At 38.0% G+C, this 57457-nt stretch carries 64 protein-coding genes (1 of these 64 running past the window's edge); 24 read left to right on the top strand and 40 right to left on the bottom strand.

All coding sequences use genetic code 11. The annotated features are described in order from the left end of the window. From AC6H0V_RS11055 to AC6H0V_RS11040, 4 genes are all read left to right on the top strand, one after another. On the top strand, positions 1 to 1000 hold the 3' portion of the coding sequence (locus tag AC6H0V_RS11055; RefSeq protein ID WP_497560244.1) for a TolC family protein. 371 nt of this gene lie to the left of the window's left edge; the window shows 1000 of its 1371 coding nt (coding positions 372–1371); its start codon lies off the left edge, out of view; the stop codon is at positions 998 to 1000. Between the two features lie 114 nt (positions 1001 to 1114). Next, positions 1115 to 2467 (top strand): efflux RND transporter periplasmic adaptor subunit, encoded by a 1353-nt coding sequence (locus AC6H0V_RS11050; RefSeq protein WP_497560243.1) that lies wholly within the window; start codon positions 1115 to 1117, stop codon positions 2465 to 2467. 23 nt (positions 2468 to 2490) lie between these two features. After that, positions 2491 to 3513 (top strand): NAD(P)H-dependent glycerol-3-phosphate dehydrogenase, encoded by a 1023-nt coding sequence (locus AC6H0V_RS11045; protein ID WP_497560242.1) that lies wholly within the window; start codon positions 2491 to 2493, stop codon positions 3511 to 3513. A 95-nt stretch (positions 3514 to 3608) separates the two neighbouring features. Next, complete coding sequence (locus tag AC6H0V_RS11040) at positions 3609 to 3935, top strand: hypothetical protein (protein WP_497560241.1); 327 nt, start codon at positions 3609 to 3611, stop codon at positions 3933 to 3935. Positions 3936 to 4204: 269 nt separating this feature from the next. Here the strand turns inward: AC6H0V_RS11040 and AC6H0V_RS11035 are convergent, their stop codons facing one another. The 5 genes from AC6H0V_RS11035 to AC6H0V_RS11015 form a co-directional block, all read right to left on the bottom strand. After that, complete coding sequence (locus AC6H0V_RS11035; protein ID WP_497560240.1) at positions 4205 to 6157, bottom strand: DEAD/DEAH box helicase; 1953 nt, start codon at positions 6155 to 6157, stop codon at positions 4205 to 4207. Between the two features lie 14 nt (positions 6158 to 6171). After that, positions 6172 to 7002, bottom strand: coding sequence for a hypothetical protein (locus AC6H0V_RS11030; protein WP_497560239.1), 831 nt, complete (start codon positions 7000 to 7002; stop codon positions 6172 to 6174). 152 nt (positions 7003 to 7154) lie between these two features. Then, positions 7155 to 7607: a DoxX family protein gene (locus AC6H0V_RS11025; protein ID WP_497560238.1), complete on the bottom strand. Its 453-nt coding sequence runs from the start codon at positions 7605 to 7607 to the stop codon at positions 7155 to 7157. 351 nt (positions 7608 to 7958) lie between these two features. Further along, positions 7959 to 8705, bottom strand: a complete 747-nt coding sequence (locus AC6H0V_RS11020) for a hypothetical protein (RefSeq protein WP_497560237.1) — start codon at positions 8703 to 8705, stop codon at positions 7959 to 7961. A gap of 110 nt (positions 8706 to 8815) precedes the next feature. After that, positions 8816 to 9271, bottom strand: a complete 456-nt coding sequence (locus AC6H0V_RS11015) for a DUF4293 domain-containing protein (RefSeq protein ID WP_497560236.1) — start codon at positions 9269 to 9271, stop codon at positions 8816 to 8818. Between the two features lie 165 nt (positions 9272 to 9436). Between AC6H0V_RS11015 and truA the strand changes: the two genes are divergently transcribed. Next, positions 9437 to 10186 (top strand): tRNA pseudouridine(38-40) synthase TruA, encoded by a 750-nt coding sequence (truA, locus tag AC6H0V_RS11010; protein ID WP_497560235.1) that lies wholly within the window; start codon positions 9437 to 9439, stop codon positions 10184 to 10186. A 74-nt stretch (positions 10187 to 10260) separates the two neighbouring features. Next, positions 10261 to 12051, top strand: coding sequence for an ABC transporter ATP-binding protein (locus tag AC6H0V_RS11005; protein ID WP_497560234.1), 1791 nt, complete (start codon positions 10261 to 10263; stop codon positions 12049 to 12051). Positions 12052 to 12295: 244 nt separating this feature from the next. Here AC6H0V_RS11005 and AC6H0V_RS11000 read toward each other — a convergent pair whose 3' ends face one another. Next, complete coding sequence (locus tag AC6H0V_RS11000) at positions 12296 to 12733, bottom strand: hypothetical protein (protein WP_497560233.1); 438 nt, start codon at positions 12731 to 12733, stop codon at positions 12296 to 12298. Positions 12734 to 12973: 240 nt separating this feature from the next. On the opposite strand from AC6H0V_RS11000, the gene AC6H0V_RS10995 reads away from it, so the two are divergent. The 8 genes from AC6H0V_RS10995 to AC6H0V_RS10960 all read left to right on the top strand — a co-directional run bounded on the left by AC6H0V_RS10995 (position 12974) and on the right by AC6H0V_RS10960 (position 22082). Beyond that, positions 12974 to 14254 (top strand): dicarboxylate/amino acid:cation symporter, encoded by a 1281-nt coding sequence (locus AC6H0V_RS10995; protein ID WP_497560232.1) that lies wholly within the window; start codon positions 12974 to 12976, stop codon positions 14252 to 14254. A 6-nt stretch (positions 14255 to 14260) separates the two neighbouring features. Next, on the top strand, positions 14261 to 15079 hold the full coding sequence (locus tag AC6H0V_RS10990; protein WP_497560231.1) for a hypothetical protein: 819 nt from the start codon (positions 14261 to 14263) through the stop codon (positions 15077 to 15079). Between the two features lie 258 nt (positions 15080 to 15337). Next, positions 15338 to 16210, top strand: coding sequence for a succinate--CoA ligase subunit alpha (gene sucD / locus AC6H0V_RS10985; protein ID WP_497560230.1), 873 nt, complete (start codon positions 15338 to 15340; stop codon positions 16208 to 16210). A 366-nt stretch (positions 16211 to 16576) separates the two neighbouring features. Further along, positions 16577 to 17056, top strand: a complete 480-nt coding sequence (locus tag AC6H0V_RS10980) for a methionine-R-sulfoxide reductase (RefSeq protein ID WP_497560229.1) — start codon at positions 16577 to 16579, stop codon at positions 17054 to 17056. 259 nt (positions 17057 to 17315) lie between these two features. Then, positions 17316 to 17609, top strand: coding sequence for a septal ring lytic transglycosylase RlpA family protein (locus AC6H0V_RS10975; protein WP_497560228.1), 294 nt, complete (start codon positions 17316 to 17318; stop codon positions 17607 to 17609). Between the two features lie 421 nt (positions 17610 to 18030). Then, positions 18031 to 19002: a ribonucleoside-diphosphate reductase small subunit gene (locus AC6H0V_RS10970; RefSeq protein WP_497560227.1), complete on the top strand. Its 972-nt coding sequence runs from the start codon at positions 18031 to 18033 to the stop codon at positions 19000 to 19002. Between the two features lie 124 nt (positions 19003 to 19126). After that, the gene (locus AC6H0V_RS10965; protein WP_497560226.1) at positions 19127 to 21511 is read left to right on the top strand and encodes a ribonucleoside-diphosphate reductase subunit alpha; all 2385 of its coding nucleotides are present in this window, start codon (positions 19127 to 19129) and stop codon (positions 21509 to 21511) included. Positions 21512 to 21863: 352 nt separating this feature from the next. Further along, positions 21864 to 22082: a cysteine-rich CWC family protein gene (locus AC6H0V_RS10960; protein ID WP_497560225.1), complete on the top strand. Its 219-nt coding sequence runs from the start codon at positions 21864 to 21866 to the stop codon at positions 22080 to 22082. 56 nt (positions 22083 to 22138) lie between these two features. On the opposite strand, the gene AC6H0V_RS10955 is transcribed toward AC6H0V_RS10960, so the two are convergent. After that, on the bottom strand, positions 22139 to 22630 hold the full coding sequence (locus AC6H0V_RS10955) for a hypothetical protein (protein ID WP_497560224.1): 492 nt from the start codon (positions 22628 to 22630) through the stop codon (positions 22139 to 22141). A gap of 6 nt (positions 22631 to 22636) precedes the next feature. Next, positions 22637 to 23734 carry a zinc-dependent alcohol dehydrogenase gene (locus AC6H0V_RS10950; protein WP_497560223.1) on the bottom strand — a complete coding sequence of 366 codons (1098 nt, stop codon included), beginning with the start codon at positions 23732 to 23734 and terminating at the stop codon, positions 22637 to 22639. Positions 23735 to 24147: 413 nt separating this feature from the next. On the opposite strand from AC6H0V_RS10950, the gene AC6H0V_RS10945 reads away from it, so the two are divergent. From AC6H0V_RS10945 to AC6H0V_RS10920, 6 genes are all read left to right on the top strand, one after another. Further along, on the top strand, positions 24148 to 25023 hold the full coding sequence (locus AC6H0V_RS10945) for a carbon-nitrogen hydrolase (RefSeq protein ID WP_497560222.1): 876 nt from the start codon (positions 24148 to 24150) through the stop codon (positions 25021 to 25023). 156 nt (positions 25024 to 25179) lie between these two features. Further along, a complete protein-coding gene (locus tag AC6H0V_RS10940) occupies positions 25180 to 25530 on the top strand; it encodes a four helix bundle protein (RefSeq protein WP_497560221.1) in 351 nt (116 codons plus the stop codon). Further along, positions 25531 to 26652, top strand: a complete 1122-nt coding sequence (locus AC6H0V_RS10935) for an agmatine deiminase family protein (RefSeq protein WP_497560220.1) — start codon at positions 25531 to 25533, stop codon at positions 26650 to 26652. It begins immediately after the preceding gene. A 45-nt stretch (positions 26653 to 26697) separates the two neighbouring features. Beyond that, positions 26698 to 27441: a 3-oxoacyl-[acyl-carrier-protein] reductase gene (gene fabG / locus AC6H0V_RS10930; RefSeq protein WP_497560219.1), complete on the top strand. Its 744-nt coding sequence runs from the start codon at positions 26698 to 26700 to the stop codon at positions 27439 to 27441. 345 nt (positions 27442 to 27786) lie between these two features. Beyond that, the gene (locus tag AC6H0V_RS10925) at positions 27787 to 29871 is read left to right on the top strand and encodes a hypothetical protein (protein WP_497560218.1); all 2085 of its coding nucleotides are present in this window, start codon (positions 27787 to 27789) and stop codon (positions 29869 to 29871) included. Then, positions 29871 to 30485 carry a trimeric intracellular cation channel family protein gene (locus tag AC6H0V_RS10920; protein WP_497560217.1) on the top strand — a complete coding sequence of 205 codons (615 nt, stop codon included), beginning with the start codon at positions 29871 to 29873 and terminating at the stop codon, positions 30483 to 30485. Before AC6H0V_RS10925 ends, AC6H0V_RS10920 begins: the two co-directional genes overlap by 1 nt. 203 nt (positions 30486 to 30688) lie before the next feature. On the opposite strand, the gene AC6H0V_RS10915 is transcribed toward AC6H0V_RS10920, so the two are convergent. The 7 genes from AC6H0V_RS10915 to carA all read right to left on the bottom strand — a co-directional run bounded on the left by AC6H0V_RS10915 (position 30689) and on the right by carA (position 37187). Beyond that, positions 30689 to 31189: a hypothetical protein gene (locus AC6H0V_RS10915; protein WP_497560216.1), complete on the bottom strand. Its 501-nt coding sequence runs from the start codon at positions 31187 to 31189 to the stop codon at positions 30689 to 30691. A gap of 162 nt (positions 31190 to 31351) precedes the next feature. Further along, positions 31352 to 31654, bottom strand: coding sequence for an FtsB family cell division protein (locus AC6H0V_RS10910; RefSeq protein WP_497560215.1), 303 nt, complete (start codon positions 31652 to 31654; stop codon positions 31352 to 31354). Between the two features lie 136 nt (positions 31655 to 31790). Next, on the bottom strand, positions 31791 to 33083 hold the full coding sequence (eno, locus tag AC6H0V_RS10905; protein ID WP_497560214.1) for a phosphopyruvate hydratase: 1293 nt from the start codon (positions 33081 to 33083) through the stop codon (positions 31791 to 31793). A 169-nt stretch (positions 33084 to 33252) separates the two neighbouring features. Continuing rightward, positions 33253 to 33810 carry an NADPH-dependent FMN reductase gene (locus AC6H0V_RS10900; RefSeq protein ID WP_497560213.1) on the bottom strand — a complete coding sequence of 186 codons (558 nt, stop codon included), beginning with the start codon at positions 33808 to 33810 and terminating at the stop codon, positions 33253 to 33255. A gap of 74 nt (positions 33811 to 33884) precedes the next feature. Continuing rightward, positions 33885 to 34976, bottom strand: a complete 1092-nt coding sequence (locus AC6H0V_RS10895; protein WP_497560212.1) for an ABC transporter permease — start codon at positions 34974 to 34976, stop codon at positions 33885 to 33887. Between the two features lie 96 nt (positions 34977 to 35072). Continuing rightward, entirely contained in the window at positions 35073 to 35840 is a 768-nt protein-coding gene (locus AC6H0V_RS10890) for an ABC transporter ATP-binding protein (protein ID WP_497560211.1), read from the bottom strand. Between the two features lie 234 nt (positions 35841 to 36074). After that, on the bottom strand, positions 36075 to 37187 hold the full coding sequence (gene carA / locus AC6H0V_RS10885) for a glutamine-hydrolyzing carbamoyl-phosphate synthase small subunit (protein ID WP_497560210.1): 1113 nt from the start codon (positions 37185 to 37187) through the stop codon (positions 36075 to 36077). Positions 37188 to 37512: 325 nt separating this feature from the next. Here carA and panB point away from each other — a divergent pair, with 325 nt between their 5' ends. Both panB and AC6H0V_RS10875 read left to right on the top strand, forming a co-directional pair. Further along, on the top strand, positions 37513 to 38328 hold the full coding sequence (gene panB / locus AC6H0V_RS10880; RefSeq protein WP_497560209.1) for a 3-methyl-2-oxobutanoate hydroxymethyltransferase: 816 nt from the start codon (positions 37513 to 37515) through the stop codon (positions 38326 to 38328). A gap of 69 nt (positions 38329 to 38397) precedes the next feature. Then, positions 38398 to 39084, top strand: a complete 687-nt coding sequence (locus tag AC6H0V_RS10875; RefSeq protein WP_497560208.1) for an RluA family pseudouridine synthase — start codon at positions 38398 to 38400, stop codon at positions 39082 to 39084. A gap of 112 nt (positions 39085 to 39196) precedes the next feature. Here AC6H0V_RS10875 and AC6H0V_RS10870 read toward each other — a convergent pair whose 3' ends face one another. Beyond that, positions 39197 to 39670, bottom strand: coding sequence for a hypothetical protein (locus AC6H0V_RS10870; protein WP_497560207.1), 474 nt, complete (start codon positions 39668 to 39670; stop codon positions 39197 to 39199). 120 nt (positions 39671 to 39790) lie between these two features. Here AC6H0V_RS10870 and AC6H0V_RS10865 point away from each other — a divergent pair, with 120 nt between their 5' ends. Continuing rightward, complete coding sequence (locus tag AC6H0V_RS10865) at positions 39791 to 40621, top strand: DUF3667 domain-containing protein (RefSeq protein WP_497560206.1); 831 nt, start codon at positions 39791 to 39793, stop codon at positions 40619 to 40621. A 14-nt stretch (positions 40622 to 40635) separates the two neighbouring features. On the opposite strand, the gene AC6H0V_RS10860 is transcribed toward AC6H0V_RS10865, so the two are convergent. The 16 genes from AC6H0V_RS10860 to AC6H0V_RS10785 form a co-directional block, all read right to left on the bottom strand. Continuing rightward, on the bottom strand, positions 40636 to 41244 hold the full coding sequence (locus tag AC6H0V_RS10860) for a DUF6624 domain-containing protein (RefSeq protein WP_497560205.1): 609 nt from the start codon (positions 41242 to 41244) through the stop codon (positions 40636 to 40638). Between the two features lie 58 nt (positions 41245 to 41302). Further along, positions 41303 to 42124 (bottom strand): helix-turn-helix domain-containing protein, encoded by an 822-nt coding sequence (locus AC6H0V_RS10855; protein ID WP_497560204.1) that lies wholly within the window; start codon positions 42122 to 42124, stop codon positions 41303 to 41305. Positions 42125 to 42285: 161 nt separating this feature from the next. Then, on the bottom strand, positions 42286 to 42735 hold the full coding sequence (locus tag AC6H0V_RS10850) for a GNAT family N-acetyltransferase (protein ID WP_497560203.1): 450 nt from the start codon (positions 42733 to 42735) through the stop codon (positions 42286 to 42288). 15 nt (positions 42736 to 42750) lie between these two features. Then, a complete protein-coding gene (locus AC6H0V_RS10845; protein WP_497560202.1) occupies positions 42751 to 43110 on the bottom strand; it encodes a DHCW motif cupin fold protein in 360 nt (119 codons plus the stop codon). Next, a complete protein-coding gene (locus AC6H0V_RS10840; protein ID WP_497560201.1) occupies positions 43110 to 44540 on the bottom strand; it encodes a serine hydrolase domain-containing protein in 1431 nt (476 codons plus the stop codon). The genes AC6H0V_RS10845 and AC6H0V_RS10840 overlap by 1 nt, the downstream gene beginning before the upstream one ends. Positions 44541 to 44616: 76 nt before the next feature. After that, a complete protein-coding gene (locus AC6H0V_RS10835; RefSeq protein ID WP_497560200.1) occupies positions 44617 to 45456 on the bottom strand; it encodes a M50 family metallopeptidase in 840 nt (279 codons plus the stop codon). Position 45457: 1 nt separating this feature from the next. Further along, a complete protein-coding gene (locus AC6H0V_RS10830) occupies positions 45458 to 45865 on the bottom strand; it encodes a DUF1801 domain-containing protein (protein WP_497560199.1) in 408 nt (135 codons plus the stop codon). 60 nt (positions 45866 to 45925) lie between these two features. Beyond that, the gene (locus AC6H0V_RS10825; RefSeq protein WP_497560198.1) at positions 45926 to 46387 is read right to left on the bottom strand and encodes a GNAT family N-acetyltransferase; all 462 of its coding nucleotides are present in this window, start codon (positions 46385 to 46387) and stop codon (positions 45926 to 45928) included. Positions 46388 to 46418: 31 nt separating this feature from the next. Continuing rightward, positions 46419 to 46607, bottom strand: a complete 189-nt coding sequence (locus AC6H0V_RS10820; RefSeq protein ID WP_497560197.1) for an RNA-binding protein — start codon at positions 46605 to 46607, stop codon at positions 46419 to 46421. Between the two features lie 49 nt (positions 46608 to 46656). Next, positions 46657 to 47223 carry a DUF4256 domain-containing protein gene (locus AC6H0V_RS10815; protein WP_497560196.1) on the bottom strand — a complete coding sequence of 189 codons (567 nt, stop codon included), beginning with the start codon at positions 47221 to 47223 and terminating at the stop codon, positions 46657 to 46659. 75 nt (positions 47224 to 47298) lie between these two features. After that, entirely contained in the window at positions 47299 to 47886 is a 588-nt protein-coding gene (locus AC6H0V_RS10810; protein ID WP_497560195.1) for a YdeI/OmpD-associated family protein, read from the bottom strand. A gap of 63 nt (positions 47887 to 47949) precedes the next feature. Beyond that, the gene (locus AC6H0V_RS10805) at positions 47950 to 48396 is read right to left on the bottom strand and encodes a GNAT family N-acetyltransferase (protein ID WP_497560194.1); all 447 of its coding nucleotides are present in this window, start codon (positions 48394 to 48396) and stop codon (positions 47950 to 47952) included. Continuing rightward, positions 48393 to 48794 (bottom strand): glycosyl-4,4'-diaponeurosporenoate acyltransferase CrtO family protein, encoded by a 402-nt coding sequence (locus AC6H0V_RS10800; protein ID WP_497560193.1) that lies wholly within the window; start codon positions 48792 to 48794, stop codon positions 48393 to 48395. The genes AC6H0V_RS10805 and AC6H0V_RS10800 overlap by 4 nt, the downstream gene beginning before the upstream one ends. A gap of 76 nt (positions 48795 to 48870) precedes the next feature. Then, positions 48871 to 49287, bottom strand: a complete 417-nt coding sequence (locus AC6H0V_RS10795) for a VOC family protein (RefSeq protein WP_497560192.1) — start codon at positions 49285 to 49287, stop codon at positions 48871 to 48873. A 55-nt stretch (positions 49288 to 49342) separates the two neighbouring features. Then, a complete protein-coding gene (locus AC6H0V_RS10790; protein ID WP_497560191.1) occupies positions 49343 to 49795 on the bottom strand; it encodes a helix-turn-helix domain-containing protein in 453 nt (150 codons plus the stop codon). A gap of 10 nt (positions 49796 to 49805) precedes the next feature. Continuing rightward, positions 49806 to 50174, bottom strand: a complete 369-nt coding sequence (locus AC6H0V_RS10785; protein ID WP_497560190.1) for a VOC family protein — start codon at positions 50172 to 50174, stop codon at positions 49806 to 49808. A gap of 315 nt (positions 50175 to 50489) precedes the next feature. Here AC6H0V_RS10785 and AC6H0V_RS10780 point away from each other — a divergent pair, with 315 nt between their 5' ends. Beyond that, the gene (locus AC6H0V_RS10780; protein ID WP_497560189.1) at positions 50490 to 51563 is read left to right on the top strand and encodes a serine hydrolase domain-containing protein; all 1074 of its coding nucleotides are present in this window, start codon (positions 50490 to 50492) and stop codon (positions 51561 to 51563) included. An 83-nt stretch (positions 51564 to 51646) separates the two neighbouring features. Here AC6H0V_RS10780 and AC6H0V_RS10775 read toward each other — a convergent pair whose 3' ends face one another. The 8 genes from AC6H0V_RS10775 to AC6H0V_RS10740 all read right to left on the bottom strand — a co-directional run bounded on the left by AC6H0V_RS10775 (position 51647) and on the right by AC6H0V_RS10740 (position 57456). Continuing rightward, positions 51647 to 52048 (bottom strand): DUF6855 family protein, encoded by a 402-nt coding sequence (locus AC6H0V_RS10775; protein ID WP_497560188.1) that lies wholly within the window; start codon positions 52046 to 52048, stop codon positions 51647 to 51649. Positions 52049 to 52193: 145 nt separating this feature from the next. After that, positions 52194 to 53618, bottom strand: a complete 1425-nt coding sequence (locus AC6H0V_RS10770) for a tetratricopeptide repeat protein (protein ID WP_497560187.1) — start codon at positions 53616 to 53618, stop codon at positions 52194 to 52196. Positions 53619 to 53699: 81 nt separating this feature from the next. Further along, positions 53700 to 54809 (bottom strand): helix-turn-helix domain-containing protein, encoded by a 1110-nt coding sequence (locus tag AC6H0V_RS10765; protein ID WP_497560186.1) that lies wholly within the window; start codon positions 54807 to 54809, stop codon positions 53700 to 53702. Positions 54810 to 54880: 71 nt separating this feature from the next. Next, entirely contained in the window at positions 54881 to 55384 is a 504-nt protein-coding gene (locus AC6H0V_RS10760) for a hypothetical protein (protein ID WP_497560185.1), read from the bottom strand. 26 nt (positions 55385 to 55410) lie between these two features. Then, complete coding sequence (locus AC6H0V_RS10755; RefSeq protein WP_497560184.1) at positions 55411 to 55539, bottom strand: hypothetical protein; 129 nt, start codon at positions 55537 to 55539, stop codon at positions 55411 to 55413. Positions 55540 to 55600: 61 nt separating this feature from the next. Next, positions 55601 to 56365 carry a type I methionyl aminopeptidase gene (gene map / locus AC6H0V_RS10750; protein ID WP_497560183.1) on the bottom strand — a complete coding sequence of 255 codons (765 nt, stop codon included), beginning with the start codon at positions 56363 to 56365 and terminating at the stop codon, positions 55601 to 55603. Between the two features lie 9 nt (positions 56366 to 56374). Beyond that, positions 56375 to 56911, bottom strand: coding sequence for an STM3941 family protein (locus AC6H0V_RS10745; protein ID WP_497560182.1), 537 nt, complete (start codon positions 56909 to 56911; stop codon positions 56375 to 56377). A 107-nt stretch (positions 56912 to 57018) separates the two neighbouring features. Continuing rightward, entirely contained in the window at positions 57019 to 57456 is a 438-nt protein-coding gene (locus AC6H0V_RS10740; protein ID WP_497560181.1) for a DUF1801 domain-containing protein, read from the bottom strand. Position 57457 lies beyond the last annotated feature (1 nt).

Genomic DNA, 57457 nt, shown 5'->3' with positions numbered 1-57457 from the left:
GGTAAAGCAACAACGACTTTTTCTTGAGGCAGACAAAACTAATATAGAGAAAATAAAAAACGATCTGATTTTACAAGTGGTAACCGCTTATATGCAGATATTATTTAATAAGGATTTGCTCAGAGCTTCACAACAACAGTTAGAAGTGGCCAAGCAAACATCTAATAGGGAGCAAGCATTATTAGATGCGGGCAATAAGACCTTGGCTGATGTTTCTCAGGCAAAATCTTTAGTTGCCACCGCAGAACTCAATATTACCAATGCACAAAACAGCTTGTCGATTTCTTATCTAACGCTTAACCAGTTAATGGAAATGCCTTCAAATACTCAATTTGAGGTTCAGGCGCCACTTGTGGGTACGGATGGTACCGTGTCGAGCAGTCAAGATGTAGCTGAAGTATACGCAAGTGCATTAAAAACTTTTCCAGATGTTAAGGTTGCGAATTTGCGTTCGTTGGCATTAAAGCAAGAAATCGACATTGCTAGGGCAGGATATTTCCCAAGGTTGAGCTTTGGTGCGGGCTTGAACAGCTCTTATTCATATCAATTTAATTATTCTGGACTATCTCCCCAACAATCTTTTGCTGATCAAATTAATCAACGTTTCGGACAGAGTGTGGGTATGAGCCTTCAGATTCCTATCTTTAACGGTTTTGCTGCACGTTATAGCGTTCGTAGAGCACAGATTAGTTATCAAAATTCGGTGGTACAAGAGCAACTTGTAAAAAATAATTTAAACAAAGTTGTTTCTCAGGCGGTATTAGATTTAAGGGCAGCCGAAAGTAGATATGTTTCTACACAAAATGCATTTAATGCCCAAAAGGATGCTTTTTATGTAGTAGAGCAGCGCTATAATGTGGGACTGGTAAATTCATTGGATTTTAGCACCGCACAAACCAATAGAAATAAAGCAGAAATAGATATGATCCAAGCTAAATACGATTTGATATTTAGGGCTAAGGTGATCGATTATTATTTAGGCAAACAAATTACATTTTAACTAGTATAAAGCTGAATGACCAAAGCATAAAGCTTAAAGGTAAAAGACCAAGCGAAAATGGATCTTTTGGCACAAACATTAGAACATACAACAAACAACAACAAACAAAAAATTATGAAACTTAAACACATTTTAATTGCCGGTGGTATACTTATAGCACTTTTGGTAGTGGCTAGATTAACTGGTATAATTGGTGGAGAAAAAAATGAGAAGGTAACCGTAGAAAAAGCTGGCGACAAAAAAGTGGTAGAAACTGTTACTGCCAGTGGAAAAATCCAGCCCGAAACTGAAGTTAAATTAAGTTCCGAAGTTTCTGGAGAGGTAACCGAACTTCTGGTAAAAGAGGGTGATGTGGTTAAAAAAGGTCAACTGTTGTGTAAGGTTCGTCCTGATGTTTTGCAGTCTGGGTATGAAAGGGCTGTGGCATCCTACAATTCTCAAAGAGCTAGTGTAGCTGCTTCGCAACAACAGCTGATCCAAAATCAGGCTAATTTTGTAAATTCAGAAGCGATCTATAAACGTAATGTAGAACTATATAATAAAAAAGTGATTTCTGCTGCCGAATTTGACGCAGCCAAAGCGGCCTATTTAACTGCTAAAGCTAATTTAGCAAGTGCAAAAGAAAATGTTACCGGAGCGAAATTCGGTTTGGAACAATCTGGTGCAAATGTAAAAGAGGCTGGAGCCAACCTAGCAAAAACCACTATTTATGCCCCAGTTAATGGAGTAGTTTCAAAACTATCAATAGAATTGGGAGATCGTATTCTGGGTACCTCACAAATGGCAGGAACGGAAATTATGAGGATTTCTAATCTTACCACCATGGAAGTAAATGTGGATGTGAACGAAAATGATATTAACCGAGTAAATGTAGGCGACAGCGCTACGATAGAAATTGATGCATTTGCAGATAAAAAATTCAAAGGTGTGGTAACAGAGATTGCAAGTTCGTCGACAAGTGTGGGTACGGCCTCAAGTTCTGTAGATCAGGTAACTAATTTTTCTGTTAAAGTGCGTTTAATTGCTGACAATGGCGCTATGGAGGGTTCAAAATCATCCACTTCACCTTTCAAGCCAGGGCTTTCGGCTACGGTAGACATCGAGAGTGAAACTACTACAGGTTTGGCGGTTCCAATCCAAGCGGTATTTACGGGTGATGGTAAATCTACGGACCCAATGGCAAGTGCTGGAAATTCAGAAGATATGGACAAGCAAAAATCTAAGCTGTCAGATAAAAAAGTAAAACAATACGTGTACTTATTTGACAGTAAGTTATCGACAGTTAAAAAAGTAGAAGTTACTACAGGTATTCAGAACGACCAGTTTATCATCGTTAAATCGGGGCTTAAAAATGGACAAGAAATTGTATCAGGCCCTTATTCTGCCATTCAGAATAAACTAAAAGATGGAATGAAGGTAGAAAAAACCACTAAAGATCAGCTTTTTACTAGCGAGAAGAAAAAGTAATATCCTAAACAAACTTACGAAGTATGAAAAACTTCGTAAGTTTGAAAATGATTCCAAAAATTGCCATGATTGGTGGCGGAAGCTGGGCTACAGCTATCGTTAAAATACTTTCGGACAATACAACCGAAAAGGAAATTTTTTGGTGGATGCGAAATGAAGATGCAATTTCACACATTAAAAAATTTAAGCACAACCCTAATTATATTAGTTCGGTAGAAATTAAATTACCCGATTCCAATATTTCCTCTGATCTTAAAACAATGATCAAAGAAGTTGATTTTATTGTTTTAAATGTTCCTGCAGCATTCTTAAAAGAAACACTTTCGTCCCTATCACCTGCAGATCTAAAGGGTAAAAAAATTGTATCCGCTATTAAAGGGATTGTACCTGAAGAAAATCTGATTATTGGCGAATTCATGAATCAAAAATTTGGTGTTCCGTTAGCTGATATTTTGGTAATTAGCGGACCTTGCCATGCAGAAGAAGTTGCTTTAGAAAAGTTATCCTACCTAACGATAGCAAGTATGGATATCGAGGTGGCTGCCATCTTCGCCAACCTATTAAATACAAGATCTATTAAAACCAACGTTTCTGATGATATTTTCGGTACAGAATATGCTGCGGTATTAAAAAATATTTATGCTGTAGCCAGTGGCATCTGTCATGGAGTAGGCTATGGCGATAACTTTCAAGCGGTGCTGATCTCTAACGCAATTCGTGAAATCAAGACCTTTGTTGATATCGTGCACCCTATTGATCGCGACATTAAAGAATCAGCCTACTTGGGTGATCTATTGGTTACGGCCTACTCTCAATTTAGTCGCAATCGTACCTTTGGCAACATGATTGGCAAGGGTTACACCGTTAAATCCGCTCAGCTAGAGATGAACATGATTGCAGAAGGATATTATGCCGCAAAATGCATGTATTTAATTAACCAGAAATACAAGGTAGAAATGCCCATTAGTACTGCGGTTTATCTCATTCTATATGAGAATAAGGTACCTAGTATTGAAATGATGGCCCTAACAGAAAAGTTGAACTAATAATCGAATTAGCTAATTATTAAATTAGCTGATTAGCTAATTTACTGTTCAAACAATACTAAGATTTTGTTGTTATTCATAAAATATCAAATATTATGAAAACGAAAAAGATTATATTAGGCTTAGCTGCGATAGGAATGATGGCTTCGATTAGCTTCACTGCAGCTGCACAAGAGAAAAAGACCACAGCTGGTAAAGTAATCCACAAAACTGGAAAAGCGGTAAAAAGTGGTGCCAATAAAACTGCAGAAGTAGCAGTTAAAGGAACTGCCAAAGTTGTTGATGCCAAATTTAAAGGCAAAGTAGCTCCAGATGGATCTGATGTTTATATTGATGGAAAAAACAATAAATATTACATCAACAGTAAAGGAGCTAAAATTTATTTGACTGCTTCGCAGATTAAAGATAAACCTTCTAATTAGTTGTTAATGGTTTGTGGGACACAACCCATGACTTAAAGATAAACCTTCTAATTAGTTGTTAATGGTTTGTGGGACACAACCCATGGCTTAAAGATAAACCTTCTAATTAGTTGTTAATGGTTTGTGGGACACAACCCATGGCTTAAAGATAAACCATCTAATTAGTTTACAGTTTACAGTTGGCAGTTTTCAGTTAACTAACTGCATAAAAAAGCCCTCACAAATTTTTGTGAAGGCTTTTTTATTAACTGAAAACTGAAAACCGTTAGTTAAGAACGGCGTCTTCTTTCTCCGCTTCCACCTTCGCGTCTACCGCTTCCGCCAGCATTACCACCTTTATCGTCGCGTGGACGGCCAGAGAAATCTCTAAAACCACCACCACTGTTTCCGCCTTCTCGTCTGCCGCTAGCACCACCGCTACCGCCAGAACTTCTTCTTTCGCCGCCACCACGTCTTTCGCCGCCGTAACCGCCACCGCCGCTTCTTCGCTCACCGCCAAATCCGCCACCGCCGCCGCCGAAACTGCGCTTGCGTTCGCCACCATCGCCACCGCGACTACCAACTGGTGCGTCGCCGCTTTTTTCGATTCTTACATCGCGATTGTTAAACTTAACGTCTTTAAAATTGGTAAACAACGCATCAACCGTATCGTTTTCTACTTCAATAAAAGAGAATACGCCTTTCAAATCTATTTTACCAACAGATTTACCACTAATTTTTCCGTTGTTGCAAATGAAGCCTAATAAATCACCTCTGGTGAAATCATCAACAGAACCAACATTGATAAACAAACGGGTATAATTGCTATTATCGAAATTTCTAGATCCGCGTTCACCACGATCTCCTCTTTCTCCGCGTTCGCCTCTATCACCACGTTCGCCACGATCATCTGCAGAAGCATTCAGATCAGGAGCATTCGAATAATAATCCAAGAAACGGTTAAACTCTAACGAAGCAAAACGTTTGATTACTTCCTCTTTGCTCAACTCTGCGAATTCGTCCATGATCCGTGGGATATACTGATCTATTTGATCCGTATTTACTTCCACATTGTGTACTTTATGTACAAGGGCAAATAATTGTTTTTCGCAAACATCAAAGCCTGTAGGCAATTCTGCTTTTGTAAATTGTTTGCCAATAATTCTTTCGATCTGACGGATTTTGCCGGTTTCTTTAGAATTAATTATACAGATCGAAATACCTGTTTTACCTGCACGGCCTGTACGACCAGAACGGTGGGTATAACTTTCGATTTCATCTGGCAACGAGTAGTTGATTACGTGGGTTACGTTATTTACGTCGATACCACGTGCAGCTACGTCTGTTGCGATTAACAATTGCATGTTACGATCGCGAAAACGCTGCATCACTTTATCACGTTGTTGCTGCGAAAGATCGCCGTGTAAAGCATCTGCGTTATAACCATCTTTAATCAAATGCTCGGCAACATCCTGGGTATCCAATTTGGTTTTACAGAATACTACGGCAAAAATTTCTGGGTTAAAATCTACAATCCGTTTAAGGGCAGCATATTTATCACGGGCACGAACGATATAATATTCGTGTTCGATATTTACATTTCCTGCATTTTTTGTGCCCATGGTTAATTCTACAGGGTTTTCCATGTAGTTTTTTGCAATGCGACGAACCTCAGGAGGCATAGTTGCAGAGAATAACCATGTTTTTTTATCATCTGGAGTAGTTGATAAAATTTCGTTAATATCTTCTTGGAAGCCCATGTTCAACATTTCGTCGGCTTCATCCAATACTACATATTTAACGCTCGAAAAATCAATGGCTTTACGGCCAATGATATCTAACATACGGCCGGGCGTGGCCACTACGATCTGTACGCCAATGCGTATTTCACGTAGTTGTTGCATAATGTTTGCGCCACCGTAAACGGCAACCACATGTGCATTAGGCGTGTTTTTTGAGAAATTCTTGATGTCGTTTGTAATCTGTAGACATAATTCACGCGTAGGGCACAAAATGAGCGCCTGCGGCTTATTGATCTTAAAGTCTATTAATTCTAACAGCGGCAATCCAAATGCGGCTGTTTTTCCTGTTCCTGTTTGGGCCAAACCAACAAAGTCGTTACTACCTTCTAACAGTACAGGAATAGATTGTTCCTGAATTGGCGTAGGATTTTCAAAACCTAGCTCTTTTACGGCACTAACAACGTCATCACTTATCCCCAATTTACTAAATGGGTTTATCATTATAACATTTTTAATTAAGCCGCAAAGGTACGGTTAATAATCCGTATTTTACTGTGAGTTAGGGAAATAGTTTTTTGCGAGAAATTATTGATTATGAATGTATTGACTATTTGCTTTGTTCCGGAAAACATTGTGTTCCAACCGCACCCCCCTCCATATTCCAATACAATATTGCTTTTATAGAAAATATATCTGCACTTGTCGTTGTAATTTTTAATCTCATCCTGAGTTAAATTTTCGCCAAATAATTTAAAAGAATATTTGCCCATCCCACTTCTTGCAAATCCGATTGTAGTAATGTTACTATTCTCTATAGAAATGCAATGTGCATCAGTGAGTAATTTTTTAATATTTATCAAGGTTGTTTCGTTCCAACCTATGATTTTTAGCATTTTATCCAGTTCAGCAGAACCATATTTCAAGTTCCACTGCTGTTCAAACAAATTCCCATTATCTTTTTTTTGTTCGATTCGTAAGTCGACACTTTCTTTACTGTTAGCGAGTATATTAGGAGAGTTAAATTCTATACTAACTGTAAATCCGCTCGGAACGAACTTTGCATATTCAGTTTGTAGATTTAAAATATTTTGAAAATTAGAATCAATATTTTTAATGAGTTCTTCCTTACTACTCCTCGGCATGGAAATCATAAATAACATAAATTCTTTGGTTGTTTTATCTGCAGATTTGTATTCTTTACCTAGTTGGGCCTGCATTTCTTTAGGGACTTTTTTAAGCAATTCATTGAACAAAGAATCCATGTTTACGGATTTATTAAATCCTTGCGCTCTAGCCGCACAAGTAAATACCGAAACTAAAATTAAGAGGCTTAAAACTTTTTTCATATGTAAGATTTGACCTATGATTACTTATACTATTATTTCGCGCTAGCCAATTTACTAAATCAATCTTGGTTCTAATAGATTGAAGTTTTTATTTCATTAGCGGTAAGTTAGTAGGTTCAAATAGCAGGCCATTAGTACTAATTGGATCCTATTTAATTATTGAGCCCGAAAAAACAGGCCCAAGCAATTAACAACACCTGCAAGGGAATCCTAAACCACAGATAATTAGGGCCTGGGCCATTATTTGTTGCTTTCTGATAATCGACATGCTCCATAGCGGCCTTAATATTTCCTTGCAACGTTAGTACAAAAAAGAAAATAAGCGCATAAGAGGTGATTTCCTGAAACTTTGGAAACAGCAGGCCTACGGCAAAAATGATTTCCATTAATCCCGTAATATAAACTGCCCCTTTCTTAAACGGTATGAAGTCGGGCACCATCATCATCATCCCCTTGGTATATATAAAATGCCCTACAGCGGTAAAGACCAACATCGCCGCCATGGCAATTTTTCCAGAGAGGAAATGAAGGTAATCCCCTGTTTGGAACCGTGTAGCAAATAAGCTGATGAGAAAAACCGTAATCAGAACAAAAAGTGGTTTCATAAGTATCTAAATTCTAAACGGAGGGTTTCAACTAATTTAAATATAAATAAACCTGTTGCAAAAAAGGGGTGATAACAATTATTATTATAACTAAACTGTATTTTTTATAAAAATAAAGTGTTAAGCAGATGGATAGAACAACGGTATAGACCATCGCTATAAGCACATATACTTTCGTGATATCCCAAATCAAGCTTTTAGGGATAAAATCACTAACTATTTGATATTTAACCTGGAATATACTTACGACATTTAAAATTATGGTAACCAGTGCATAGATGAGCGATATTTTTGCTGCTATTTTAAAATTAGATCTTTGGATCATGTAAGTTCAACAAGCTAGCACAGCGATTATTTGTAATCGATCACATAAGTTTTTGTATCTCCTTTGGCAATGTAGATACTATCTTTTAAGTCTATTCTCGCGCCGTTCGATTTTTTGAGGATGCTGAAATAGGTATATTCATTGCCTGCCGTTACCCCAGAAAGTTCTAAGGTCGAAAATGGAGGATCGGTTGAGAAGAAGTAATCGTTGGAGGTTTGTCCGTCTGCTTTGTATAGCCTTATTGGGCCTGCACTGGTAAAATTGGAACTTTTAAAATAGGGTTGACATTCGAAAAAATCAGTAGAAATTTTAGGGCTGAAGTTTTTATATATTATTTTGATGTTTGCCTTGCTCGCGATGTGTGCATTGAAATTAATTGAAGTATCGGGATTGGTGCTCGAAAAATCCCTGAAATAATCGAAATATTCACTACCTTTTCTAACTATAATACTATACCTGCCACTTTTAAGCTCCTTATCCTGGGCTTTAAACGAAAAAGTTAAGGTTCCATCGCCCGCCGTAGTTCCTGTTGAGATTAGTCGTCCGGCATCCCCATTGGGAAAACCGGGCTTGCCCCAAGAAAGTTCTACCGATGCACCGCTAATTGGGGTTTTGCTATCCAAATCTGAACCCACCTTAACCTTAACAATGATACATTTTCCGGTACAGGTTTCGTTAACAGCGGTTTCATTTCTTTTTTTGCAACCTGCAACTGTTAGGCAAATAAAAAGAATAGCTAAAAGCTTAGCAGAGGGTTTAAGAGCCGTTTTCATTTAACCAAGATACAAAATTTGCTTTAACAATCTATTGAACAGGTTGTAAAATTGCCGGTAGTTGGAAGGCACCACCTAAAATTAAGGAATAACAAGATGCCTAGTGGAAATTACCTCAACCGATCAGCAGATTTTAACAATTGTTCATCGTTTTTGATCCCTCTCAAAGCAAGCAGCGAAAAAATAATCGCAATCACCGGTAAAAACATGCCAATACCGTAATTTGCAGCTTCTAAACCGCCGGGAATTCTCTTGGCATACACACTGCACCAAAAAGACAGGCCAATGATCAGCACAATGTTTACCATGATAAACATCTTTTGCATCCGTCTATTTTTAAAGTTGAAAATATTAACGAAAGCCATCAAAGAAACCGCAATTACACTGATGAGCAATGGGAGGAATGACTCAAGTTTTCTTGCCCCCTCACTGGTTTGATATATCCCATCTGCAAATACCTTATATTGGGCAGGACCAATAGTTGCAGTTACCATGGGGATGAAGAGTAGACAGGCAATGGTAATACTTGCCAACAATAACCATATCGATTGTATTCTCTGAATCATAAGCTAATTTTTTTAACAAACTTAGCAAAAGTTGAGCTAAAAAGAAATGAGGTGGGGCAAAGAGCATAGAGCATGAGGCATAGAGCATCATGCTCTCTATGCCCCATGCTCTATGCCTCAACTTTAGGTTAATTAAATTGATAGAAAAACCTATTTTTGCACAAAGTGATCAGCAAAAGATATTTCATAGCATTAAGTTACGATGGTACCACCTATCATGGTTGGCAAACACAACCCAATGGGATAACCGTGCAGGAATGTTTGGATAAAGCAATGAGTATCTATTTTAGGCAAGAAATTACATCTTTAGGATGTGGCAGAACGGATGCGGGAGTGCATGCCACACAGTTTTATGCCCATTTTGATGTTGTTGATTTAAACGAGGAGCTAGTAATAAACGCAGTTACGGGCTTAAATTCGCTTTTGCCCTATACCATAGCGGTAGAGAAGATTTTTCCAGTATCGCCCGAGGCACACGCCCGGTTTGACGCAACAGCTCGGGCCTACCAATATCAAATTCATTTTAACAAGGATCCCTTTAAACTTAATCGCTCTTGGTTGTTTAAAGGTAACCTGGATGTAGAAAAGATGAATTTGGCTGCGCAGGTTTTATTAAAGCACATCGATTTTTCTTGTTTTAGTAAGTCCAACACACAAACATTTACCAACAATTGCAAAATAATGAAAGCAAGTTTTGAATTGGTTAATGGAGCATTGATCTTTACCATTGAGGCCGATCGTTTTTTGAGAAATATGGTAAGGGCAATTGTAGGTACGCTGATTTTAGTAGGAAAGGGCGATATTGATCAAACGGTTGTTGAAGAAATTATAGCAAGTAAAAACAGAAGTAATGCTGGCCAATCTGTGCCCGCATGTGGGCTGTATTTAACCAAAGTGGAATATCCTTATGTATAGCATAGGGCATAGAGCGTGGTGCGTAGGGCAACCCCATGCCCTATGCTCCATGCTCTGCGCTAAAAATTAACTTTATGTCTAAAATAACCGGTGATGCGTTTAATGTAAGCTTACTCAAAAGAGTTTTTGAGTATGTAAAGCCCTATCGGAGTATTTTTAGATGGTCTATTGTACTTACGCTTTCGCTGGCAATAGTTACCCCAGTTAGACCTTTTCTTATAGGCTATGCATTGGACGAATTTATTCTAAAAGCAAATTACAGTGGCCTTGTTGAAGCTACTATTTTAATGATCATCCTTTTGGTTATTCAAACCATTATCCAATATAGCCAAACTTTGTTAACCAATACTTTAGGTCAGTCGGCTATTAAGGATCTAAGGATTAATGTTTTTAACCATATTAGTAATTTAAGGTTAAAGTATTTTGATAAAACACCCATCGGCCAGCTCATTACCAGAACAGTTTCCGATCTAGAAACCATCGCCGATATTTTTTCGGAAGGATTAATTGCCATGATTGGCGATCTCTTACAGGTGGTTGTAATTATTGGATGTATGATATGGAAGGATTGGGAACTCACTATCGTAGTATTGTTACCCATTCCATTTTTATTAATGGCGACACGAATTTTTCAGAAATCGATCAAAGTTGCTTTTCAAGAAATTAGGACCGAAGTTTCCAATTTGAATACCTATCTCCAAGAACACATTAGCGGGATAGCAATTATCCAATATTTTGCTAGGGAAGATCAGGAATACAAAAAATTTAAACAGATCAACTCTAGGTACCGTGATGCGAACATAAGATCAAATTGGTATTATTCTATCTTTTTTCCAGTTGTGGAGCTTATTTCTGCATTGTCTTTAGGACTCTTGATCTGGTATGGTGCTCGGATGATCTTGGCTAAGCCCCTAAATGTGGAACCGGGTACGATTACTACTTTTATTATGCTTATCAACATGTTGTTTAGACCAATTAGGGAACTTGCCGATAAATTTAATACCCTACAAATGGGAATGGTTGGTGCCGATCGTGTATTTAAAGTATTGGATACGCAAGAAACAACAGAAAACACGGGTACCTATGCACCTCCAAAAATGGAAGGCTCGATTAGCTTTGATCAGGTATGGTTTAGCTATAATCAGGATGAAGCGGTTGAAGATGAAAATTATGTGCTAAAAAATGTTTCTTTTGAAGTAAAAGCCGGAAGAACTGTAGCCTTAGTAGGAGCCACTGGCGCGGGTAAATCTTCTACCATCAATATTTTGAATCGCTTTTATGAAATTCAAAAAGGCCAGATCAAGGTAGATGGCGTGGATATCAAAGACTATGAGCTTAATTACTTGAGAAGCAATATCGCTACCGTTCTCCAGGATGTATTCCTTTTTTCTGATACGATTTTTAACAACATTACCCTTAATAATCCAGCAATAAGCATTGATGAAGTAGTTGATGCAGCCAAAAAGGTTGGTGCTCATGATTTTATCGAACGCTTGCCTGGTGGTTATCATTACAATGTGATGGAAAGGGGAGCAACCCTTTCGGCCGGACAGGCACAGTTGATTTCATTTATTAGGGCCTTGGTTTACCAGCCTTCAATTTTAGTGTTGGATGAAGCTACCTCTTCGGTGGATACCGAAACAGAAATGCTGATTCAGACGGCCATTGAAAAATTAATGTATGGTAGAACATCTATTGTAATTGCCCATCGTTTATCAACCATCCAAAAGGCAGATCTGATTATTGTGTTGGATAAGGGAGAGATTAAGGAGAAGGGAACCCATCAGCAACTGCTTAAGAAAGATGGGTATTACAAACGTTTGTACGATTTGCAATTCTCATCAGTTGGGATAGCGAAAGATTGATAAAAATAGTTAGGTTTGGCTATTCATCAAATTTTATTGAAGAGAGCCATACTATTGAGAATGAGTTTTTACTATTTGCTTTATTAAAGCAAGGAGATACATTAAAGCTACCATAGCAGGTGATAACCTAGTAAGGCTTGCCAATCCTAAAAATATTCAAAGCACAAAAAGACTTGATCAAGTTTAACTCGGCCGAGTTTGGAATTTTTACCTCAGGAAAACATCATAGATATTAAACCCTAATTTATTTGATCAGGTAATCGGCGATAGTAGTTGTAACTTCTTTACCACTACTATTCGAAATGGTTTGTGTACCAATTAAAATACTGTTATTTCTAACGGAGATCAATTTTAAGGTAGTTGTTGTAGTGCCTTTAAAAGTGATGTTTTCTCCCGCCTCATCAATGGTATAACTCATTGAAGAAATTAGGATTTTATTTACTCTGTTTACTGTGCCTTCTTTGGTGAAAACTAGGGTATCGATAGGGTTATATTTAATTAAAGTATCTAATTTATCACCAAAGTTTGCATTCGAAATAGTTCGGATATTGTATTTGAGTGGCCACTTTCCAATAATAAAATTCTGAACAAACTCCTGACTAGTTAACTCATCCTTCTTGCAGCCATAAATGCCAATTAAGGTCATTATCAATAGTAGGGCAGAAATTTGTATTCTTTTCATGGCGCTTAGTTAACGGGGTAAAGGTAATAACAAATTAAACATTCTTAGAATTGTTATATTGTTGAATTGTTAAATTGCTCCGACATGATGCAAGGGGAGCCCAACAATACAACAATCGAGCAATACGGCAATTCATATTGTTGAATTGTTCAGGGCATGATGTAGACCAACAATACAACAATCAAGCAATACATCAATTCTGAACTAATATTTATAACTTCAACCCTATATTCTAATTAAATGAAATCGGTTTTCTCTAATTTAACGTTTCAGGTGCTCGTTGCTATTACCTTAGGTGTTGTGGTAGGCCATTTTTGGCCGGGTTTTGCGCCTTACGCAGACGTGATCAGCAAAAGTTTTATTGGCATGATCAGCATGTTGATTGCTCCGATTATATTTTTCACCATTGTATTGGGTATTGCCCATATGGGTGATATGAAAAAAGTTGGTCGGGTTGGGGGTAAAGCATTGATTTATTTCGAAATCGTTACTACGTTAGCCATTGGAATTGGATTGCTCGTAGCTAACTGGATTAAGCCCGGAGTTGGAGTGGTTGCAAAAGCTACCGCTAATGATGCACAAAAACTAACTACTTATACCGAACAAGCCAAAGATTTTAACTGGCTAGATTTTATTGCGCACATCATTCCTAAAAATGTTTTCGAAGCATTTGCCAAAGGCGAAATCTTACAGATTTTGTTTTTCGCGATTTTATTTGGCTATGGGCTGAGTAAACTGGGTGAGAGAGGGCACACGTTGATCGGTACTTTTGATAAAATCTCCAAAGTATTGTTCAACATCATGAAAGTTGTGATGCGGGTAGCCCCAATCGGCGCATTTGGAGGAATGGCTTTTAGTGTGGCTAAATTTGGATTAAAAACATTAAAGCCGATGGCACTATTGATGGGCTCGGTTTATCTCACCTGTTTTCTGTTTATTTTTGTAGTCCTTAATTTAATCTGTAGGTACTATAAATTCAGTTTGTGGCAATATTTAAAATACATCCGTCAAGAAATTCTGGTGGTATTGGGTACATCATCTTCAGAATCGGTATTGCCGAGCATGATGAAGAAAATGGAAGATATAGGTTGTGATAAATCTGTGGTGGGCCTCGTTATTCCAACGGGTTATTCGTTTAACTTAGACGGAACGGCCATTTACCTATCAATGGCAGTTATCTTTTTAACGCAAGTATTTAACATTCCCTTATCCATCGAAAAGCAGTTAATTGTTATGGGTGTTTTAATGATTACCTCTAAAGGTGCTGCAGGGGTAACAGGAAGTGGTTTTATCGTATTGGCAAGTACATTAACTGCACTCAACATCATGCCTGTAGAGCATATCGCTATTTTGTTGGGCGTAGACCGTTTTATGAGCGAAGCAAGGGCCATAACCAACATGATTGGTAATGGAATAGCAACCATTGTAATTGCCAAAAGCGAAAATGAATTTGATGAGCAGAAATATCAAAGGGCAATCAAACCTGCTGCGATAGAAAAGGCAGAAGAAGAGCATTTTTAGATGTACATGAAAACCCTGTTTATACTCATATTGGCGCTCGCTTTTCTTGGCTGTAATCCTACAGAAAAACCTCAAAAGATTAAGAAAAAAGATGCAGTTAAAATCGTTATGGGCGATCGTATAGTTACGAAAGCGGATACTAAAACGATGAAAAATAAAGAGAATTTTAATGATTTGCTTATCGAGATTTATCCTGGTAATGATACCATCCAGTTTTCTAGGAAGCGATTAAACCTGGCATATAAGCTTATTCCGCAGTGTAGAAATGGTGATATGCTCAAAAGTCCCGATATTTCTTACGAAACCCGACCGAGTCCTTTTGATTTTACAGATGAAGAAGAGAAAGATTTTATGATGTTTGGTTGTGAGGTCTGTCAAGACGATTATTTCCTAATGTATTCCTACTTTTTAAAGCAACACAACCTTGGAAAACAAGCAGAAATACATAGGAAAAAATTAATTTCAATTTACAGGCTGATCAATTCAATCCATGGATTGTTAGTACAGGGTGGGACTTTTTTTGGGCACCAGCACAACAGGATATATGCCTACGCAGAATATAGTGTCAATCTGCGTAAAGATTATGATAAATATGATGCGATAAGAGATGATCATCCTGTAGGTCCTAAAAAATCTTTCTTCATCGGTTTTTTAAAACAGTTGGTGATAGAGGATGAAAAATTTAATATGGAAGTTTCTTTGAGCGATAAATCAGAAAGAAAACTTGCATTGATGAAGAAAATCAAGGAGCTCAATGCTTTGATTACCAATCATTTTTATTTGAACCAGGCTCAAGAATTTAACTTCTCACAGTATGTTAACTAGCAATGAACGTGCAGTTCGCAGCTTATCCCCAAAGCTACTGACTTTGTTATCCAACCTGATCGGAGCGAGCATCCGTTAGCTGGCGGATAAAGCGTAGAGCAGGACTGCAATTGCCCAAAAGCTACTGCCATTGTTTTACACAAATTTGCGCCTCGCTTATCGCTTTACGCCAAACGCTCCACTTTTTAAATTATCTTGCATTTGCATTTGAAAATCCATTGCATTTACCTTAGCTTTGCACACACAAAAATAGATATAATGAGTGTTTTAGTAAATAAAGATTCTAAAGTAATTGTACAGGGTTTTACCGGAAATGAAGGTACTTACCATGCTGAGCAAATGATAGCTTATGGTACGAACGTTGTTGGTGGTGTAACGCCAGGTAAAGGCGGTCAGACTCACCTAGACAGACCAGTATTTAATACTGTTAAGGATGCCGTTGATAAAGCGGGCGCCAATGTATCTATTATTTTTGTACCTCCGGCATTTGCTGCGGATGCAATTATGGAAGCTGCAGAAGCGGGCATTAAAGTAATTGTTTGTATTACCGAAGGTATTCCAACAAAGGATATGATTGCGGTAAAATCTTATATAGCTGATAAAGATTGTAGATTAATCGGGCCTAACTGTCCTGGAATTATTACTGCTGATGAGGCTAAAATTGGTATTATGCCAGGCTTTATTTTCAAAAGAGGTACAGTTGGAGTAGTGTCTAAATCAGGAACCCTTACTTATGAGGCAGTAGATCAGGTAGTGAAAGCCGGATTAGGCATAACTACGGCGATTGGAATTGGTGGTGATCCGATTATTGGTACCACAACCAAAGAAGCGGTAGAATTATTGATGAATGATCCTGAAACCAAAGGAATTATCATGATTGGTGAAATTGGAGGTGGAATGGAAGCTGAAGCAGCAAAATGGATCAAGGCAAATGGTACTAAGCCAGTTGTAGGTTTTATCGCTGGTCAGACTGCGCCTCCGGGACGTAGAATGGGCCATGCAGGCGCAATCGTGGGCGGTGCCGATGATACTGCAGCAGCCAAAATGAAAATTATGGCAGAATGCGGAATTATCGTAGTAGAAAGTCCTGCCGAAATTGGCGAAGCCATGGCAAATGCATTAAATAAATAACAAAAGCCTAAAAAAATTATATCGAAGCGTCTCATTATATGGGGCGCTTTTTTTATAGAGGATTACACAGATTGAGAGGATGAGGTAAAAAGAATCCCATCTTTGATTATTTTAACTTAATGAAATCGGTGAAATCTTATAAATCGGTGTAATCATCCGCGAAGCGTACTTTTGGACTTCTAGCTCCTTTCCATTGCACTCCTTCCCTAAAAAACTCTGAGGGGAACGGACTCTCGGACTCATGACTCCCGGAATCTTTTTTGACTTTCGACTGAAGACTCCACTCTGGTTTTTATTTATATTTGTATTAGCGCTAACATCCGAAGTTTTCTATTTAGCGTATATAGAGGTATAAAACTTACACAGATGAGAACAGTAATTCATAAAACATTTTTAGCTTTAGGCCTGTTATTTGCAACAAGTTTGGTGGCATGTGCGCAAAAGCAGGACAATACACCACCATCAAAAACGACAAAGAAAATGGAATGGAATAAATTAACCAAGGAAGAAGAGGATGTAATTGTTCACAAAGGAACAGAATGGGCCGGTACGGGTAAATACGATAAATTTTTCGAAAAGGGAACCTATGTATGCAAGCGTTGTAACGCACCATTGTATAAATCTGATTCGAAATTTGATGCGCATTGTGGATGGCCAGCATTTGACGATGAGATTAAGGGTGCTGTAAAAAGACATACAGATGCCGACGGACAACGTACAGAAATTGTTTGTGCAAACTGTGGCGCTCACCTTGGTCATGTGTTTGTTGGCGAAGGGTTAACCGCAAAGAACACCCGACATTGTGTAAATTCTATTTCGATGGTTTTTGTGCCAGAAAAGAAATAAGAATAGATTTTGATTTCAAATTGAGAGCCTGGCTTAAGCCGGGCTTTTTTGCGTTAAGCGGTTGGCCTTAGGTGTTATGCGTAAAGTGCTTTGAGCTCTTCGCCGCTCCCCGCTCTCCGCCCCATGCTTTTTTTTGTTATATTTGCCCTCCGCTTTTGAACCGAATATGAAACTTCATTGGAAACTTTTACTTTTCTTATGCTTTGCTACCCTTACTGTTAAAGCGCAGCAAACCATCTCAAAGCAACCTGATACTATTGTGAAAACAATCTTCACCAGTTACTATGCTAAAAAGTTTGAGGGAAGAAAAACCACCAGTGGTGAGGTGTACCGGGGTAAAAAATATACGGCAGCCCATTTAACACTTCCGTTTGGCACGATGATTACCGTTAGAAATCTACGGAATAATAAGTTTGTGATCGTTCGTGTAAATGATAGGGGGCCGCATAGCAAGAAATTTTCATTAGATCTTTCCGTGGCTGCAGCCAAAGAATTAGGGATTTATAAACTAGGTTATGCCCGTGTGGAAATCTCCTACGTACTCAAAAAATAGGTGACTACTATTTCTCTTGTTACACCTCATTTTTTAAAATTATTAACACTCATTTTTTTTTCCTAAGTCCTTAAAAAGAAATAATTAGCTTTTTTGAATGTCGTTTATAACGAAATTTTTATAAGAATCCCGACATACACCAACAACATGTTAACAACTTTGTAACGCAAAAAATGCCTCAACTTCTATATTTGTTAAACAAAGTTCTTTAAGAGAATCCACTCGCAATATTATTTAAGTACTTAATATTTAGTTGTTTAAAAGCCCCTGAAATTTCAAGGTTTTTAAAGTGCTGAAACTAAATAGTATTTGTTGGGCGGCAATATTTTGAGAAGAACGGGTAGGGGTATTGACAATGGGCTTTCGGCTCAAGAAATAAATAACTCTAAAGAAATTTCTAAACGTTAAAAAAGTTGAACTTATGCAAGAAGAGTTACTATTAAAGGAAAACAAAGACCGTTTTGTTCTTTTACCGATTAAGTATCCCGCTATTTGGGAGATGTATAAGAAAAGTGAAGCGAGTTTTTGGACGGCAGAAGAAATCGACTTATCTGATGATCAGAAACATTGGGACAACTTAAATAGTGGCGAGCGACATTTCATTTCTCATATCTTAGCTTTTTTCTCTGCTAGTGATGGCATTGTGAACGAGAATTTAGCAGTTAACTTTATGAGTGAAGTACAATTGCCCGAAGCACGTTGCTTTTATGGTTTCCAAATCATGATGGAAAACATCCATGCAGAAACCTATGCCCTGCTTATTGACACCTACATCAAGGATCCAGATGAAAAAGATCGGTTATTTCATGCAATAGATACTGTTCCTGCCGTAAAAAGAAAAGCGGAATGGGCATTGAGATGGATTGACAATGGAAACTTCGCCGAACGTTTGGTAGCCTTTGCCGCAGTAGAAGGAATTTTCTTTAGTGGCAGCTTCTGCTCTATTTTTTGGTTAAAGAAACGCGGACTGATGCCGGGTTTAACCTTTAGTAATGAACTTATCTCTAGAGATGAAGGAATGCACTGCGAATTTGCATGTTTGCTTTATAAGATGCTAGAAAACAGATTGTCTGAAGAGGCTGTTCATGCAATTATCCGTGATGCAGTAGAAATTGAAAAAGAATTTGTAACCGACGCATTGCCAGTTGCATTAATTGGTATGAATGCAAAGCTAATGAGTCAGTATATCGAGTTTGTAGCCGATAGATGGATACACGAATTAGGATATACTAAAATATACAATGCTACCAATCCATTTGATTTTATGGAAATGATTTCTCTTCAGGGAAAAACAAATTTCTTTGAAAAGAGAGTGGGCGATTACCAGAAAAGTGGTGTGCTTACTTCAACAGAAGACAAAGCAGCGGCGTTTTCATTAGATGACGACTTTTAATAGAAGCGAAGCGCATAGAGCAGAGGGCAGGTCTCTAACTCTATGCCCTACGCTCCATGCTAAATAAATAAGTTTTAAACCTGGTGCCGCTATTGCAAAATATGCACCATTAATAAAGAAAAGGATGTTTGTACTAAAAAGAGATGGCCGCCAAGAAGCGGTAAAGTTTGATAAGATAACTGCTCGTATCGAGAAGTTGTGTTATGGTTTTAATGCAGAATTAGTAGACCCAATTGATGTTGCCAGAAAGGTAATCGAAGGGTTGTACGATGGAGTTACAACCTCTGAACTTGATAATCTTGCAGCAGAAACAGCCGCATCACTAACCACAAAACACCCTGATTATGCCTTGTTGGCATCGCGTATCGCGGTTTCTAACCTGCATAAGAACACATTAAAATCGTTCTCTAAAACGATGGAAATGTTATATACGTACATTGATCCTAAAACAGATAAACCTTCATCTTTGATAGCCGAAGACGTTTGGGAAGTAATTTCGGCGAATGCCGATATTTTGGATAGTACCATTATCTATGATAGGGATTTTGGATTTGATTATTTCGGTTTTAAAACACTAGAAAAATCTTATCTACTAAAGGTTAACGGTCAGATTGTAGAGAGACCACAGCATTTATTTATGCGGGTATCAGTTGGGATCCATAAATCTGATATAGAAAGCGCTATCAAAACGTATAACTTAATGAGCGAGCGTTGGTTTACACATGCAACTCCTACCTTGTTCAATGCAGCTACCCCAAAACCTCAAATGTCTTCGTGCTTCTTACTAACCATGCAGGACGATAGTATCGAAGGTATTTATGATACGTTAAAGCAAACCGCGAAAATTTCTCAAAGTGCTGGAGGTATTGGACTTAGCATCCACAATATTCGTGCTACCGGTGCCTATATTGGTGGTACAAATGGCACAAGTAATGGTATTGTACCCATGCTTAAGGTATTTAATGATACTGCCCGTTATGTAGATCAGGGTGGAGGCAAACGTAAAGGTGCTTTTGCGATCTATTTAGAACCATGGCATGCTGATATCTTTGCATTTTTGGATCTTCGCAAAAACCATGGTAAAGAAGAAATGCGTGCACGCGATTTGTTCTATGCACTTTGGATCTGCGATCTATTTATGCAACGTGTTGAAGACAATGGCGATTGGAGCTTATTTTCTCCAGATGAGGCCCCAGGCTTAGCGGATTGCCATGGTGAAGAATTTAATGCCCTATATACCAAATATGAATTAGAAGGCAGAGCTCGTAAAACCATCAAGGCGCAAGAGCTTTGGTTTGCCATTTTAGATGCCCAAATAGAAACTGGTACGCCTTATCTATTATACAAGGATGCAGCTAACAGTAAATCGAATCAACAGAATTTAGGTACAATTAAAAGTTCTAACCTTTGTACAGAAATTATCGAATATACCTCGAAAGATGAAGTTGCAGTGTGTAATTTAGCCTCGTTGGCCTTACCTAGATTTGTAATCAACGGCGAATTTGATCATCAAAAATTATATGAGGTAACGTATCAGGCTACATTAAACCTGAACAAGATTATTGATTACAACTACTATCCTGTAATTGAAGCCCAAAATTCTAACTTCCGTCACCGTCCGGTTGGATTAGGTGTACAGGGTTTAGCAGATGCATTTATTTTAATGCGCCTACCTTTCGAAAGTGATGCAGCAAAAGAACTGAACAAAGATATTTTCGAAACCATTTATTTTGCTGCAATGACCGCATCAGCGGATCTTGCCGTACAAAATGGCCCTTATCAAAGCTTTAAAGGCTCGCCTCTTTCTAAAGGCAAATTCCAGTTTGACCTTTGGAACGTTAAACCAACAAGCAATCGTTGGGACTGGGATTCGCTACGTAAGCGGGTAGTTAAAAGCGGAGTATATAATTCGTTATTGGTTGCGCCTATGCCTACAGCCTCTACTTCACAGATTTTGGGCAACAATGAATGTTTTGAACCGTATACATCAAATATTTACACCAGAAGAGTATTAAGTGGAGAATTTGTAGTGGTGAACAAACATCTATTAAAAGATCTAGTTTCGTTAGGTTTATGGAATCCAGCAATGAAAGATAGAATTATTTTAGCGAATGGTTCAATCCAGGATATTGCCGAAATTCCAGATTATATCAAAGAACTTTACAAGACCGTTTGGGAAATTAAAATGCGTAACATCATTGATATGGCTGCGGATAGAGGAGCTTACATTTGCCAATCTCAATCTTTAAACCTGTTTATCAATGCGCCAAATACGTCAAAATTAACCTCGATGCATTTCTACGCCTGGAAAAAAGGCTTGAAAACCGGTATGTACTATCTCCGTACCCAAGCCGCTTCTCAAGCCGTTAAGTTTACCGTAGAAAACCAAGGTGGCAAGGCAATCGAAGCTGTAATTCCGGATACCATTCCGCAAGATCAAGTGGCCGAAGAAATAGTTGACGGACCAGTTTGCTCAATGGAAGATGGATGTATTAGTTGCTCTGGATAGAGAGTCCGAAAAGTCCGATAGTCGGAAAGTCCGTTCCCATCAGGATCTAAAAAAGAAGTCCAGAAGTCCAAAAGACCATTTAAACTAAATACCCTTAAGTCCAATCATAAATGAACCATCCCGTTAGTGTAAAAGCTAGCGGGATTTTTATTAAATGATTACACAGATTATTAAGATTACACCGATAATGAATATTCAAAATAAAGTAAGGATTTGATGGGTGTCAATTTTTTAAGCTTTACTTTGTTATTTTTGCTAACAGGGTCCATGGACTAGATACATAGGCGTCATGTCTATCGTCTATCGTTCATCGACTATTGACCATTGAATATTGACCATCGACTAAAGCAACATGTCATTAAGTACCTATCTTACGAAACACGAAGTCATTCCATGCGAACGCTGCGGAACGGCTATCGAGTGCAAGGCAAATTCGTATACCAAATGCCAATGTAGCACCGTACAGTTAAGTATAAATGAAGTGCAACATATTAGCGAATTATTTGACGGGTGCTTATGTGCGAAGTGTTTATTTGAACTTCAACACGAGTATAGACTAACTCTTAAATAAATTGAAAAGTGAAGGATTGAATGATAGCCCATTCTCTCCTTCACTTATTCCTTACTTTACCATTTCTTCTTCTTCTTTTTCATCAGCGCGTAAACAACCAATCCTACCGCAGCAACTGTAGCTACCTTCACGGCGAAACCTTTAGGATTATGCTTCATTTCCATTTTTAATCCTCGCTCTGCGAACACATTAGGAAAATATCCTTTTCCTAGATCCTCAATCAATCCTTCAAATACATTTATCCTATCTGCAAGGATAAGTGGAATCCAATGACGGTAACGATCTTCACTATGTTTAAATGCATATCTTCGTACCATTCCGCTTAGTCCAGAAGGTGGTACAGAAGTACCGAACACCGCTGTTAGTGCTGGTCGCTCATTAGACATTAAAATTTCTACATCCTGCGGTTGCGGTAATGACCTTTCATAGTTGATCCGGTTGTGGTCATCGCCAGTATATCGCTTCATGGGATAGGTAGGCTCATTTTCTGGATCGGCATCCATGCCCCATCCAGGAATATCTCTATAATTTATATTCAAATTTTTCATCTCTTTTTAATGGTTGGCCGATGGAATCAGCACGGTTTTAATGCAATTGTCAAGTTTCGAAGAAAATAAACGATAGGCATCAGCTACTTCTTCTAATGGCACACGATGGGTAATTAATCCTTTTGGATTTAACCTGCCTGATTGTACATGGTCGATCAATTTTGGAAGTAGTCGCTTAACGGATGCCTGGTTGGCTCGTATGGTAATTCCTTTATTCACGACGTTTCCGATCGGGATGAGGTTAAATGGAGGGCCATACACACCAACTATAGAAACGATACCTCCCTTTTTTACCGAGTTGATAGCCCATTGTAAAGCAGTTCCAGCCCCGGCTTGCATCAGCATTACTCTTCCGCTGAAAGTTTGCAAGGTATTTCCCTCAGCTTCGCAGCCAACACAGTCGATACATACATCTGCGCCATACCAGTCGGTCGTTTTCTTTAAAAAGACTACTGGATCTTCCATATCCTTAAAGTTGTAAGCTTCGCAATGCGCATAGTTCTGTGCAAATTCCAATCGATAATCAATATGGTCGATAATGATTACTCTTGATGGACCAAAAAACCATGCACATCTTGCGGCCATAATACCGATCGGACCGGCACCAAAAATGACAACGGTATCTCCTTGTTTAATTCCGCCCATTTCTGCTGCCTGATAGCCCGTTGGCACCACATCTGTGAGCAAAACTGCATCATCTGGATCCATATCTGGAGGGATAACTGTTGGACCCACATCCGCATAGGGAACACGGACATATTCTGCCTGACCACCATCGTATCCACCCGCTGTGTGCGAATAGCCGAAAATCCCTCCCACAGCTGTGGCCATAGGATTAGACTCGTGACAGTTACCAAAAAGTCCCTGCTTACAAAAGTTACATTTGCCACACGCAATATTAAATGGTACCAGAACCTGATCGCCCACTTTGAGTTTTTGCACCAATGGACCGATTTCTTCCACGATCCCAACAAACTCATGTCCGAACGTTGAACCCACTCGGGTATCGGGTACCATGCCGTGATAAAGATGAAGATCAGACCCGCAGATACAGGTACGGGTAACCCGAATAATTGCATCTTCTGGATGCAGGATTTCGGGCATGGGTTTTTCTACTGCTCGGACTCTATATGGCCCGCGATAATCCATTGCTAACATATAATTAAATTTTTAGGTGTTTTGCGCAGACAGCCGCCCGCACTTTAAGCGCTTGCCATTGATACAATATGAATTAAATTTTGTTTTCCGTTTTTCTGGAATGTGGATGGATAAGTACTAAATACCCCTATTAAGAATAAGCTTTATCGAAAGACTGACTTGGTCAAAGTCCACGCAGCGAAAACAGAGAGTTTAAGCACATAAATACCTTTATTATCAATAGAGGAACAAAATGGCGATTTGGATTGACAATTGAGTGGCAGCTGTCTCGCAGAAGGCTCCCCGTTCTTGGCTCTACGCTCATCGCCCTTTGCCCTTTGCTCTTTATTCCTTACCTTTGCATTCAAATTTTTATACCTATGAGCAAAGTAAAAGTTGGCCTGGTGCAGATGAGCTGCACTAAGGATAAGCAAGAAAATTTAGATAAAGCAATTGTAAAAGTTAGGGAAGCGGCTGCTAAAGGAGCTCAAATTGTGTGTTTACAAGAGTTATTTACCTCGCTCTATTTTTGTGATGTAGAAGATTACGATAATTTCGACCTTGCGGAAGCTATCCCTGGGCCATCTTCAAATGCGCTTGCAGTTGTTGCTAAAGAGTTGAATGTGGTGATCATCGCTTCGTTATTTGAAAAACGTGCTGAAGGATTATACCATAACACTACCGCAGTGTTAGATGCTGATGGCTCTTATTTGGGTAAATATCGTAAAATGCATATCCCTGATGATCCAGCTTTTTACGAAAAATTTTATTTCACTCCGGGAGATTTAGGCTACAAGGTTTTCGAAACCAAGTTTGCCAAAATCGGCATTTTAATCTGTTGGGATCAATGGTATCCTGAAGCGTCGCGTATTACAGCTTTGATGGGCGCCGATATCATGTTTTATCCAACTGCAATTGGTTGGGCAACCGATCAGGATGAGGAAACCAATACAGATCAATATAATGCCTGGCAAACTATTCAACGCTCGCATGCAGTGGCAAATGGGGTACCGGTGGTAAGTGTTAACCGCGTTGGATTTGAGCAAGATGGCGCTATGAAATTTTGGGGCGGAAGTTTTGCTACCAATGCCCAAGGTAAACTCCTTTATTTAGCTTCCCACGATAAGGAAGAAACCGAAGTGGTAGAACTTGATTTATCCCAATCTGATTATTACCGTAAACATTGGCCTTTTTTGAGAGACAGAAGAATTGATTCTTATCAGCCCATAACGAAGAGGTATTTGGATGGTGATTAAAGATGGATCCGAGAGACAGAGAGTCCGAGAGTCCGTACATTTATCGTAATAAGGATATTTTGTAATAAAGAAGGTTAAAATATAAAGCTTGGGGTTATAAAACTCTAAATGTAAATTGTATTTGATTTAAGTTTAATCGAACTTAAATTAAAAAAAATGGCGTTCAAATTTGCAAAATTACAGGTCTGGCAAAAGGCATTAGATCTAGCTGACGAAATCGATTTATTAACTAAAACTTTTCCAAAAGAGGAGATTTATATCTTAACTTCCCAAATGAAAAGAGCAGCTGATTCTGTTTCACTAAATATAGCTGAGGGAAGGACTGGGCAGAGCAATGCAGAGTTTAAACGATTTTTAAGATATGCATTAAGGTCGGATATAGAAGTAGTAGGATGTTTGTACCTTGGGAGAAGAAGAAAGTACATAATAGAAGAAGTTTTTTACCAATTGTATAAGTTATGCGAAGAAATACTGATGATCAACGCACTTATGAAATCAATGAAATAAATGTCAAACAATAAAACTCATTCCCACAATAAACCAACGGACTCTCGGAGTCCCGGACTTTCCGACTCTATTCCGGGACTTTTGGACTTTACTTCAACTCCAAAAACTCTCGGTTACTCCTTCCCCGCCGAATGGGCCAAACATGAGGCTACTTGGTTAAGTTGGCCGCATAAGGAAGAATCTTGGCCGGGAAAAATAGAGGCTATTTACGAACCTTATTGCCGATTTATTAAGATTGTTGCCACAGGCGAAAAAGTTCGGATCAATGTGACGGATGAAGCCATGAAATTAGATGCAACTAAACATTTACAGAAGGTGGAGGCTGATTTGGATCAGATTGAGTTTTATTTTAATGAAAGTAACGATGCCTGGTGCCGGGATCATGGGCCTGCTTTTGTAGTAAAAGGGAATGAAAAAGCCGTGGTAGATTGGGGCTACAATGCCTGGGGTAATAAATATCCGCCATTTAACTTAGATGATGTAATTCCTACAAAAATAGCTAAGCATTTTAGTTTGCGCTTATTTACGCCACCTATTGTGATGGAGGGCGGGTCGGTTGAATTTAATGGCGCGGGAACTATTTTAACCAGTACAGCCTGCTTATTAAACAAGAATAGAAACCCTCATTTAAATAAATCACAGATAGAAACCTATCTTAAAGAGTTTTATGGTGCACAACAGGTATTGTGGGTGGGCGATGGGATAGTTGGAGATGATACCGACGGGCATATTGATGATATCACTCGCTTTGTAAATGAAGATACCGTGCTTACTGTAATAGAAAGTAATCCGCTCGACGAGAACTATTTACTGTTGCAAGAAAATTTGGCTGCGTTAAAAGAAATGAGATTATTTGATGGTAGGCCGTTAAACATCATTAAACTCCCAATGCCATCACCAGTTATTTATGATGATACGCGTTTGCCTGCATCGTATGCCAATTTTTACATCGCCAATGCAGCGGTAATTGTGCCCACATTTAGGGATGTAAATGATAACATAGCATTAGATATTATTCAAAATGCTTTTCCAGACCGAAGAGTAATCGGAATAGATTCTACGGATATTATTTGGGGATTGGGAAGCTTCCATTGCTTAAGCCAGCAGGAACCGTTGGCTTAAACTTACGAAGTCTTTAAGACTTCGTAAGTTTGTGTATATTCGAATATGAAATTACTAGAAGGAAAAACAGCACTAATTACAGGTGCATCAAAAGGAATAGGGCGCAAAATTGCCGAGAAATTTGCCGAGCAGGGTGCTAATGTAGCATTCACCTATCTATCATCTGTAGAAAAAGGACAGGCATTAGAACAGGAACTACAAAGTTATGGCACCCAAGTTAAGGGCTATCGTTCTGATGCCTCGAAATTTGCTGAGGCAGAACAATTGATTGCTGATGTTGTGGCAGATTTTGGAACTATCGATATCGTAGTTAACAATGCCGGAATTACTAAGGATGGATTGTTAATGAGAATGAGTGAGGAAAACTGGGATGATGTTATCAATGTAAACCTAAAGTCTATTTTCAATGTAACCAAAGCTGCTTCGAAAATAATGATGAAAGCCCGTAAAGGTGTTTTCATTAATATGAGTTCTGTTGTAGGGGTTACCGGTAACGCAGGACAAGCAAATTACGCTGCTTCAAAAGCTGGGATTATCGGATTTACCAAATCTGTGGCCAAGGAATTAGGTTCTAGAAATATTCGTGCAAATGTTGTTGCACCAGGTTTTATCCGCACAGAAATGACTGAAGTTTTAGATCCTGCTGTTGTTGCCGGATGGGAAAAGGATATTCCATTAAAACGTGCTGGTGAAACCGAAGATATTGCTAACGTGTGTGTTTTCTTGGCCTCTGACATGAGCGCTTACGTAACCGGACAAACCCTCTCTGTTTGCGGAGGAATGCTTTAAGAGAGGAAGATGGAAAATGTAAGATGGAATTGTAAGATGGTACATTAAGATAAATCTTAACAATCGGTGAAAAAACTACTGGTATAACTAGAGTTGTGACGTTTCTTCTGTATTGCTAATCGAAGCTCCTTTCTTACTTTAAACGTTAAGGCATTAAGAGAATTAAAGTTGTCTTAATGACCATTAATTTCTTAATGGTATAATTGGAATAGCTAAATAAAGCTTCTAACAAAAATTTCTCGCTTATCGCCTAGCTAAACGCCCTTGATTTCAGTTTTTTATTGACTCATCAACAAACAAATTACGTTGGTTTTTTTAGAAAATTAGCATCTTTACGCTAAGCTTATGGGTAATTTTTTTACAGCTGCTTCTATCTTCACTTTTCTAGCATGTGTATTGTTAGGTTTCCTATATGCGTGGTTTTTGTATGGAAAAAATGTCGGCTTAAACAAAAATCTAAAATACGCTTTGGCTGCGCTACGCATGTTGGTGGTAACCGCAATTACCTGGCTTCTTTTTGCTCCTTTGGTTAAGCAGATTTCTTACCTGCCCGAAAAGCCCATTATCGTAGTGGCGCAGGATAACTCAATTTCTGTTGCACAGGTAGAGCCAGCTGGATTTAATCGAAATAAATACCAACAAGACCTGAAAAAACTAGTGGATCAGCTTTCGTTAAAGTATGAGGTTAAAACTTACAGCTTTAGCGATAGTGTTAAATCTGGACTTGATTTTTCTGGTAGAGGGAAATTAAGTAATGCTTCGGCCCTTATTGATCGTTTAAACGATGAGTTGCTTAACAAAAATGTGGGAGCGGTAATTGTTGCCAGCGACGGGATTTTTAATCGCGGTGGCAACCCTCTTTACGAAATGAATAAAATTAAAGCACCTTTTTATACCATCGCCCTTGGCGATACGATTCCGAAAAGAGATTTGCTCGTCGCCAATGTTAACTACAACAACCTAGTTTACCTTGATGATGACTTTACTTTGGATATTCAAGTACAGGCTTACGAAAGTAAAGGAGAAAGTACCCTTATTTCGGTTTTCGAAAACGGAAATAAAATTAAGGAACAACTGATCGCCATTAATGCCGGAAGTTTTGTTAAAGATATTCCAGTAAAGCTGAAGGCCAATAAAGTTGGAGTACAGCAATATACGGTAAGGCTATCATCCCTGAAAAATGAGATTACCTTAAAAAATAATTCCCAGACCATCTTTGTTGAAGTAATCGATGCCCGACAACAAATTTTGCTAGCTGCAGCGGCTCCCCATCCTGATTTGGCAACAATTAAACAAGCCATTGAGCACAACAAGCATTATGAAGTTACATTGGCACTGGCTGATGATCTGAATACGGTGGATATGAGCAAGTATAGTTTGGCTATCCTATATCAACTGCCAAATACTAACAATCCGGCTGGAGGATTTCTAGCTAAATTAGCAAACACTAAAATCTCTTTATGGTACGTTATAGGCGCCCAAAGTAACATCGGGGCTTTGAATCAGACACAAAATTTAATAAACTATAGTCGATCTACTAGTTCTCTACAAGAGATATTCCCTTATCCGGACCCTAATTTCACTTTGTTCAATTTGGATGCCATCGCCTTAAAACAGCTGAATAACTACGATCCATTGCAAGTTCCTTTCTCTAATTTGAACATTAAGGGAAGTTATACTTCGGCCTTAAATCAACGCATTGGAAAGATTAATACACAAAGTCCGTTGTTGTTTTTTATAGATGATAATGGGAAAAAAGTTGGATTTTTAATAGGAGAGGGGATATGGAAGTGGAAGTTAGAAGAAGCGAAAGATGAGCAAAACTTTCCCCTAGTGGATGAATTGATTACAAAATCCGTTCAATACCTCACCGTAAAAGACGATAAAAGAAAATTTAGGGCATTTAGTAGTAAAAGTACCTATGAGGAAAATGAAAATATCGTAATTAATGCGGTGCTCTACAACGACGCCTATGAAGCGGTAACTACACCTGATGTTAAAGTTCAATTAAAGAATGCAGATGGAAAAATATTTAACTATACCTTTTCGAAATTTGGCGCGGCCTACCGTTTAGACGCAGGGACTTTGCCTCAGGGCAATTATACATTTGTAGCAAGCACTAATTTGGGCGATAAAAATTACACTTCTTCAGGGGCATTCTATGTTAATGCACTCATTGCCGAATATCAACAGACTACGGCAAACCATCAATTGTTATATGCCATGGCACAGCAGAGCAATGGTAAACTAGTTATGCCATCTAACTTATTATCCATAGCCGATGAGATTGAAAAAAGCGGCCTGGCAAAAACTATTAATTATGAAGATCGAAAATATGAAGAAATCATTAATTTAAAATGGTTGTTTGCATTGATTGTCGTACTGCTTAGTACCGAATGGTTTTTAAGGAAACGTAACGGAGAAATATAATGGAGCCAATTACTACCACCTATGTAATCGAAATCTTGGGAACTATATCGTTTGCCATTTCAGGGTCGTTTGCGGCGATGCAACGAAGGTTAGATCCTTTTGGGGTACTTATTATTGCGTTTGTAACTTCTATCGGTGGCGGTACCGTTAGAGATTTGCTTTTAGGTGATACTCCCGTAGCTTGGATGCGTGATGTAAATTATTGCTTGTTAATCTTGATAACATCATTGCTTACTATATTTTTTAAAACCCAGATCAAACGCTTTAAGATTACCTTATTTTTATTTGATTCTCTTGGCTTGGGGCTATTCACCTTAGTTGGAGTGCAGAAAGGGATTGTGTTTGGATTAAGCCCGGGAATGTGCGTTGCCCTTGGTACCATTACGGGATGCTTTGGAGGTGTAATAAGAGATACGCTCTTAAATACCATTCCATTGATCTTTAGAAAAGAAATTTATGCAACCGCATGCATCTTGGGAGGAGTGTTATACTTTACCTTACTCTATTTTAACTTAAAGGCTGATGTGGCTAAAATAATTGTGATTGCATTTATAGTTGCACTACGCATCTTAGTGGTACGCTATAAACTGGCATTGCCGAAGTTTGGGTATTGAGGGCAAGGGGCAAGGCGCAACCACCAGATAAATCATCTTCGAACCTGGTCTTCCTTAATCTGTTTCAAAGTGGATGCCTTTGGCAGGGCTAACTAATAGGCATGAAGCCTATATGCACAGATGGCATATCTGCCTGCCGGTAGGAAGGGATAATACAGGTAATATTTCAGTATGCTCAACGCTCTCTGCCCTATGCTCTCCGCTCAAGAGCCATACAGGTAAGCTTCCAATCTGCCGTTTAGGTAGGCCTCATTTAGTTGCACTAGATCCTTTGACCAGTTTTTTTTGTCTTCTTGTTGGTTTAAGTACGGAAGTAAGATCGACATGGTTCCTAATATGAGCGATTTTTGATCTGTAATCGTCGGGTTTTCCAGTGTATACTTCGTTAAGCCGGCCATATACATCAGCAAAAGATCAGAATCAGTATTGAAAAAATTGGTTTCTTTTTCTTCTAAGTAAAAAGTGTAATCAGGTGTCCCATTCATCCAGCTCAGTAAAAACTGACCAGCTTCGGTTCGCGACTTGTCCCTTTTGTTTAAGGGAGTTTCAAATAAATAGGCAATCACCTTTAAAGTGAGTTGCTCTGTTGATCTAAAATGCGATTTTTTATTTAGCTTAACATGCTTCAGATTAGGCAGGTCTTGAGCATAAGAATAGGTAATACAAGCAAAAAACAACAAGAAAAATAGCGCTATTTTTTTCATTCTAACTTGTTTATTTGTTTGATAGGATGTTTATGTTAATAGTAATTATATCTAAATACGGCCTTATTCGGTTTTAGTACAACCTTAAGGGCAGTTATTTTCTTAACGTCTAATATAAGGGATTTGTGTTAAAATCTTCCCGAAAATAGCGCTAAACAGTGGCTATTTATTTTGGCTATCACTTTTTACAATTACAAAAACATCTTCATTATCCTTTTTCATGAAATATTTTTCGCGCGCAAATTTCTCTGCCGTAGTTAAATTGCTGTCTAATTCGGTAAGATCCTTCTTAACCATTGCGGTCTCCTTCACATAAAAATCTTTTTCCTGCTGCAATTTGTTTACTTCAGCTTTGTACTCATATTGAGCCAGCATATCGTTTTTGTCGAAAAACAACATCCATACCACAAAAGCTACGATCGCTAAGAAGTATTTATTACGTAAAAGTTCTAAAATACGTTTCATAAATTATGAAATGGGACCAATTCAAAAGCCTTAACAAATATATAATTAAAAAAAACATCCGAAGGTTATAAATCCTCGGATGTTTTGCACTTATTAACATCAGCTTTGCTTATAGCTTGCGCCAAATCAAAGAAAGCTATTTTGCATATTTAAAATCCTTGCCAATAAAACGGGCAGCGGATCCCAATTCCTCTTCTATTCGTAATAATTGATTGTATTTCGCAATCCTATCCGACCGTGAAGCTGAACCTGTTTTAATCTGACCGCAATTTAATGCCACAGCTAAATCTGCGATGGTAGTATCTTCTGTTTCTCCACTACGATGGCTCATTACCGAAGTGTAGCCACTGTTTTGAGCCAAACTAACTGCATTTATCGTTTCTGTTAAAGAACCAATCTGGTTAACTTTTACCAATATAGAGTTAGCGGTTTGGGTATCGATACCGGTTTGCAGGCGTTTTACATTGGTTACAAACAAATCATCACCTACTAATTGTACACGATCTCCGATTTTCTCTGTTAGCAATTTCCATCCGTCCCAATCGTTTTCATCCATGCCATCTTCTATAGAAATGATGGGATATTTGGTAGATAGTTCAGCTAGATATTCAACTTGTTGGGCGCTGGTACGAATGGCACCTTTATCGCCTTCAAATTTTGTGTAATCGTATTTTCCGTCTTTATAGAATTCTGAGGCAGCACAATCGAGTGCTAAAAAGATATCTACACCAGGTTTGTAGCCTGCTTTTTCAATTGCCTTTAGCACCGTTTCTACCGCATCTTCAGTGCTATCAAAAGTAGGCGCAAATCCACCTTCATCGCCCACGGCAGTAGATAATCCGCGATCGTGCAAAATTGCTTTTAAATTATGGAATACTTCTGTTCCCCAACGTAACGCTTCAGAAAATGAAGGTGCACCAGCGGGCATGATCATGAACTCCTGAAAAGCAATTGGAGCATCAGAGTGAGACCCTCCATTGATGATATTCATCATGGGGATGGGTAAGGTATTTGCATTTACACCACCTATATAGCGGTACAATGGTTGTCTGCTTTCTGCAGCTGCCGCTTTTGCCACAGCTAAGGAAACACCTAAAATCGCATTCGCACCTAAATTGCCTTTGTTTTCTGTACCATCCAATTCGATCATTAATTTGTCGATCAGATTTTGTTCAAATACATCAACACCCTGCAAAGCATTCGCAATTTTAGTATTTACATTTTCAACGGCCTTTAAAACACCTTTGCCCATATAGGTCTTTTTATCACCATCACGTAATTCAACAGCTTCATGCTGACCAGTACTTGCACCAGAAGGAACCGCAGCGCGCCCAAGTTGGCCATTTTCTGTAACTACTTCAACCTCTATTGTTGGATTGCCCCTAGAATCAAGGATCTGCCTTGCATGAACATCAATTATTAAACTCATTTTATTTTGGATTTGATTAAAAAATACCCTTAGTGTAAAAAGTACAATTAGTTAGGGTGTATCCAAAGTTAAAATAAATTTTAAACTATCGGTAAGCTGGAGCGAAAAAATGTTTAAGGCATGAAGCGTGGGGCATAGAGCTGTAACCCTATGCCCTATGCTCTTTGCGCTATACTTTCTTCTCGAGGGCCTCCATTAACCATATCAGTTCATTTATAAAAGAAGTGGCTCTTTTGTTGGTTAGGGTTGGATCGCTGGGCTGGCCTTTTTCATCAAAGGTTTTATCTACGGTTGCTATAGGGAATTGAGCGGGGACGGTAAGGGCGCCAATTTTCCACAAAGTAAATTGAAGGGAAGTAATTACTTGCGAACCGGCAAAAGCACCTTCAGAAACCGTGCAAATTGCGATGGGTTTCCGCTTCCACTCGGCATAAAGCAGATCAATTACGTTTTTTAAACTAGCGGGATAACCACCATTGTATTCAGGGGTTACGATAATAATTCCATCAGCAGCTTTAACCTGTTCAGCAAAGGCTAGAATTTCTGGAGTAGGATTGGGCATTAACCTTAAACGCTCCTCAAAAATTGGGAAGTTTAAAGTTGCGAGGTCAATTATTTCAGGATCAGCAATTTTATTTTCTGTCAAGTAGTTTTTGAGGTAAAGTGCTACACGATGACTTTTTCTTCCCAGCCTTACACTTGCAGAGATGATGGAGATGTTTTTCATAAAAGCGAATATAAGCATTTAGCATGGAGCATGGAGCATGGTGTTTGAACCCGCTCCCTGCTCCATGCCCTACGTTACTCCCACTTAAACGTTTTCACTGCAACGGCATAAATTGCAATTCCCCAAATCAACATAACTAGCATCTGATGCCCAACATCCCATAAACCTGCACCTTCGAATGCTACTTTTCGCATGGCATCATTGAGATGTGTTAAGGGGAGGGCTCTACTAATGGGTTGAAGCCAAGTTGGAAACGCATCGATAGAAAAGAAGGTTCCGGAAAGTAAAAACTGTGGAAGGGTAATGATATTTGAAATAGGGGGAATGGTGCTTTCATTTTTTGCCAGACCCGAGACTACGAAGCCAAATCCCATAAAAACGATCACTCCAAAAAATGCCAATATAAGCATGTTAATTACAGTTAATGCCCCATTGATTAATGTAAATTTGAAGAAAAGGTGTCCTATTATGATGATAATCAACGCGCCAATAAGCGCAAAGCCAATCCGTGCCATAGCCTCGCCCAAAACAATGCTTGAGCGCTTAACTGGGGTTGCGAAAAACCGCTTGATTACCAGATTTTGTCTCAAACTAAAAAATACGAAGGCTGTACCAAACACTCCAGTGCTCAATAATGAGAAGCCTAGCTGCCCTGGTAAGAGAAAATCAATATACCGATAGGCCCGTCCGGTTATCGTGGTTGCTCTAATCTCAGTTACAGTAGGTTGAATATTGGCTGTATTTAATTTATAAGAAACTTCATTTAAGAGGGATTTAAGGATATTTCCTTTATCCAGCGATGCTGAAGTATATTTCACATTGGTAATGTAAGCAGGTAGGCCTGAGGGATTTTTTTCTACGCTGATCACAGCATCATAATCTCCTTTTTCTAATTTTTTATCGATATTTTCCTGAGTATCGTTTTTGGTTAACTGAATGATGGAAATCTTTTCCATGGCAGCTACCATTGGGTTATGAACATCAGAATTAGGTGCCAGGGCCACATCTACTTTTGTCCCTCCTCCGCCTAAAAAGCCGAAAACCAAAATAAAGATCAAGGGAAAGGCCAAGGTAAACACAACAGCCGATGGACTCCGCATAATGGAGCGGAAACTGGCTTTTGCTAAGGCTAAAGTGGCTTTGGTGTTGCTGTAAGATTGTTGCATTTTGGTTCGTTTGATTACGTTAAAACTGGTTAACTGTTTATCCCGATAGCTATCGGGAGGTTAACTGACTATTGAAAACTGATAACTGAAAACTGGCTAGTCTTCTCGCCATTCTTTACCGGTTAAATTGATAAATACGTCCTCTAAGTTGGCTTTTTTAACTTCTTTTTTACGTTCGAAGCCACTTGCAATAAGGTTGTCGATTAATTTATCAGGTGTATCTAATGCGATAATCTGTCCTTTTTCTACAAAAGCAACCCGATCACATAATTGCTCTGCCTCGTCCATATAATGAGTTGTAATTACAACCGTTGCACCATTATTTCTGATTTCGGTAATCAGGTCCCACAGATTTCTCCTTGCCTGAGGATCAAGTCCTGTGGTAGGTTCATCTAAAAAGACAATTTTTGGCGAATTGATCAGCGTAGTTGCTATAGAAAATCGTTGTTTTTGTCCGCCAGACAGGGCTTTATATTTTGCTTTAGCTTTGTCCTGGAGGTTTACCTTCTCGAGCATTTGCATCGGATTTACCTTAACCCCATATAAACCACCAAATAATTCGAGCAGTTCTATCAAATTCAGATTGGGATAATATCCTGCAGCCTGTAATTGTACACCGATTATACTTTTGATGGCATTGGGATCTTTATCAACCGAGAAACCGTCTACGATCACTTCACCACTTGTTTTCTGACGCAATGTTTCAATGATTTCTAAGGTAGTGGTTTTACCTGCGCCGTTGGGGCCAAGTAGTCCAAATATTTCGTTTTCGTACACCTCAAAGCTTAATCCTTGGACAGCTTGAAATTCGTCATAATTTTTTACCAGGTTTTTTACACTGATAATGGCATTCTTATTTTCCATAAGGATAAATGTAAGAAGGTTTAGATGAATTGAAAATGAATTTCGACCGAATGGCAGTAAAATGTCGACAAAATGATGTAAAACTAGGATGAAGTACGTACTAAGATTAATAAGATGATAGGATTTCAGGATGATATCGTTTACTAACGAGAGGTTGACCAGGGATTACAATACTGGGAACTTACTATATAAATAGTGCTAAATCCTAAAATCCTATAATCCTGAAATCCTAGTCTACCAAACCAGGTCGCCCTTAATTAGATTCACAAAATCATCAAAAAGGTAACGAGAATCATGGGGACCTGGAGATGATTCTGGATGATATTGAACCGAAAATGCTTTTTTACCTTTAACACGAATGCCTTCTATTGAATTATCGTTCAAGTTAACGTGGGTAATTTCCACTTTATCCGAATTTCTAACTTCCTCAGGGATTACGCCAAAACCATGGTTCTGTGAGGTTACTTCACAATGATCTTTAATGATGTTTTTAACAGGGTGATTTAAACCACGGTGACCGTTAAACATTTTCATCGTACCAATCCCATTTGCTTCGGCCAATAGCTGGTGACCAAGGCAGATGCCGAAAAGGGGCTTGTCTGCATCAAGAATAGATTTAACCGTATCGATTGCATAATCCATGGCAGCCGGATCGCCAGGGCCATTAGATATAAAATAACCATTTGCGCCCCACTCGTCCATTTCTTTAAAAGTAGTTTTTGCAGGATAAACCTTTACGTAGATATCTCGGTTATCGAAATTTCGTAAAATATTTTTCTTAATTCCTAAATCTAGCGCTGCTATCTTGAAATTAGCATCTGGATTGCCATAATAATAAGCATCGGTAGTTGATACTTTAGAAGAAAGCTCTAAACCATCCATATCGGGTACCGACTGTAATCTTTTCTTAAGTTCTTGTAAATCGGTTATTTCAGAAGAAATAATGGCATTCATCGCCCCTTTATTACGAATGTGGCGTACGAGGGCTCGGGTATCTACTTCCGAAATTCCTACTATATTCTCATTTTGGAAATTATCTTGAATAGATTCTGAGGCTTCTTTTCTGCTATATAGAATATTGTAATTTTTACAGACCAAGCCCGCAATTTTTATCGATCCCGATTCAATTTCTTCTTTATGCATCCCATAATTACCAATGTGTGCATTAGTAGTTACCATAATCTGACCAAAGTAAGAAGGATCGGTAAACACCTCCTGATAGCCTGTCATCCCTGTGTTAAAGCAAATTTCGCCTGTCGTGGTGCCAATTTTTCCGGCCGCTTTTCCGTAAAATACAGTGCCATCAGCTAATAACAAAATTGCAGGTAACTTGGTGTAATTAGTCATACGTATTACAATAAAAAGATAAAAAATCCCTTTTTGATAAAAGGCTTGAATTAAAGAAGAAGGAAAGGAATTGTTTAATCCCAAAGGGAAGACTTTGGAACGTTACACAGTTTTTAAGGAATGATAAAAATAGCTGATTGAACTCACTCATTTCAGGATACAAAGATACGGAATTTGAGGGATTTCTCAAGAAAAAAGTGAATTTCTTGCGCTGGGCCTCTGGCGGTAGGCGATAAGCGTTATACAACCATAACGGGAGACGCTCAAGGCAATACATTCTTCATTCTCAATTCTAAACCCTAATTTTGCAATATAAACTAATCCAATGTCTGTAAACAAGGAAATAAAACGAGTTACCACGCACATTTTACAGGAGATGAAGCAACGCGGAGAAAAGATAGCGATGCTTACCGCTTATGATTATTCTATGGCCACCATCTTAGACGATGCAGGTTTGGATGTTTTACTGGTAGGAGATTCGGCCTCGAATGTTATGGCCGGGCATGAAACTACCTTGCCCATTACGCTTGATCAGATGATTTATCATGCACAGGGGGTGGTAAGAGGAGCCAATAGAGCGTTTGTGGTAGTAGATTTGCCTTTCGGTTCTTACCAGGGAAATTCTAAAGAGGCCTTAAATTCGGCAATAAGGATAATGAAAGAATCAGGGGCGCACGGTGTGAAGTTAGAAGGCGGTTCGGAAGTTGCTGAATCGATTCAGCGCATTATTACTGCCGGTATTCCTGTAATGGGGCATTTAGGACTAACGCCTCAATCTATCTATAAATTTGGTACCTATACCGTTAGGGCCAAAGATGAAGAGGAGGCGAACAAGTTAAAATCAGATATCCTAGCGCTCCAAGATGCCGGATGTTTTGCGGTAGTTTTAGAGAAAATCCCGGCAAAATTAGCCAATGAAGTTACCAAAAGCGTACATATTCCAACAATTGGTATTGGTGCTGGGCAAGACTGCGATGGCCAGGTTTTAGTAGTAAATGATATGATCGGATTAACGAAAGGGTTTAAACCCCGGTTTTTGCGCCAATACATAAATTTATACGACGGAATTTTAGGCGCTGCAAAATCATATATCAACGATGTAAAAGCGAAAGAATTTCCAAACGAGAAAGAACAATACTAAGAATAGTGTTTTGTGTTAAGCGTTTTTATACCAGACGCCAAACGCTTAACGCCAAACGCCAACCGCCCAATGCCCATCACCGAAGCAGATATTTTATACGAAGATAACCACCTCATAGCCATCAATAAACGTGCTGGCGATATTGTGCAGGTTGATGAAACGGGCGATGAACCTTTAGACGAAAAGGTAAAAAAGTATATTGCTGCGAAATATAATAAACCAAATGGTGCTTTTTTGGGTGTGGTACATCGTTTAGATCGTCCGGTTAGTGGCGTAATTCTATTTGCTAAAACCAGTAAAGCATTAGAACGGATGAATGCCATTTTCAAAAATCGCGAAGTTCGCAAGACCTATTTTGCAGTAGTACGTACTAAACCTGCTCGTTTAGAAGGTAGCTTGGTACATTGGTTAATTAAAAATCCGCAAAAAAATGTGGTTACTCCTTATAATAAAGAAGTGCCGGGAAGTCAACGCTCAGAACTTGATTACAAATTAATAGGCGAAGTAGGAGGTTTTTTCTTGTTACAGGTAAACCCCTTAACAGGAAGATCTCATCAAATTCGAGTACAACTCTCAACAATGGACTGTCCGATCGTAGGTGATAACAAGTATGGTTATCCGAGAGGAAGCAGAAAGGGAAGTATTTGCCTCCATGCACGGAAACTAGAATTTATTCACCCTGTGCAAAAAGAACCTATCTCTATTTTTGCGCCCTTACCCATTGATGGGTTTTGGGAACGATTTGAAGGGTTTTAGTCTGAAGTCTAACGTCAGAAGCTTAAGTCGTTAGACAGGATTTTATCGCCAAACGCCAATCGCCTAGCCTTCATCGCTTATCGCCAAACGCTTATCGCCAAATACTTACCGCCTAATAGCACTCCACCTTACTAAACACCAGTCCTTCTCCAAACTTTAAATTGGCGGTATTTTTGAACATCGTTTTTCCGTTTTTTTCTTCTATATCGCCATAACCTTCTAGCAATTGATCGCCTTTTTTAAGGAAGGCAATCTGCCTAACCGATTCTTTTCCTTCTGAGTTGAACGTATATTCGGCTATTAGCGTATCTCCATGAAGTTCTCCCTCAAAAATTCCCTTATTTTTATCCTTCTCAAATAGATTATAACTAAGCTCACCTGTGGTTATTGGCCCTGAACTCATTAAAGTCATTTTTGCAGTATCCCTATTTTTAATGTAGTTATAACAATATTGTTGGGTGCCTGCTACAATGTTAGTGTCTACTGGACTGGTGTCGCTGGTCTGGTGATCAGTAGTGTTACTTTGACAGGCTGTAAGTGTAGCAATGATGCTTGCTAGTGCGAAGAGGCTATTTTTAAAAGACATAAAGGGTTGATTAATTTATAATTAGCAACAATAATTATGCTAAAAAGTTTTTGATCTAACGAAAAGGTTATTTGATTTTAAAAACCAATTGCCGACATTAGGTATAAATTCAAACGCTCCATGAATTCTACCCATTGTCTAAATTGTGAATCTGAAGTAGCGAAAGCTCAAAATTTTTGTGCTCATTGTGGCCAAACAACCAAAATCCATCGTTTTACGTTAGGCCATTTTTTTCATGAAGGTTTTCATGCCTTTACACATGCCGATAAAGGACTTTTTTATCTGCTAAAAGAACTCACCATTAGGCCAGGGATTGTAGCCCGAGAATACATTTCAGGAAAACGAAAAAAGTATTTTAATCCTTTTACTTTCTTCTTATTACTTGCCGCTTTTTTTGTGCTTTCGAACAGCTTTAATAAGTCCGATCTTAACCAGACGAAACCCATCCCGAAAGAGTTGTCTTATATAAAAGACCCTAGACAAAAGGAAAAAGCTATGGCCATGTTCCAACGAGGGAATACAGCAAAGGTTTTCATTGCTAGACATGGAAATATTATTGCTATGGTAGCTGTACCTTTTTTTGCGTTGTATTTTTATTTAATCTACTACCGGAAAAAATACAATTATTCAGAGCATTTAGTGGCCAATCTTATGTTTGTAAGTTTGGCTAATCTGGCATTTTCTCTTATCGTGTTTCCCATACAAACTTTCCTTAACGGAAATCCTATTGCAGCAGTGATACCTTTGTTAGGTTTAATTATGCAATGGATCTATTTTGTAATTGCCTACAAAGGGTTTATGCAGTTGAAGGGTTTTTGGCCAATGCTAAAGTTAACTTTTGGTGCCTTAATAGCAATAGTAATTTGGTCTTTTCTCAACTTCACCCTCATTGCTATTTATATTTACCAAAATCTTCATTTTTATGAATTTTATCAATACTTGGGGCGCTAATAAAAGTTAAACCCTCAATTTCTTTTATTCATTTGCTGATGCAGATCTGTCATAAAAGCCAAATATTCTTTCAATGGATTTAGCCCCATTTTCTTTCTTCTTTTGTCTACACTTTTTGGATTAGCCAGATTTTTGGCTATAGCTATTCCATTTTCATAGTCGCACTGAGAGCCATATAACTGCTTTTTACCACTTTTGATCAACATTTTATCAGTTAGTAACGCAATTTCCCGCCCGGAGATATTATTCCTATTAACTTCTCTTTTAGCTAAGGCGATTACCTGATTTTGGAAATCGATATCTGAAAAACTGTGATTAACCATGGTTAAAAAATTGTTTGAGCTTTTTTCGCCTACCATGCTATACGTAGGTAGTCCATACGTTACAATAATCTTTTTTAATATGGGGATGTGCCTATTAAATGTTTCCATTTTAACATTCTCTAAACTATCCATCGTTGTTTTAGGAACCTTTTTTTGATTAGCCTCAATCATATTCAGTTGCACCAACTGATCAACGTAAAGTAAACTATCGATTTGCTTTTGGAGGATTGGGTTTTGTTGTTGTGAAAAGCTTGGAGATGTTAGAAACGCACACAAGGCGATGATTATGGATTTCTTCATGATTTTTTATTTCAAACCTAAGGAGAAATGAAATTAATTGATTGGAAAAATCAGACACTTATTGAAACCTCCAAGCAATTTTTCTGCTGTCATCGAACCAAATAGATGAAATAAAATTCTTAGGTGTTAATCGGGAAATTTTTTTAAATTCATTGATATAGTGTGCCTGATCGAAATAACCGCTTTCGAGCGCTACTGCAGACATTTTACTTTTATATTCAGGATTGCTCGCTTTATTTAATGCGGTTCTAAATTTGATAATGGCGCGAAATTGTACCGGACTTATACCAAAATGTCTTTTAAACAAACGGTAAATAGTTTTGTAAGGAATACCAAGTTTAATAGTGAGTTGATTAAAGGAGATTGAATCTGAAGCACAGGTCATAGCCACAATTGTGCGAAAACGGTTAAGTTCTTCTGTATGTTTGATATTTGCAATAATTTCGGTTTCAAGCGACGTTACGTCGAAACCATTTTTTAAAATTTTATCCACCGCAGGTTTTAAAAAATCAAATTGATTTGTTTCTTTCAAACCCCTATAAAGCAATTTCCCCAGTTTTTCTGTAGCAATACAATTAAGCCCAAGAGGCTTAAATACGATGCAAAATTCTTGAATTTCTGGTGGCATAGAAATGTGCACAGGCTCTAACGTGCGCCCCACGACTACTGTTTTTAATCCAGAATCATTATCTTTTTCTACAATGGTGTGATCAGGGAAGATCTTGATGTTGCATTTATCAAGAAAACAAAGAGCAGTATTAACAGAGGGATAGGCTATATATTGTGCAGCCTTTAGGTCAGCCTTTGTAGATAAAGTATAATAATAATCAATGTAATCTTTTAAAATCGGATTGATAACTGAAAGCTGTTTAATTTCCATGATATAAATATGATCTTTTTATAATGTAATCCGTGGCATGGGAGCCGCATATTGACCTAAAAGGCTATCAAAGATGGAAAATCTTTATCTCTTGCAAAATGCAACGGTATCATTCAGAATCCATTTTCCATTGGCCCATCTTACTTCCTCTTTGAGTTTTTTTAAAGTTCTTTTTTAAAGCACACACTATTTTCCATTTGTGCGTATTGCCCATAATTAGGGATAACTTCATAACCACATTTATGATAAAGTGCAATGGCTTCGGGCTGCCTTTTACCGGTTTCGAGCACACATTTTTTATAGCCTAATTCTGCAGCCCATTTTTCGAGGGCTGTTAAAATTTGTGTGGCAACTCCTTTATTTCTGCCATCGGGCGATGTATACATCCGTTTTACTTCCATCACATTCTGTTTGTACTCTTTGATCGCACCGCATCCAATGGGCTTATCTTTTTCAAAAGCCACAATTACATGTTTAATCAGATCAACTTTGTTGTATTGTGCATAATATGAATGTTCTTCACCATCTTTTTCAGCAAGGTAAGCATCAAGATGTTTTACGAGTTCAATAAAGTGAGGGTCGGTTGAGGTGGTTCTTTGGAGGGTAATCATCTTAGAAATTTAAGGTTATTGATCTTTCAAGTTTAGGAATTCCCCATCAATAATCAGCAGTTTAACTCCATTTTTGGAAATTGATCGATGGGAGCTCAAATCATCTGAAACGATGTAAGACATTCCTGCATACAGTGTAAACGTTTCTCCGGTTTGCAGTTCGCTCACAAACTCTCCTGCTAGGCAATGAACAATATGACCTTTGGTACACCAATGGTCTGCTAAATAGCCAGCGCTATATTCCACAATCCGTAAACGTAGCCCATTAAATTGAATGGTTTGCCAGTAGGATGTCCCAGTTTCTCCCCGGTGTGTGGTTTTTTCTACTGTAGACCAGTCTATGGATTGGAATGGGATGTTTTTAGTATCAATCATCAATTACCTTCCAGTTCTTTTAAACGATTTTTTCCTTCCTGATTGTCTGTGCCCAGAGCAATCAATTTTTTATACCAGCTAATTGCGTCCTCTTTTCTGCCTAGCATTTGATAGGTTTTGGCCATGGTTAATAACACAAGGTCTTTATTGGGAAACTCAGCTACATTATTTTCGCCAATAATTCTTGCATCTTCATATCTTTTCAGGTTATAAAGTTCGTTGGCTAAAAAATCCATGGAAATCCAGTCTACATAGTAGCCGGCAGTGTCTTTTTTCATAGCCGAATAAGCTTCAACAGCTTTAGCGGCACCTTTTGTGGCGATTAAAGTTGCCATGGCTTTGTGAACGGGGTGTTTAACAACTACGGGTTTATTATCTAATGCCCTCATTAAACTCCCTGCAATACCAAAAAAATCGGTAGGCGAACTGTTGCACAAAAAAACAACCAGCCTATTGGGAGATGATGTTCTTACCAAGAATGAAATAAATCCTTCGGTCATTCCGAGATGGAAATTTGATGCTATGCTGTCTTTTTGGTATTTGAAATTCTTGTTAAACCACCCGAAACCATAATTAGCTGGAGCGATACCTGGTTTAAACATTTCATCAGTTAATTTTTTATTGAGCAATGTATTTTTCGAGAGTGCGGTATGTAATTTAAAGAGGTCTTCTACTGTAGAATAGAGGTCGCCGGTACCCATGGTATTAGACTGGTCCCTGAAATCTGCGCTTTTATATTCTCCTAGGCTATAATCGTAACCCGATGCTCTTTTGTTTACCACTTGCATATGGGCATAAGAACCAGAACTGTTCATTCCAATCTTATCAAAAATATCATCCTTCATTGCTTGGGAGTACGACTTTCCGGTTACTTTTTCTACGATATAACCTAAGGTATAATAACCCCAACTGCTGTAGTAATAGCCTTTGCCCGGCTCAAATACCAAAGGCGCATCCTGGTATAATTTAATGTATTCTTCTCTAGTATAATATTGTCTGCTCATTTTAGGGAAGAAATCCTGATAAATGTCGTAGTTAGGCATACCCGAGGTGTGGCTTAGTAATTGCCGAATTGTAATTTTATCCCCGTTATTTTTAGAAAATTCAGGAATATAATGGCTAATGGTCTGATCAAGATCGATGAGGCCTTTTTGAACCTGAATCAGCACAAGTAGTGCGGTTATGGGTTTGGAGACCGAACCGATCATGAATTTGGTATCCGTAGCATTTGGAATGTTCCATTCGCGATTGGCCATTCCGAAAGCGCCTTTATAAACTACATCCTCACCTTCGGCCACCAGCACGCTGCCATCAAACATGTTGAAATTATGATAAGATTTCATGATTTCTTCTATCTTATCTTTCTTGCTTTGTGCGCAGAGCGATGATGCGCATGCAAAGAGCAAAGCCGAAATTAACAATGATTTCATGTTTAAAATTTAGGTTAAAAAATCAGGATCTTAAAACTGATACAAAATACAAAAAAGTAATCGTTGTTTAGAAATTCTAATCCGGAAGTTGTAGGGCCTTCCAAACCGGCTTCGAAATGGCTTTTTTTAAGTTAAGCAATTGAATGAATTCTTGCTCGGCCTTGTCTGTATTTTCGTTTGCCTTATAATATTCGTAGGCGTAATAATGGCCCCAAAAGCGGATAAATGTTTCTTTATCTCGTTGCAGTATGGCTGTATCAGCTAATGAAATTTCCTTACAAGAATTACTTGCCGTGGTTTGTGCCATTATCGACAGCAAGGCTTCTTCGGCCTTTCCATCCTCGCTTTTACTTATTAAACGCTGAAACCTTGCTCTATCGGTGAAAAATATACCTGATTTAGAGGGTATGGTTGTTGCAAAAAAGAGACCTATAGATGTTGAACCCGCAACTAACCAAAAGGTGAAGAGCATATTTTTTGTAAGAGCTAACAAACCAAAACAAATAAGTCCGAATGCCAAGGAAGCTAAAGGCCCAGCGATTACCATTAACGCAAACTTCTTTCTGTTTTCTGGTAATTTTTCAGTAGGCACGCTGGCCGCGATCCCACCCATATAGCCTAAGTTTTTGTTAAAATACAGCTTGATGCCATTTTCGGTTCTTTTAACACCCAAAACAAAGATTACAAATAGTTCAAATCTAAATCCTTGTGCAAGGCCGGTTAGTAAATGACCGAGTTCGTGTACTGCGAGGGCTACAAAAAGCCCAAAAAATAGGGATAGGGCAAATACCAATCCATTTGGTTTCAATCCTTTCGGGAAAACGATTAATGACTGGGCAGCGTGCAGCTCGGCGCAGATTAAGCTCAGTACTAACGTGGCAATTAGGACAGAAAGTAAATATGGACGCTGTTTCACGTTATTTCTTGGCTTTCTTCGAATTTAAGTAATCTTGCCGGATCTTTACCAAATCTATTGTAGAACATTCTTTGATCAAATCTTGTATAATGGAAATCGGGATTTCTTCGGCCTCCTTAAAGTTGATACAACCTTTTTGAAAATTAGCCTGAGGCAGTAGATCTTTATATTTTGCATGTAAGGATGGGTTCATATAAATGGGCAATACATGGAGCGACATGTAATTTTTTACAGCCGATAAGCCATATTTCATCATTCCCCTGGCTTTATAAATAATCATTTCCTTGCCCATCATGGGTTCGATTACGGCGGTAACAGTTTCGTCATTTTTTAAGATGGCCTGATGAATGGCAATTAATACTTCCTGTCTGTTTTTTAGTTGATCGGATAGGTATTTTTCAATTTCCATGTTTAAACGAATTATTTACTTATAAAGTCTGATAGGGGGTCTTACAGATGTCCAAACTAATTAAATAGATATGCTATAATCAATAAACCCTGTGCTTGTTGTCTTTTTTGAAAAGCCCATGGATTCGTACAATTTTTGCGCGGTATAATTATCTGTTGCAGTTGAAAGCTCTACAGTTTCTGCACCATCATTTTTTGCGTGCTGAAATGCAGTTCGGATCAACTGTTCGCCTATCCCTTGCTTTCTATATGCTGATTCTACATACAAATCATTTAGCACCCAAATTTTTATCGCATTTTTGGATGAAAACTTAGGGTAAAGCTGGGTAAAACCTACTGGGATTTTTTCATCATTCTTAATGTCCAAAGCCACAAAAATTACAGACTCATTATTTTTTAATCGTGCTTCAATAAACCGTTTCGCTAATTCAAGATCTGAGGGCTGTTCGTAAAATACCCTGTACCTGTCAAATAAACCAATAACTAAATTACTCTCGGTATTATTTATTCTTATGATTTCCATATTCAAAATCTTTCTGTATCAGCAGGTTGTGTTATGCTGTTACAACAACAACATTCTTGCCAAGGGTCTTAAAGCGCACTCCATTTTCTTGCTCAACCGTTATGGTCAGGTGGCCCGTTTTGCTGATGTTTAGATCCCTCGCGGTGCCAGATTTACCAACGTGGGTACCACCAATTACCTTACATTGATCACCATCTTTTAACTCTTGTGAATTTATCATGTTCTAAAAATTGTCATTTATGAATTGGATTTATCATAATCCAATAGCGTTAAACCTTTAGCGAGCCGCGAAATCCTCTAGCAGCATAATAAGACTCGGCTCCGTTGTGATAAACGAAGACTGTACCATAACGATAATCAGAAAATAGTGCTCCTCCAAGTTGTCTGATGTTGGCTGGTGTTCTTATCCAACTTGATGTTTTTGTATCAAAATTTCCGAACCCCTGTAAAGTTCGATATTCATCCTCGCTTAACATTTCGATGCCCATATTTGCAGCCATGTTCATTGCACTATCGGCTGGTTTATGTTCTTTCCTAGCCTCAAGCGCTGCGTGGTCATAACATACACTTCGGCGGCCTTTCGGACTTTCAGGCGCACAATCATAAAAAATATACGACTCAGTTTTATTGTCGTACCCTACAACATCAGGCTCACCACCGGTTACTTCCATTTCATCAAGCGCCCATAGTTTTTCGGCATTAGCTTGCAGTTTTGCTGCTATTTTTGCCCATTCAAGTCCTTTATGCCGATTCATGTTTTTCTCAAACCGTGCTTTCAAGATGCTGAGCAGTTCTTGGCTTTGCTCAGGTAATAGTTCCTTTTTATTATTTTTCATAATCGTTTTCTGCTATTCATCGGATGAATATTTGCATTATGCCTATATTCATCCGATGAGTCATCCGATGACAAATTAATCATTTAGTCCTTTTCCATTTATAATCTTTGGTATATATTTTTCAATCCTCGACTCTCTTGTTTTGGATTGTTTGGGTGCAGCAAAATGGAGTAGATAGGCTCTTTGCCTCCCAGGGGTTAAGGTTTCAAATGCAGTTTTTAATTCGGGAATCTGATTTAATTTATATTTAAATTCTTCGGGGACTGAAAATTCTTTCGTCTTTTTGAAATCTACTTTCAGCCCTGCTTTCTCCACTTGAATGGCTTCATATATATATGCTTTCAGCGCAGTTTTCAGCTCAACAATTTGTACACTAGAGCTGAAGCGGATTTGGCGAGCTGCCTGCACATTTTCAGTTTGTTGAACTAAAATTCCATTTGGATCGTTTAACAATGCTCCTTTAAAGAATAAGAGTGCACAATATTCCTTAAACACATGGATAAGCACAATGTTGCTTTCTTGAAAGGTATAACAGGGAACGCCCCATTTTAATTCTTCGTTAAGCTCGCAACTGAGCACTATAGTCCTTAATTCTTCTAGTTCTTGTTGCCAATTTTTGGCGTTGTTAAAATAAAAATCTACGCGAGGATTTGTGTTTTCCATTATTAGTTTTTTCTTGCAGGCTTTTGAGTACCAAGATACTAAATTAAGCCTATTAACTAAAGATCAATCCAAGTGTTTTACATAACCGGTTGATGTTGGTGCAAATCCCATTTTAGGATAAAAGAGATGCGCTGATTCTCGTTCTGGTTTATTACCACAGTTTAAAATAATCAGCTTAGCTGCTATTTTTTTTCCTAATTGCTCAGCATGTTCAATCAGTTTTTTTCCAATGCTCAAACGCCTAAATTCTTTCTTTATCACCAGGGCCTGCACACGCAGAAAATGCCCGTTTTGTTCCCAAAAATAATGCTTGTTCAAGCCCATGTATCCCACCACGTTTCCATCAACTACAGCAATAACAGTCCAATGATTTTCCAAGCGGTTGATTATCTTCATTCTCGCCTCCATTTCTTCCACAGTGGTGGGATAGCCTAACTCGTTGGTTAAGCTTGCTAAGCTTTTACTATCGGTAAGCTCAAAATTTCTGATGATGATGCTATCTTTTGTCAAAGTGTTGCTTTCAAATTTTGTTTTAACATACGGATGCGTTGTATTCTTGCCCTATTGTAGCGCTGTAATATAATTGGATATACATTCAGCAGCAGGTTTAGCAAAATAATCGGGATTATCCACATGTACCTTCCTTTGGTATACAACCAAATTAGCATGATAATATTAAAGATGAGATTGAGCAAATGCACAATCTCATTGAAGTTGGTACGGGCTTCCCAATCTAATGCCGACTGATAATTAGTTACAATCTTAAAATTTGGATCGGTTTTTCTTAGTTTTTTAGTCACCAAGTCTCCAGATGAAGCAAACTTTTTAAAATAGCGCACACCCAACTTCTCGTAAAAGTGTCCGTTAAGTTCAAAAGCCCTAATTTTTAAATAGTTGATGCCCCTCATTGCTAAATGCAATTTAATGATTTGGAGGGAAAAATTCTCGGTCAATTATATGGTGCTACCCTTCTTTATCAATTCCTTAATCTTTTGATTTCTCGCCCAAAGAAAACCAGTTTCCTGAATCATCAACGAAAAGTGCCTCGTAAGCATAAAATTCTTTTGTAGGGGGTTTCTTAAAAGTAACTCCTTTGGCTTTTAATTCTTCGTAGGTGGCATTAAGGTTGTTGCATTCAAATACTCCAAATCCAAAGGTTCCATTCTTTACTAATTCTCTCATTTGTTTTGCCGATTCGCCTTTAAACATCATTCCCTCTTCAATAGCCATTAATGAGATTTCTAATTCTGGCTGTTCTGGTGGACAAACGGTTAACCAACGCATTCCTGGGCCCATCGGGGCATCGGTATGAACTTTAAAACCAAGTTTATTTACGTAAAACTCAAAAGCACTCTCTTGATCTAGGACAAAGATGCTAACGTGGTTCATTTTTGTAATCATTGTATGGATATCTTTTTAGTTAAACAATGATCCAAATGTCAACATTGTCTTTTTGTTAAACCTCTTGAAAATTGCTATTCTTTGTCCACCCTTTTTGTTCGGCAAAACACTGGGGTATAAAATTTAGTGGCTGAGATTTAATTTCTTTCTGCCGGATGCGATGTTGTTTTTGATATTGAGATGGAGTTTTTCCTTCACTTTTCTTAAATAAGCCAGTAAACGAGGTAATACTGTCAAAACCAACCATAAAGCAGGTTTCAGAAACGTTGTGATCGCGCTGTAAGAAATGCTTTGCATTTTCGATTCTAACCTGGGTTAAGTATTGATGAGGGGTTTTGTTATACGTGGATTTGAAAAGTCGAATAAAATGAAATTTTGAAAAATAAGCCTCGTCGGCAATCTTTTCAAGCTCAATGTTAGCCGTATAATTTTTGTCGATAAACAGTTTAGCCTTAACAATCCGATTGTAGAGGTAAAATTTAGGATAAGAATATGTTGCCTGTTTCAACTGCTATTTATTAAGGTCTGGCATGCCTTGGTTGATAAACCCCAAGTTTACCCCCGCCAGGTAAAGTAAGTTGAACCAACAGCCCCCAGCCTTGATCCCGGATTTCGCTGCATGCTATTTTATGCGTTGTAAGTTGCGTTACAAATGTATTGATGTCATCGCATATGAGGTACATTTCATGATGCTCACTGTATGGTGATGGATGAATGGCCAGTTCTGAAGGAGGAAGTCCAAAAATCAACCAGCCATGTCCAACATCAACATTTGTTAACTTTAAAATATCACGAAAAAACGCTTTATCCGCATCTGCGTCTTTTGAATAGATAATTAAATGTGCTCCTGATATCATGGTATTATTTTTTTCAAGTTCTAATTTCAATATATTTCTCTACTATTTTAGTTTTTATTTAATTTTCTATAGCACAAGGGACTTCTAATCACATCAATATCTAATTCATAATCAGTTGAATAAAAGAGAACTTCCTCATTTTATGTATGGTTTTGTTATAAATTCCGAGTAACTTGTATCTCGTTATTTGGTTTTTGACAATTGGTTGTTTGGGTGATGTTGGTAATTTCAATTTGACTTTAACAAAATGAAATGCCTTTTTAAAGGTAAAACCCATATTTCGATAAAAGTGGACAGTCTTTAATGGCTTAGACATTGTAAATCTCAAAACAAAAAAATTAATATATGACTACCCAGCTATATATTACCAAGAACATTTTTATGCTGCTATTAGTAGTGTTGCTAACAGAAGTAAGCACCTGTAAAAAGCAATCCATTACTGATCCTGTTTCTGCGGTGAGTATGGTAGATTTTGAAACAAGACTGGATAATCTACGAAAAGGGTCAAACATCCCGGGGATAACTGCGGGTATTATTAAAGAGGGGCAAATAATTTGGATAAAAAATTACGGTTATGCCAATGTCCAAAAAAATATACCGGTTAGTAATGCTACGATTTTTCATCTGGCATCTCTTACCAAAACCTTTGCATCTACTGTGATCGTGCAACTTGAAGATGAGGGTAAAATCAACCTAAATGCTCCGGTATCCAACTTTGGGATTAAGTTGCCTGGCACCGACACTGTAAGAGTGATCCATTTATTAACACACACGTCTGAAGGGGTGCCCGGCCATAATTACAGCTACAATGGCAGCAGGTATGCTGCATTATCCCAGGTTATCGAATCCGGCACGGGTAATACTTTCCATAAGCTAGTTGCGGACCGAATAACAAAACCGCTAGGTTTACAAAGTACAGCCCCTAGCAATATGAAACTAGCAATGGCTGATGGGTTTGATACCCTGCGCTTAAAGCAAAATACTGCACAGGGGTATCAATCCAATGGGATTGAAACTGTAAATTATCCTAAAAACTTCAGTACGGCCGCTGGGCTGATTTCTACTATAGATGATATGTTGAAATATGCTGGGGCTTTGGACGATAACGCCCTATTATCGGATAAGATGAAAGCAAAAGTCTTTACGCCAATGGTTTCTAATGAAGGTAGAATACTTCCCTATGGATTAGGATGGTTTATACAGGAAAAGGAAGGAGCAAAAATAACCTGGCACTATGGATATTGGACAGGTATGTCATCGTTGATTATTAGAATTCCCGAAAAAAAGCTTTCGTTTATAATTATGGCCAATAGTGATATGCTAAGTGCACCCTATCCTCTCGGAAATGGCGACGTATGGGTTTCGCCCTATGCAAGGGAATTTTTGAAATCATTTGTTTTAGCCGGAGCAAAGCTTTAAGCCGCTCCAAGGAGTCCCTCTTGGGACAAAGACGCAAGGAAAATAAATAGTTGGCATCTTTCTTCGTGTCTTTTTGCCTACTGCTAAATAGCCCTCATTTTATTTCCCTTAGGATCATGAGTAAGTTCAGCAAGCCCAAGTGCTTCCATCAAGGGAGGAACATACATTCCGAAGCGACCACGAAGGCCCTTTTTCAATCCGTACCATCCACCAACGGGATTAGTTTCAGATCGACCCCAGGCTTCAACTGTGTTTTCTTTTGCGGATTTCTGTTCATCGGCACTGCCCAGCTCCATCCAATCGCCATGCGCTATTAACATTTTATGTAGGTCTGCAAGACATCGAAATTGATAATGTAGAATGGTTTTACCGACTGTGCATACTAAAATTTCGTTCCCATCTTTACTGTCTTTGTACATGGTAAAGTCTGAGGACAGGGGTGGTGTTTTTAAAATCCATGGATTTTCTTTGGTGCCGGTTTGCATAAAAAATTGTTAAGGTCAGAAGCCAATCTGAATTCGGCTTATATGTAAGTTACTAATTTAGGAACATTTTAATTAAAGACAGCTGCGCACATGGATATTAATTGTTTAGAAATTAATATTTCTTAGTGGGAAACTATCTTTAATCTTACCACACGTAAAGTTTTGAGAAGATATCTGGTCCTGTACCAATATGCATAAAATTCTTGCTGTCTGCTAGGTATTGATTGTTAACTAAAAATTTATAGATCACTTCTCCTTTTGGTAGGGTTATTTCACAGGTCCAGAAACCATTTTCTTTTTTCATAGCAACAGGATTTTTTGTCCATTTCGTAAAATCGCCCATAATAGAGACCTGTGTAGCTCCTTCGAAATCAGGTAATTTAAAAGTAACTTTCTGATCTACCTGTTTCCCAAATAGGGTAGCTACGTAATTATTAGGTTCTTTTTGTAATGCCTCATTAAAATATTTTTTGCTTTCGTCGCTATTGTTTTCCTTTCGGTAGGCAACGCCCAGCCAAGAATAGATGGATGTTTTTTGTGAATCAAATTCTTTTAAGCATGTTAACAGTTTAATGGCGTCATGCGTTTTACCTTTTTCGATCCAATTTATTGCAAGATTTATGGCATCGTCATTTTTAAAGTTGTAGGTATTAAAACCGTTTTTCCGCAATGCACTGTAAGAGTCTGTCGCTGCATCTATTCCATTGGCGATGTATTGTTTTTCTAAAACTGGCGTGATACTTTTTGGGAAATAATCGATGATATCTTGGTGGTGTTTTACTTTCTTTAATTCGCTCATCAATGGAAGGGTAGCTACTGTGCTAAAATCATTTTTGCTATATAAGTAGATGGTGCTGGTTTTTAAGTCTATAGCCATCGAATAATTGGAGATAAGATTATTTGGAAGTTTTTGGCTCGATTTTTCTAAGATGGTGGTAATCCTAGCTAAATTAATCGGCTGATCAGTATTTAAATAAAGGGACACAACCTCTCTTCTATAACAAGGCTCCTTGTATCCATTATCTATGCAGTAATTAGTGAGCGCAAAATTATTATCAGTTTTACGAATAACGGATCTCCCTGTAACGGTTGCATAGTTTCCGGTGCGATCGCCAATAAATAATTGCGCATGTTTAAGCCCTATTAAATTGTATTGGTTTAGGTAAGCCAATGCTTCATTAACGGTTTTGCATTTCTTTAGTATATTGGTAACTACCTGTTTTTTTCTATCTTTTTTTTGTTTGTCTTCTATAATTGGAATTTCGGCTATTGCTGTAAAATCCATGAACAATCCATATTCATTTAGTCCCCCCTGTGGATTTAAATAGGATAAACCATTTAATAATTTTCCAAATGATAGCTCTGTCCAAATGGAATACCCATAATTATTTTTTTCTGCCGGGTAATACCATATCCTATAGGTTACGTTTTGGAGCTCATCTTCATTGTTACCTATCCACACATTTTTCCCATCGTTGGCCATAAAAATGGTACAGGCATTAGCGGTGAGGCCACTTGTTAAAATAAAGCACAATAAAAGGTAAGTCATTCTATTTAATTTTTGCATCATTCTATGTTTAGGATAGGAAAGGCTAAAATTAGAGATCAAGAAACCCTTTAATGTTCGCTTTTATCCAACGGAACATGTTTACTATTTTTTCTGAGCTTTGATGTATTGAGAGGGAGAAACCCCAACCATTTTTTTAAAGGTGATATTAAAGGTGGTCTTTGAGTTAAAACCTGATGCAAAAGCGATGCCCAAGATGTTCAGTTCTTCCATCCTTGAAGACGTTAACAATTTCTTAGCCTCATCAACCCTGTATTTATTTATAAAGGTGTAAAAGTTGTCTTTTGTGATTTCATTAATTAAAAATGAAGCCTCATGAATGCTGATGCCTAATTTATTTGCAACAGTAGGTAGGTCCAAGTCATTGTCCAGAAAAAGCCTATCTACCTCCATAAGGGATATTAGCTTAACCGATAAATGTGTTATTTGGTCTATGTTCAATCTTTTTTGCCTCTCCACAGTTGTTTCTACTACTTCTGATATTTCTTGAATATCCTTTTCCTTAAAAGAAAAAATTGTTTTTTGCTGTACAGAGAAATAGGCTAGGAAAAAAATAGATCCAGCATATACATAAGAGGTTGCTGCAGTTAAAAATGGCAATTCAAAAAGTGCATCATTGATCCAAATCAGTATAGTAAGCAATAGAATGAATAAGAATTGGAGCAGCCAGTCTAAATTAATGCGGTCAATAGAAGAAGAAACCAACTTTAACCTGGTTTTATGCTTTGCTAAGGCGATATAAGATAGGATCAGATAAAATAAGGTTTGAAAGGGAAGCAGGTCCCTCACCAAAAATGATACGTTTGTGTTTACTCGAAAGAGCACAACAAGCGAGATGCTCTCTTTTCCCAAGAAGAGTAGATGTTCTAGAATAGTATAGATTGCAAAGGGAACGAAATGGATCCAATCGAGCTTATTAAATACTTTAGTTGGTTTTACAAAAAAGAGAATGCTAATAAATAGACTGGGCGACAAAAGGAATTGTAAGCTGCTTAAACATTTAAATATTAAGCTATTTGGGCTGTTTACCTCTGTTTTTATGAAGTAGGTGTTAATAAAAGCACAACTAATGATAAAAACAAAAAAGCTAAGCCATCTATTCGCAATTACATTTTGGCGTAGGGGATGAAAAAACAATATAAAACTAAGCAATAAGCTGGCGCCAGAAATAAAGCAAACTAAAAATAGATTCATTGCAATAAAAATAGCAAAAATCAACAATGTAAGTTCATTTATGATTTTCAGTCATTAAAGAATATCGGCTGCTACCCTTCGATTTTTTTAATTTCTAATTTTGCAGGGAGCGAGATTTCAATTTTTTTAGTAGCACTCTCATTATTTTTATTGCTTAACGGAATTATTAAAAAACTAAGGCATAAAATTGCAAAACTTAAATACCTGATGCATAGAAACCGCTGATATAATTTAATATCGTTATTTTGCTGATTTTTGGTAATGCATTTGATAAGGATTTTCAAAATGTAATCTTCAAAAGTAATTTCTGCTTTATCTTGAAATCCCCTTTGTTGTTGATTGGGATTGCGACTTACATTTTGGATTTTTACTGCTGGTGGATGAGGGATTTGGTAACTAGGATCATTTTTTCTTTTTTCTAATTCGGTTTGATAATTATGGAGTTCATTTGCTACTGGCAATAGATAGTAATCGTAACCTGTCTTAAAGTTGGAAATGGCTTTAATCAGATGATAAATTGATTTTAACAATAAAAAAGAGGTAGCTACACTAATGAAAATAAAAAATAACCTCATCCCTGAAGATATCGAGGGGTAGGAAACTACGGCATAGTATATCCTCCACTAAGAACAGACATAATTGTAATGGGCGAAGCGAACGAATTGGATATGCCAATTGAGCGTTCCAACTCTTTGTAGTACTGTTCTTTGTAAAAATCGAAATAGTTCATGTAAACGATTTTTGATTAACTTATCCTAACGGACTCCCTAAAATAAGAAAATTAGTGTTTTTCAATTCCAAATTTCATTCATCTCCGTTAGTACAATGGGATATCCATTGGTAACCACAATGGTATGTTCATGTTGGGCCATAAAGCCTCCCTTATTTCCAACCATCGTCCAACCGTCTTGCAACGTTTCGGCATAGGTAGAAGTAGTCGAAATAAACGTTTCGATCGCAACTACAGCATTTTTCTTAAACCTTGTCTGATTAAAACGATCTCGGTAATTTGCGATTTCGCTTGGTTCTTCGTGGAGGCTTCTTCCTATTCCGTGGCCTGTTAAATTTTTAATGACTTTGTAACCTCGTTTTTTTGCTTCCGATTCTATCAGATAACCAATATCGGCAATGCGGACCCCGCCCTTTATGTTGGATATCGCTTTGTGCAAGATCTGTTTTGAGGCTTCGATCAGTTTTTGATGGTGGTTTACATCCTCACCAAGTACAAATGAGCCTCCGTTGTCGGACCAAAAACCATTGAGCTCTGCTGAAACATCGATGTTAATTAGATCTCCTTCCTTAAGTATTTTTGTAGCTGAGGGAATACCGTGACAGAATTCATTATTTACGCTAATGCACGTCCATCCAGGAAAACCATAGGTTAGATGTGGCGCTGACTTTGCCCCAAAGTTGTTAAGAATCTGTGCACCATAAGTATCTAACTCCTTTGTTGTGATCCCTGGTTGAGCAAAATTTCTCATTTCTCTCAGCGCAAAGGCAACTGCTTCACTAGCTTTTTGCATCCCAATTAATTCAGACTCTTTAGTAATTGACATAGCTCTGTTTTAAACTTGGTTTTTGTACTTGTTTAAATTCTCATTTAAAATCTTTATAAACTCTATATTGTTTATTTGCATTGAACTTGCAGATAGACTGAATGGTGAGCCAAAATTTCTTATGTTAAATTTCATCAGGTTTTTCTTGATATAATTATCTTCTTTTTGGACCCAATACTCCGGATTATCTACATTAATGATTACAATGTTGGTACTGCGGATTCTTATTTCGGAAAAGCCGATTATATTTTTCCATTCTATTAGTTGAGATAATGGTTTTTTGGGGTTAACATCTAAGCCATTTTTGTCAATTATAAGCATTAATGGATTTTTCAATAACTGATTGATCGAAACATACAGCCCTATTCCGAAAAAAACAGCTGCAACAGCTCCAATAGCTTTATAAAAAAGGGGACTTCTACCTCTATAACCTGTAAGATGTTCTGCCGCAATAAACATGTAAATTCCTACAAGGACAAAAAGGAGACAGCCAATTACTCGCCAAAATGATTTTTTTCTACTGGAATATATTTTTATTTGTTCCATATATATGAAGTAATCTATTACCAAATATGCGAAGAATTTTCAAAAAATACTTCGGCGCCAAAAATGAAAATGTGCTGTTATTATCCTAATTTCTCCGTCAATTATTACTATTTAATTCTGCATGAACATTCGTGGTGTTCGTTAAGGTAATTTATTCCTTCCTCGCACAGTTGATGCAGAATTGCGATGTTGATGTCGGAGAGTTTCTTTATATAGATGCAGGCTTTGCTTATTTTGAACTTGCCAAGCTGGGGCAACATTTTTTTGCTTTCTTCTGTTGGAGAAAAAACATACAGCGAAAATGCTGGTTTTCTTGGAGAGAAACCAATTAGTGGAGCATCGCCTTCATGTCCGCTCGCATACTTGTAATGGTAGCTTCCGAAACCGATAATGGTTGGTCCCCACATTTTTGCTTCAAAGCCAGACCATTCCTGCATCAGTTCTATTAAACGAAAACTGTCGGCTTTCTTTTGTTCATTGTCAACGTAAGAGTTTACAAAATCAGTTACGTCTACTTCTGTTTCAGCGGTCTTGTTTTTTGCCATA

The sequence above is a fragment of the Pedobacter sp. NO84 genome, from assembly GCF_059703915.1.
This window is presented reverse-complemented; position numbering and strand designations above follow the sequence as displayed.

Coding starts and splice junctions, on each gene's coding strand:
- AC6H0V_RS11050 (WP_497560243.1), top strand. CDS start 1,115: ATGAAACTTAAACACATTTTAATTGCCGGTGGTATACTTATAGCACTT.
- AC6H0V_RS11045 (WP_497560242.1), top strand. CDS start 2,491: ATGAAAAACTTCGTAAGTTTGAAAATGATTCCAAAAATTGCCATGATT.
- AC6H0V_RS11040 (WP_497560241.1), top strand. CDS start 3,609: ATGAAAACGAAAAAGATTATATTAGGCTTAGCTGCGATAGGAATGATG.
- AC6H0V_RS11035 (WP_497560240.1), bottom strand. CDS start 6,157: ATGATAAACCCATTTAGTAAATTGGGGATAAGTGATGACGTTGTTAGT.
- AC6H0V_RS11030 (WP_497560239.1), bottom strand. CDS start 7,002: ATGAAAAAAGTTTTAAGCCTCTTAATTTTAGTTTCGGTATTTACTTGT.
- AC6H0V_RS11025 (WP_497560238.1), bottom strand. CDS start 7,607: ATGAAACCACTTTTTGTTCTGATTACGGTTTTTCTCATCAGCTTATTT.
- AC6H0V_RS11020 (WP_497560237.1), bottom strand. CDS start 8,705: ATGAAAACGGCTCTTAAACCCTCTGCTAAGCTTTTAGCTATTCTTTTT.
- AC6H0V_RS11015 (WP_497560236.1), bottom strand. CDS start 9,271: ATGATTCAGAGAATACAATCGATATGGTTATTGTTGGCAAGTATTACC.
- AC6H0V_RS11005 (WP_497560234.1), top strand. CDS start 10,261: ATGTCTAAAATAACCGGTGATGCGTTTAATGTAAGCTTACTCAAAAGA.
- AC6H0V_RS11000 (WP_497560233.1), bottom strand. CDS start 12,733: ATGAAAAGAATACAAATTTCTGCCCTACTATTGATAATGACCTTAATT.
- AC6H0V_RS10995 (WP_497560232.1), top strand. CDS start 12,974: ATGAAATCGGTTTTCTCTAATTTAACGTTTCAGGTGCTCGTTGCTATT.
- AC6H0V_RS10990 (WP_497560231.1), top strand. CDS start 14,261: ATGAAAACCCTGTTTATACTCATATTGGCGCTCGCTTTTCTTGGCTGT.
- sucD (WP_497560230.1), top strand. CDS start 15,338: ATGAGTGTTTTAGTAAATAAAGATTCTAAAGTAATTGTACAGGGTTTT.
- AC6H0V_RS10980 (WP_497560229.1), top strand. CDS start 16,577: ATGAGAACAGTAATTCATAAAACATTTTTAGCTTTAGGCCTGTTATTT.
- AC6H0V_RS10970 (WP_497560227.1), top strand. CDS start 18,031: ATGCAAGAAGAGTTACTATTAAAGGAAAACAAAGACCGTTTTGTTCTT.
- AC6H0V_RS10965 (WP_497560226.1), top strand. CDS start 19,127: ATGTTTGTACTAAAAAGAGATGGCCGCCAAGAAGCGGTAAAGTTTGAT.
- AC6H0V_RS10960 (WP_497560225.1), top strand. CDS start 21,864: ATGTCATTAAGTACCTATCTTACGAAACACGAAGTCATTCCATGCGAA.
- AC6H0V_RS10955 (WP_497560224.1), bottom strand. CDS start 22,630: ATGAAAAATTTGAATATAAATTATAGAGATATTCCTGGATGGGGCATG.
- AC6H0V_RS10950 (WP_497560223.1), bottom strand. CDS start 23,734: ATGCCCGAAATCCTGCATCCAGAAGATGCAATTATTCGGGTTACCCGT.
- AC6H0V_RS10945 (WP_497560222.1), top strand. CDS start 24,148: ATGAGCAAAGTAAAAGTTGGCCTGGTGCAGATGAGCTGCACTAAGGAT.
- AC6H0V_RS10940 (WP_497560221.1), top strand. CDS start 25,180: ATGGCGTTCAAATTTGCAAAATTACAGGTCTGGCAAAAGGCATTAGAT.
- AC6H0V_RS10935 (WP_497560220.1), top strand. CDS start 25,531: ATGTCAAACAATAAAACTCATTCCCACAATAAACCAACGGACTCTCGG.
- fabG (WP_497560219.1), top strand. CDS start 26,698: ATGAAATTACTAGAAGGAAAAACAGCACTAATTACAGGTGCATCAAAA.
- AC6H0V_RS10925 (WP_497560218.1), top strand. CDS start 27,787: ATGGGTAATTTTTTTACAGCTGCTTCTATCTTCACTTTTCTAGCATGT.
- AC6H0V_RS10920 (WP_497560217.1), top strand. CDS start 29,871: ATGGAGCCAATTACTACCACCTATGTAATCGAAATCTTGGGAACTATA.
- AC6H0V_RS10915 (WP_497560216.1), bottom strand. CDS start 31,189: ATGAAAAAAATAGCGCTATTTTTCTTGTTGTTTTTTGCTTGTATTACC.
- AC6H0V_RS10910 (WP_497560215.1), bottom strand. CDS start 31,654: ATGAAACGTATTTTAGAACTTTTACGTAATAAATACTTCTTAGCGATC.
- eno (WP_497560214.1), bottom strand. CDS start 33,083: ATGAGTTTAATAATTGATGTTCATGCAAGGCAGATCCTTGATTCTAGG.
- AC6H0V_RS10900 (WP_497560213.1), bottom strand. CDS start 33,810: ATGAAAAACATCTCCATCATCTCTGCAAGTGTAAGGCTGGGAAGAAAA.
- AC6H0V_RS10895 (WP_497560212.1), bottom strand. CDS start 34,976: ATGCAACAATCTTACAGCAACACCAAAGCCACTTTAGCCTTAGCAAAA.
- AC6H0V_RS10890 (WP_497560211.1), bottom strand. CDS start 35,840: ATGGAAAATAAGAATGCCATTATCAGTGTAAAAAACCTGGTAAAAAAT.
- carA (WP_497560210.1), bottom strand. CDS start 37,187: ATGACTAATTACACCAAGTTACCTGCAATTTTGTTATTAGCTGATGGC.
- panB (WP_497560209.1), top strand. CDS start 37,513: ATGTCTGTAAACAAGGAAATAAAACGAGTTACCACGCACATTTTACAG.
- AC6H0V_RS10875 (WP_497560208.1), top strand. CDS start 38,398: ATGCCCATCACCGAAGCAGATATTTTATACGAAGATAACCACCTCATA.
- AC6H0V_RS10870 (WP_497560207.1), bottom strand. CDS start 39,670: ATGTCTTTTAAAAATAGCCTCTTCGCACTAGCAAGCATCATTGCTACA.
- AC6H0V_RS10865 (WP_497560206.1), top strand. CDS start 39,791: ATGAATTCTACCCATTGTCTAAATTGTGAATCTGAAGTAGCGAAAGCT.
- AC6H0V_RS10860 (WP_497560205.1), bottom strand. CDS start 41,244: ATGAAGAAATCCATAATCATCGCCTTGTGTGCGTTTCTAACATCTCCA.
- AC6H0V_RS10855 (WP_497560204.1), bottom strand. CDS start 42,124: ATGGAAATTAAACAGCTTTCAGTTATCAATCCGATTTTAAAAGATTAC.
- AC6H0V_RS10850 (WP_497560203.1), bottom strand. CDS start 42,735: ATGATTACCCTCCAAAGAACCACCTCAACCGACCCTCACTTTATTGAA.
- AC6H0V_RS10845 (WP_497560202.1), bottom strand. CDS start 43,110: ATGATTGATACTAAAAACATCCCATTCCAATCCATAGACTGGTCTACA.
- AC6H0V_RS10840 (WP_497560201.1), bottom strand. CDS start 44,540: ATGAAATCATTGTTAATTTCGGCTTTGCTCTTTGCATGCGCATCATCG.
- AC6H0V_RS10830 (WP_497560199.1), bottom strand. CDS start 45,865: ATGGAAATTGAAAAATACCTATCCGATCAACTAAAAAACAGACAGGAA.
- AC6H0V_RS10825 (WP_497560198.1), bottom strand. CDS start 46,387: ATGGAAATCATAAGAATAAATAATACCGAGAGTAATTTAGTTATTGGT.
- AC6H0V_RS10820 (WP_497560197.1), bottom strand. CDS start 46,607: ATGATAAATTCACAAGAGTTAAAAGATGGTGATCAATGTAAGGTAATT.
- AC6H0V_RS10815 (WP_497560196.1), bottom strand. CDS start 47,223: ATGAAAAATAATAAAAAGGAACTATTACCTGAGCAAAGCCAAGAACTG.
- AC6H0V_RS10810 (WP_497560195.1), bottom strand. CDS start 47,886: ATGGAAAACACAAATCCTCGCGTAGATTTTTATTTTAACAACGCCAAA.
- AC6H0V_RS10800 (WP_497560193.1), bottom strand. CDS start 48,794: ATGAGGGGCATCAACTATTTAAAAATTAGGGCTTTTGAACTTAACGGA.
- AC6H0V_RS10795 (WP_497560192.1), bottom strand. CDS start 49,287: ATGATTACAAAAATGAACCACGTTAGCATCTTTGTCCTAGATCAAGAG.
- AC6H0V_RS10780 (WP_497560189.1), top strand. CDS start 50,490: ATGACTACCCAGCTATATATTACCAAGAACATTTTTATGCTGCTATTA.
- AC6H0V_RS10775 (WP_497560188.1), bottom strand. CDS start 52,048: ATGCAAACCGGCACCAAAGAAAATCCATGGATTTTAAAAACACCACCC.
- AC6H0V_RS10770 (WP_497560187.1), bottom strand. CDS start 53,618: ATGATGCAAAAATTAAATAGAATGACTTACCTTTTATTGTGCTTTATT.
- AC6H0V_RS10765 (WP_497560186.1), bottom strand. CDS start 54,809: ATGAATCTATTTTTAGTTTGCTTTATTTCTGGCGCCAGCTTATTGCTT.
- AC6H0V_RS10760 (WP_497560185.1), bottom strand. CDS start 55,384: ATGAGGTTATTTTTTATTTTCATTAGTGTAGCTACCTCTTTTTTATTG.
- AC6H0V_RS10755 (WP_497560184.1), bottom strand. CDS start 55,539: ATGAACTATTTCGATTTTTACAAAGAACAGTACTACAAAGAGTTGGAA.
- map (WP_497560183.1), bottom strand. CDS start 56,365: ATGTCAATTACTAAAGAGTCTGAATTAATTGGGATGCAAAAAGCTAGT.
- AC6H0V_RS10745 (WP_497560182.1), bottom strand. CDS start 56,911: ATGGAACAAATAAAAATATATTCCAGTAGAAAAAAATCATTTTGGCGA.
- AC6H0V_RS10740 (WP_497560181.1), bottom strand. CDS start 57,456: ATGGCAAAAAACAAGACCGCTGAAACAGAAGTAGACGTAACTGATTTT.